Annotated in this window: 50 protein-coding genes (2 of these 50 only partly in view); 30 read left to right on the top strand and 20 right to left on the bottom strand. The window is 63.6% G+C overall.

Going from position 1 to position 56,222, the window contains the following annotated elements:
• From murD to lpxC, 9 genes are all read left to right on the top strand, one after another.
• Nucleotides 1-1,345, top strand: the 3' portion of a protein-coding gene (gene murD, locus ACZ9GA_RS23575; RefSeq protein ID WP_457360432.1) for a UDP-N-acetylmuramoyl-L-alanine--D-glutamate ligase. It extends 2 nt beyond the left edge of the window; 1,345 of the gene's 1,347 nt are visible here — the last part of the coding sequence; the start codon is cut by the window's left edge — 1 of its three bases falls inside, at nt 1; its stop codon occupies nt 1,343-1,345.
• Entirely contained in the window at nt 1,342-2,556 is a 1,215-nt protein-coding gene (gene ftsW, locus ACZ9GA_RS23570) for a putative lipid II flippase FtsW (protein WP_455923505.1), read from the top strand. Before murD ends, ftsW begins: the two co-directional genes overlap by 4 nt.
• The gene (murG, locus tag ACZ9GA_RS23565) at nt 2,546-3,616 is read left to right on the top strand and encodes an undecaprenyldiphospho-muramoylpentapeptide beta-N-acetylglucosaminyltransferase (RefSeq protein ID WP_457360434.1); all 1,071 of its coding nucleotides are present in this window, start codon (nt 2,546-2,548) and stop codon (nt 3,614-3,616) included. The genes ftsW and murG overlap by 11 nt, the downstream gene beginning before the upstream one ends.
• Nucleotides 3,609-5,063 carry a UDP-N-acetylmuramate--L-alanine ligase gene (gene murC, locus ACZ9GA_RS23560; protein WP_457360436.1) on the top strand — a complete coding sequence of 485 codons (1,455 nt, stop codon included), beginning with the start codon at nt 3,609-3,611 and terminating at the stop codon, nt 5,061-5,063. The genes murG and murC overlap by 8 nt, the downstream gene beginning before the upstream one ends.
• Complete coding sequence (locus tag ACZ9GA_RS23555; protein ID WP_457360437.1) at nt 5,060-6,019, top strand: D-alanine--D-alanine ligase; 960 nt, start codon at nt 5,060-5,062, stop codon at nt 6,017-6,019. Before murC ends, ACZ9GA_RS23555 begins: the two co-directional genes overlap by 4 nt.
• Before the next feature lie 4 nt (nt 6,020-6,023).
• Nucleotides 6,024-6,893 carry a cell division protein FtsQ/DivIB gene (locus tag ACZ9GA_RS23550; RefSeq protein WP_455923501.1) on the top strand — a complete coding sequence of 290 codons (870 nt, stop codon included), beginning with the start codon at nt 6,024-6,026 and terminating at the stop codon, nt 6,891-6,893.
• A gap of 14 nt (nt 6,894-6,907) precedes the next feature.
• Nucleotides 6,908-8,167, top strand: a complete 1,260-nt coding sequence (gene ftsA, locus ACZ9GA_RS23545) for a cell division protein FtsA (protein ID WP_027976872.1) — start codon at nt 6,908-6,910, stop codon at nt 8,165-8,167.
• Between the two features lie 54 nt (nt 8,168-8,221).
• Nucleotides 8,222-9,415, top strand: coding sequence for a cell division protein FtsZ (gene ftsZ, locus ACZ9GA_RS23540; RefSeq protein ID WP_027976873.1), 1,194 nt, complete (start codon nt 8,222-8,224; stop codon nt 9,413-9,415).
• Nucleotides 9,416-9,527: 112 nt separating this feature from the next.
• A complete protein-coding gene (lpxC, locus tag ACZ9GA_RS23535; protein WP_008365412.1) occupies nt 9,528-10,439 on the top strand; it encodes a UDP-3-O-acyl-N-acetylglucosamine deacetylase in 912 nt (303 codons plus the stop codon).
• Nucleotides 10,440-10,703: 264 nt separating this feature from the next.
• Here lpxC and ACZ9GA_RS23530 read toward each other — a convergent pair whose 3' ends face one another.
• The gene (locus ACZ9GA_RS23530) at nt 10,704-11,162 is read right to left on the bottom strand and encodes a DUF721 domain-containing protein (RefSeq protein WP_457360440.1); all 459 of its coding nucleotides are present in this window, start codon (nt 11,160-11,162) and stop codon (nt 10,704-10,706) included.
• A 286-nt stretch (nt 11,163-11,448) separates the two neighbouring features.
• On the opposite strand from ACZ9GA_RS23530, the gene secA reads away from it, so the two are divergent.
• The 3 genes from secA to ACZ9GA_RS23515 all read left to right on the top strand — a co-directional run bounded on the left by secA (nt 11,449) and on the right by ACZ9GA_RS23515 (nt 16,579).
• The gene (gene secA / locus ACZ9GA_RS23525) at nt 11,449-14,187 is read left to right on the top strand and encodes a preprotein translocase subunit SecA (protein ID WP_457360442.1); all 2,739 of its coding nucleotides are present in this window, start codon (nt 11,449-11,451) and stop codon (nt 14,185-14,187) included.
• 117 nt (nt 14,188-14,304) lie between these two features.
• Nucleotides 14,305-15,522, top strand: coding sequence for a bifunctional glutamate N-acetyltransferase/amino-acid acetyltransferase ArgJ (gene argJ, locus ACZ9GA_RS23520; protein WP_457360444.1), 1,218 nt, complete (start codon nt 14,305-14,307; stop codon nt 15,520-15,522).
• Between the two features lie 112 nt (nt 15,523-15,634).
• The gene (locus ACZ9GA_RS23515; RefSeq protein ID WP_457360445.1) at nt 15,635-16,579 is read left to right on the top strand and encodes a Nudix family hydrolase; all 945 of its coding nucleotides are present in this window, start codon (nt 15,635-15,637) and stop codon (nt 16,577-16,579) included.
• Between the two features lie 138 nt (nt 16,580-16,717).
• Here the strand turns inward: ACZ9GA_RS23515 and ACZ9GA_RS23510 are convergent, their stop codons facing one another.
• From ACZ9GA_RS23510 to ACZ9GA_RS23500, 3 genes are all read right to left on the bottom strand, one after another.
• The gene (locus ACZ9GA_RS23510; RefSeq protein ID WP_457360447.1) at nt 16,718-17,281 is read right to left on the bottom strand and encodes a cob(I)yrinic acid a,c-diamide adenosyltransferase; all 564 of its coding nucleotides are present in this window, start codon (nt 17,279-17,281) and stop codon (nt 16,718-16,720) included.
• 3 nt (nt 17,282-17,284) lie between these two features.
• Complete coding sequence (locus ACZ9GA_RS23505; RefSeq protein WP_457360449.1) at nt 17,285-19,318, bottom strand: sensor histidine kinase; 2,034 nt, start codon at nt 19,316-19,318, stop codon at nt 17,285-17,287.
• A 62-nt stretch (nt 19,319-19,380) separates the two neighbouring features.
• Nucleotides 19,381-20,301, bottom strand: coding sequence for a putative 2-dehydropantoate 2-reductase (locus ACZ9GA_RS23500; RefSeq protein WP_457360451.1), 921 nt, complete (start codon nt 20,299-20,301; stop codon nt 19,381-19,383).
• 198 nt (nt 20,302-20,499) lie between these two features.
• On the opposite strand from ACZ9GA_RS23500, the gene ACZ9GA_RS23495 reads away from it, so the two are divergent.
• Both ACZ9GA_RS23495 and ACZ9GA_RS23490 read left to right on the top strand, forming a co-directional pair.
• Nucleotides 20,500-20,979 (top strand): YajQ family cyclic di-GMP-binding protein, encoded by a 480-nt coding sequence (locus ACZ9GA_RS23495; RefSeq protein WP_027976882.1) that lies wholly within the window; start codon nt 20,500-20,502, stop codon nt 20,977-20,979.
• 101 nt (nt 20,980-21,080) lie between these two features.
• On the top strand, nt 21,081-21,920 hold the full coding sequence (locus ACZ9GA_RS23490; RefSeq protein WP_457360453.1) for a mechanosensitive ion channel family protein: 840 nt from the start codon (nt 21,081-21,083) through the stop codon (nt 21,918-21,920).
• Between the two features lie 128 nt (nt 21,921-22,048).
• On the opposite strand, the gene ACZ9GA_RS23485 is transcribed toward ACZ9GA_RS23490, so the two are convergent.
• Complete coding sequence (locus ACZ9GA_RS23485) at nt 22,049-23,599, bottom strand: AmpG family muropeptide MFS transporter (protein WP_457360455.1); 1,551 nt, start codon at nt 23,597-23,599, stop codon at nt 22,049-22,051.
• Between the two features lie 42 nt (nt 23,600-23,641).
• Nucleotides 23,642-23,998 (bottom strand): MGMT family protein, encoded by a 357-nt coding sequence (locus tag ACZ9GA_RS23480; RefSeq protein WP_457363664.1) that lies wholly within the window; start codon nt 23,996-23,998, stop codon nt 23,642-23,644.
• A gap of 105 nt (nt 23,999-24,103) precedes the next feature.
• On the opposite strand from ACZ9GA_RS23480, the gene ACZ9GA_RS23475 reads away from it, so the two are divergent.
• The 9 genes from ACZ9GA_RS23475 (at nt 24,104) to ACZ9GA_RS23435 (ending at nt 32,148) form a co-directional block, all read left to right on the top strand.
• Complete coding sequence (locus ACZ9GA_RS23475) at nt 24,104-25,111, top strand: DUF481 domain-containing protein (RefSeq protein WP_457360456.1); 1,008 nt, start codon at nt 24,104-24,106, stop codon at nt 25,109-25,111.
• Nucleotides 25,112-25,310: 199 nt separating this feature from the next.
• Nucleotides 25,311-26,042, top strand: coding sequence for a HugZ family pyridoxamine 5'-phosphate oxidase (locus ACZ9GA_RS23470; protein WP_457360458.1), 732 nt, complete (start codon nt 25,311-25,313; stop codon nt 26,040-26,042).
• Between the two features lie 64 nt (nt 26,043-26,106).
• Nucleotides 26,107-26,598: an FxsA family protein gene (locus tag ACZ9GA_RS23465; RefSeq protein ID WP_027976888.1), complete on the top strand. Its 492-nt coding sequence runs from the start codon at nt 26,107-26,109 to the stop codon at nt 26,596-26,598.
• 348 nt (nt 26,599-26,946) lie between these two features.
• Entirely contained in the window at nt 26,947-27,240 is a 294-nt protein-coding gene (locus tag ACZ9GA_RS23460; RefSeq protein ID WP_027976889.1) for a co-chaperone GroES, read from the top strand.
• A 47-nt stretch (nt 27,241-27,287) separates the two neighbouring features.
• Nucleotides 27,288-28,931, top strand: a complete 1,644-nt coding sequence (gene groL, locus ACZ9GA_RS23455) for a chaperonin GroEL (RefSeq protein WP_027976890.1) — start codon at nt 27,288-27,290, stop codon at nt 28,929-28,931.
• Nucleotides 28,932-29,127: 196 nt separating this feature from the next.
• Nucleotides 29,128-29,811, top strand: a complete 684-nt coding sequence (gene colR / locus ACZ9GA_RS23450; protein ID WP_008365436.1) for a two-component system response regulator ColR — start codon at nt 29,128-29,130, stop codon at nt 29,809-29,811.
• Complete coding sequence (locus tag ACZ9GA_RS23445; protein ID WP_457360461.1) at nt 29,801-31,078, top strand: sensor histidine kinase; 1,278 nt, start codon at nt 29,801-29,803, stop codon at nt 31,076-31,078. Before colR ends, ACZ9GA_RS23445 begins: the two co-directional genes overlap by 11 nt.
• Before the next feature lie 141 nt (nt 31,079-31,219).
• Nucleotides 31,220-31,930, top strand: a complete 711-nt coding sequence (locus ACZ9GA_RS23440) for a lipopolysaccharide kinase InaA family protein (RefSeq protein WP_457360463.1) — start codon at nt 31,220-31,222, stop codon at nt 31,928-31,930.
• Nucleotides 31,930-32,148: a hypothetical protein gene (locus tag ACZ9GA_RS23435; RefSeq protein WP_027976893.1), complete on the top strand. Its 219-nt coding sequence runs from the start codon at nt 31,930-31,932 to the stop codon at nt 32,146-32,148. Before ACZ9GA_RS23440 ends, ACZ9GA_RS23435 begins: the two co-directional genes overlap by 1 nt.
• A gap of 161 nt (nt 32,149-32,309) precedes the next feature.
• Here ACZ9GA_RS23435 and ACZ9GA_RS23430 read toward each other — a convergent pair whose 3' ends face one another.
• From ACZ9GA_RS23430 to ACZ9GA_RS23390, 9 genes are all read right to left on the bottom strand, one after another.
• Entirely contained in the window at nt 32,310-35,345 is a 3,036-nt protein-coding gene (locus tag ACZ9GA_RS23430) for a multidrug efflux RND transporter permease subunit (protein WP_457360465.1), read from the bottom strand.
• Between the two features lie 15 nt (nt 35,346-35,360).
• Complete coding sequence (locus tag ACZ9GA_RS23425) at nt 35,361-36,464, bottom strand: efflux RND transporter periplasmic adaptor subunit (protein ID WP_457360467.1); 1,104 nt, start codon at nt 36,462-36,464, stop codon at nt 35,361-35,363.
• A 224-nt stretch (nt 36,465-36,688) separates the two neighbouring features.
• The gene (locus ACZ9GA_RS23420; RefSeq protein ID WP_457360469.1) at nt 36,689-37,744 is read right to left on the bottom strand and encodes a DUF1513 domain-containing protein; all 1,056 of its coding nucleotides are present in this window, start codon (nt 37,742-37,744) and stop codon (nt 36,689-36,691) included.
• Between the two features lie 2 nt (nt 37,745-37,746).
• Nucleotides 37,747-38,811 carry an imelysin family protein gene (locus ACZ9GA_RS23415; protein ID WP_457360471.1) on the bottom strand — a complete coding sequence of 355 codons (1,065 nt, stop codon included), beginning with the start codon at nt 38,809-38,811 and terminating at the stop codon, nt 37,747-37,749.
• Between the two features lie 20 nt (nt 38,812-38,831).
• Nucleotides 38,832-40,247 (bottom strand): di-heme oxidoreductase family protein, encoded by a 1,416-nt coding sequence (locus ACZ9GA_RS23410; protein ID WP_457360473.1) that lies wholly within the window; start codon nt 40,245-40,247, stop codon nt 38,832-38,834.
• A 284-nt stretch (nt 40,248-40,531) separates the two neighbouring features.
• Complete coding sequence (locus ACZ9GA_RS23405) at nt 40,532-41,866, bottom strand: imelysin family protein (protein WP_457360475.1); 1,335 nt, start codon at nt 41,864-41,866, stop codon at nt 40,532-40,534.
• Between the two features lie 129 nt (nt 41,867-41,995).
• A complete protein-coding gene (locus tag ACZ9GA_RS23400) occupies nt 41,996-44,047 on the bottom strand; it encodes a putative bifunctional diguanylate cyclase/phosphodiesterase (protein ID WP_457360477.1) in 2,052 nt (683 codons plus the stop codon).
• A gap of 380 nt (nt 44,048-44,427) precedes the next feature.
• Nucleotides 44,428-45,024, bottom strand: a complete 597-nt coding sequence (locus ACZ9GA_RS23395; protein ID WP_457360479.1) for a superoxide dismutase — start codon at nt 45,022-45,024, stop codon at nt 44,428-44,430.
• 193 nt (nt 45,025-45,217) lie between these two features.
• The gene (locus tag ACZ9GA_RS23390; protein WP_457360481.1) at nt 45,218-45,817 is read right to left on the bottom strand and encodes a LysE/ArgO family amino acid transporter; all 600 of its coding nucleotides are present in this window, start codon (nt 45,815-45,817) and stop codon (nt 45,218-45,220) included.
• Between the two features lie 89 nt (nt 45,818-45,906).
• Here ACZ9GA_RS23390 and ACZ9GA_RS23385 point away from each other — a divergent pair, with 89 nt between their 5' ends.
• The 3 genes from ACZ9GA_RS23385 (at nt 45,907) to ACZ9GA_RS23375 (ending at nt 48,863) form a co-directional block, all read left to right on the top strand.
• Entirely contained in the window at nt 45,907-46,794 is an 888-nt protein-coding gene (locus ACZ9GA_RS23385) for a LysR family transcriptional regulator ArgP (protein WP_457360483.1), read from the top strand.
• Between the two features lie 128 nt (nt 46,795-46,922).
• Nucleotides 46,923-47,924 carry an NAD-dependent epimerase/dehydratase family protein gene (locus ACZ9GA_RS23380; protein ID WP_457360485.1) on the top strand — a complete coding sequence of 334 codons (1,002 nt, stop codon included), beginning with the start codon at nt 46,923-46,925 and terminating at the stop codon, nt 47,922-47,924.
• Nucleotides 47,925-48,020: 96 nt separating this feature from the next.
• The gene (locus ACZ9GA_RS23375) at nt 48,021-48,863 is read left to right on the top strand and encodes an ATPase (protein ID WP_457360487.1); all 843 of its coding nucleotides are present in this window, start codon (nt 48,021-48,023) and stop codon (nt 48,861-48,863) included.
• A 137-nt stretch (nt 48,864-49,000) separates the two neighbouring features.
• Here ACZ9GA_RS23375 and ACZ9GA_RS23370 read toward each other — a convergent pair whose 3' ends face one another.
• Both ACZ9GA_RS23370 and ACZ9GA_RS23365 read right to left on the bottom strand, forming a co-directional pair.
• Nucleotides 49,001-50,050: an alkene reductase gene (locus tag ACZ9GA_RS23370; RefSeq protein WP_457360488.1), complete on the bottom strand. Its 1,050-nt coding sequence runs from the start codon at nt 50,048-50,050 to the stop codon at nt 49,001-49,003.
• A gap of 48 nt (nt 50,051-50,098) precedes the next feature.
• A complete protein-coding gene (locus ACZ9GA_RS23365) occupies nt 50,099-50,404 on the bottom strand; it encodes an ArsR/SmtB family transcription factor (RefSeq protein ID WP_027976906.1) in 306 nt (101 codons plus the stop codon).
• 152 nt (nt 50,405-50,556) lie between these two features.
• Between ACZ9GA_RS23365 and ACZ9GA_RS23360 the strand changes: the two genes are divergently transcribed.
• A complete protein-coding gene (locus ACZ9GA_RS23360; RefSeq protein ID WP_476226915.1) occupies nt 50,557-51,123 on the top strand; it encodes an acyl carrier protein phosphodiesterase in 567 nt (188 codons plus the stop codon).
• A 79-nt stretch (nt 51,124-51,202) separates the two neighbouring features.
• Here ACZ9GA_RS23360 and ACZ9GA_RS23355 read toward each other — a convergent pair whose 3' ends face one another.
• Both ACZ9GA_RS23355 and olsB read right to left on the bottom strand, forming a co-directional pair.
• The gene (locus tag ACZ9GA_RS23355) at nt 51,203-51,979 is read right to left on the bottom strand and encodes a lysophospholipid acyltransferase family protein (protein WP_457360489.1); all 777 of its coding nucleotides are present in this window, start codon (nt 51,977-51,979) and stop codon (nt 51,203-51,205) included.
• Complete coding sequence (olsB, locus tag ACZ9GA_RS23350) at nt 51,979-52,734, bottom strand: L-ornithine N(alpha)-acyltransferase (protein WP_457360491.1); 756 nt, start codon at nt 52,732-52,734, stop codon at nt 51,979-51,981. Before olsB ends, ACZ9GA_RS23355 begins: the two co-directional genes overlap by 1 nt.
• Before the next feature lie 132 nt (nt 52,735-52,866).
• Here olsB and ACZ9GA_RS23345 point away from each other — a divergent pair, with 132 nt between their 5' ends.
• The 3 genes from ACZ9GA_RS23345 (at nt 52,867) to ACZ9GA_RS23335 (ending at nt 55,271) form a co-directional block, all read left to right on the top strand.
• The gene (locus tag ACZ9GA_RS23345; protein WP_457360493.1) at nt 52,867-53,751 is read left to right on the top strand and encodes an acyl-CoA dehydrogenase middle domain-containing protein; all 885 of its coding nucleotides are present in this window, start codon (nt 52,867-52,869) and stop codon (nt 53,749-53,751) included.
• Between the two features lie 132 nt (nt 53,752-53,883).
• Nucleotides 53,884-54,975: a serine hydrolase domain-containing protein gene (locus ACZ9GA_RS23340; RefSeq protein WP_457360495.1), complete on the top strand. Its 1,092-nt coding sequence runs from the start codon at nt 53,884-53,886 to the stop codon at nt 54,973-54,975.
• The gene (locus tag ACZ9GA_RS23335; RefSeq protein ID WP_457360497.1) at nt 54,972-55,271 is read left to right on the top strand and encodes an amidase; all 300 of its coding nucleotides are present in this window, start codon (nt 54,972-54,974) and stop codon (nt 55,269-55,271) included. Before ACZ9GA_RS23340 ends, ACZ9GA_RS23335 begins: the two co-directional genes overlap by 4 nt.
• 9 nt (nt 55,272-55,280) lie before the next feature.
• Here the strand turns inward: ACZ9GA_RS23335 and ACZ9GA_RS23330 are convergent, their stop codons facing one another.
• Nucleotides 55,281-56,222, bottom strand: the 3' portion of a protein-coding gene (locus ACZ9GA_RS23330; protein WP_457360499.1) for an AAA family ATPase. Its footprint extends 216 nt past the window's final position; only the last 942 of its 1,158 coding nucleotides appear in the window; the start codon falls outside the window, past its right edge; the stop codon is at nt 55,281-55,283.

Raw genomic sequence — 56,222 nt, 5'->3', positions numbered from 1 at the left:
GTCTCTGATCGCTTCTGACCAATTCCGTATCGTTGTCGGCCTCGGCAAGAGCGGCATGTCCCTGGTGCGCTTCCTGGCGCGCCGGGGCGTTGCCTTTGCCGTGGCCGACACGCGCGAGAATCCGCCGGAGCTGGCGACGCTGCGCCGTGACTACCCGCAGGTGGAAGTGCGTTGTGGCGAGCTGGACGTGGATTTCCTGTGCCGCGCCAACGAGCTGTACGTCAGCCCCGGCCTGGCCTTGGCCACGCCTGCCTTGCAGCAGGCCGCCGCCCGTGGCGTGAAACTGTCGGGTGACATCGAGCTGTTCGCGCGTAACGCGCAGGCGCCCATCGTGGCCATCAGCGGCTCCAACGCCAAGAGCACCGTCACCACCCTGGTGGGCGACATGGCCGCCGCGGCCGGCAAGCGCGTGGCCGTGGGCGGCAACCTGGGTACTCCGGCCCTGGACCTGCTGGCCGACGACGTCGAGCTGTACGTGATGGAGCTGTCCAGCTTCCAGCTGGAAACCACCGATCAGCTCAACGCCGAAGTGGCCACCGTGCTGAACATCAGCGAAGACCACATGGACCGCTACAGCGGCCTGCCGGCCTATCACCTGGCCAAGCACCGGATTTTCCGTGGCGCGCGCCAGGTGGTGTACAACCGCCAGGACGCCCTGACCCGTCCGCTGATGGGCGAGGGCCTGCCGTGCTGGACCTTCGGCCTCAACAAGCCGGATTTCAAGGCCTTTGGCCTGCGTGAAGAGAATGGCCAGAAATACCTGGCCTTCGAATTCCAGAACCTGATGCCGGTCAGCGAATTGAAGATTCGTGGCTCGCACAATCAGGCCAACGCCCTGGCTGCGCTGGCCCTGGGCCACGCCGTGGGCCTGCCGTTCGAGCCGATGCTGGCCACCCTGCGCACCTTCGCAGGCCTGGCCCATCGCTGCCAATGGCTGCGCGAGCGTAACGGCGTGAGCTACTACGACGACTCCAAGGCCACCAACGTCGGTGCTGCCCTGGCGGCCATCGAAGGGCTGGGTGCCGACATCGACGGCAAGCTGGTGCTGGTCGCTGGTGGCGATGGCAAGGGGGCCGATTTCTCCGGCCTGAAAGCGCCGGTGGCTGCCCATTGCCGCGCCGTGGTGTTGCTGGGTCGCGACGCTGAACTGATCGCCGATGTGCTGGGCGACGACGTGCCGCTGGTGCGGGTCAAGACCCTCGACGAAGCCGTCGCACAATGCGCCGCCCTGGCCCAGCCCGGTGACGCCGTGCTGCTGTCGCCGGCCTGCGCAAGCCTGGACATGTTCAAGAACTATGAAGAGCGTGGGCGCCTGTTCGCCCAGGCCGTGGAGGGCTTGTCATGATTTTTGGCGTGATCAAGCCATACCCGTCGCCGCTGATCACCGGTCGCGGCATTGACGTCGATTTCCCGATGCTGGCCGGCTGCCTGGCACTGCTGGGCCTGGGCCTGGTGATGATCACTTCGGCGTCGTCCGAAGTGGCCGCCGTGCAATCGGGCAACCCGCTGTACATGATGATCCGTCACCTGGTGTACCTGGTGCTGGGCCTGGGCGCCTGCGGCGTCACCATGATGGTGCCGATCGCCACCTGGCAGCGCCTGGGCTGGCTGATGCTGCTGGGCGCCTTTGGCTTGCTGGTGCTGGTGCTGGTGCCCGGCATCGGCCGCGAGGTGAACGGCTCGATGCGCTGGATCGGCTTCAGCGCGTTCAACGTGCAACCTTCGGAAATCGCCAAGGTGTTCGTGGTGATCTTCCTGGCCGGTTACCTGATCCGTCAGCAGAAGGAAGTGCGCGAAACCTGGATGGGCTTCTTCAAGCCGTTCATCGTGCTGCTGCCCATGGCCGTGCTGCTGCTGATGGAGCCTGACTTCGGTGCCACCGTGGTCATGATGGGCGCTGCGGCGGCCATGCTGTTCCTGGGTGGCGTGGGCCTGTTCCGCTTCGCCCTGATGGTGGTGCTGGCGGTGGCTGCGGTGTTCATCCTGGTGCAGGCGCAGCCCTACCGCATGGCGCGTCTGACGACCTTTACCGACCCGTGGGCCGACCAGTTCGGTTCCGGCTACCAGCTGACCCAGGCACTGATCGCCTTCGGTCGCGGTGGCTGGCTGGGCGCAGGCCTGGGCAACAGCGTGCAGAAGCAGTTCTACCTGCCTGAAGCGCACACCGACTTCGTGTTCTCGGTATTGGCCGAGGAGCTGGGCGTGGTCGGCTCGCTGTGCACCGTGGCGCTGTTCGTGTTCGTGTGTATTCGCGGCATGTACATCGGCGTATGGGCCGAGCGCAGCAAGCAATTTTTCGCCGCCTACATGGCCTACGGCCTGTCGTTCCTGTGGATCGGCCAGTTCCTGATCAACATCGGCGTGAACGTCGGCCTGTTGCCCACCAAGGGCCTGACCCTGCCGTTCCTCAGTTACGGGGGCAGCTCGCTGGTGATCTGTTGTGCCTGCCTGGGCTTGCTGCTGCGCATCGAATGGGAGAGTCGCACGCACCTGGGCAGTGAAGAAACCGAGTTCAACGAGAGCGACTTCGCCGAGGAGCCTGCCCGTGGCCGGTAACGTAGTGATCATGGCAGGCGGCACTGGCGGGCATGTGTTCCCGGCGCTGTCCTGCGCGCGCGAATTCCAGGCCCGTGGCTACACCGTGCACTGGCTGGGCACCCCGCGCGGCATCGAAAACGAATTGGTCCCGCAGGCCGGCCTGCCGCTGCACCTGATCAACGTCGCCGGCCTGCGCGGCAAGAGCAAGCTGTCGCTGCTCAAGGCCCCGTTCGTACTGGTACGCGCGTTGCTGCAGGCGCGCGCGATCATGCGCACGCTCAAGCCTGTGTGCGTGGTGGGCTTCGGTGGCTACGTCACCGGCCCCGGCGGCCTGGCCGCGCGCCTGTGCGGCGTGCCGGTGATCGTCCACGAGCAGAACGCCGTGGCCGGTACTGCCAACCGTTTGCTGGCGCCGCTGGCCGCACGCATCTGCGAGGCCTTTCCGAACACCTTCGGGGCATCGGCCAAGCGTCGCACCACCGGCAACCCGGTGCGCCCCGAGCTGTTCCTGGAAACCCCGCGCCAGGCCCTGGCCGGTCGCCGGCCGCGCCTGCTGATCACCGGTGGCAGCCTGGGCTCCGAGCCCCTGAACAAACTGATTCCTGCCGCACTGGCGCTGGTGCCCGAGGCCATTCGCCCCGAGGTGTTCCACCAGACCGGCAAGCAACACGATGAAATCACCGCCCAGCGTTATCGCGAGGCCGGGATCGAGGCGCAAGTGGCGCCGTTCATCAAGGACATGGCCCAAGCCTACGGCTGGGCCGACATGGTGGTGTGCCGTGCAGGCGCACTGACCGTCAGCGAGCTGGCCGCAGCGGGCCTGGCCTCGGTGCTGGTGCCCTTGCCCCATGCGATCGACGACCACCAGACGCGAAACGCCGAATATCTGGCCCGCGAAGGCGCTGCCTTCCTGATGCCACAAGCGACAACCGGCGCAGCCGAGCTGGCTGAACGCCTGAACGAGGTTTTGATGCAACCGGAAAAACTCAACACCATGGCGAGCACCGCACGCCGCCTGGCCAAGCCCGATGCAACCCGTACCGTTGTCGACGTCTGCCTGGAGGTGGCCCATGGTTGAGAATCAGAAAGCCATGCCACAACCGGAAATGCGCCGCATCCGTCGCATCCACTTCGTCGGCATCGGCGGCGTGGGCATGTGCGGCATCGCCGAAGTGCTGCTGAACCTGGGCTACCAGGTGTCGGGCTCCGACCTCAAGGCGTCGGCCGTCACCGAGCGCCTGCAGTCGTTCGGCGCGCAGATCTTCATCGGCCACCGCGCCGAGAACGCCGCCACCGCCGACGTGCTGGTGGTGTCCAGCGCCGTCAACACCTCCAACCCGGAAGTGGCCACGGCGCTTGAGCGTCGCATCCCCGTGGTGCCGCGCGCCGAGATGCTGGCCGAGCTGATGCGCTACCGTCACGGCATCGCCGTGGCCGGTACCCATGGCAAGACCACCACCACCAGCCTGATCGCCTCGGTGTTCGCCGCCGGTGGCCTGGACCCGACGTTCGTCATCGGTGGCCGCCTGAACGCCGCCGGCACCAACGCGCAGCTGGGCACCAGCCGCTACCTGATCGCCGAAGCCGATGAAAGCGACGCCAGCTTCCTGCACCTGCAGCCGCTGGTGGCCGTGGTCACCAACATCGACGCCGACCACATGGCGACCTACGGTGGCGACTTCAACAAGCTGAAGAAAACCTTCGTCGACTTCCTCCACAACCTGCCGTTCTACGGCCTGGCCGTGGTGTGCCTGGACGACCCGGTGGTGCGCGAGATTCTGCCGCAGATCGCCCGTCCGACCCTGACCTACGGTGTCAGCGAAGAAGCCGACGTGCGCGCCATCAACATCCGTCAGGAAGGCATGCTGACCTACTTCACCGTGCTGCGCCGCGACCGCGAGCCGTTGAACGTGTCGGTGAACATGCCCGGCAACCACAACGTGCTCAACGCCCTGGCCACCATCGCCATTGCCACGGATGAAGGCGTCACCGACGAGGCCATCGTGCAGGGCCTGTCGGGCTTCCAGGGCGTGGGCCGACGCTTCCAGGTGTACGGCGAACTGCCGGTGGAAGACGGCAGCGTGATGCTGGTCGACGACTACGGCCACCACCCCACCGAAGTGGCCGCCGTCATCCGCGCCGTGCGCGGTGGCTGGCCGGAGCGCCGCCTGGTGATGGTTTACCAGCCGCACCGCTACAGCCGTACCCGCGACCTGTACGACGATTTCGTCCAGGTGCTGGCCGACGCCAACGTGCTGCTGCTGATGGAGGTCTACCCCGCCGGCGAAGAGCCTATCCCGGGTGCCGACAGCCGCCAGCTGTGCCACAGCATCCGCCAGCGCGGCCAGTTGGACCCGATCTATATCGAGCGTGGCGTGGAACTGGCCCCTCTGGTCAAGCCACTGCTGCGTGCCGGCGACATCCTGCTGTGCCAGGGCGCCGGCGACATTGGCGGGCTCGCCCCGCAATTACTGAAAAGTCCGTTGTTCGCCGCTGAAAAGGCCGGCGAGGGGAAATTGAAATGACAGCCAGTACCTCATCCTCCCTGCTATCGACCATCGCCCCGAAAGACTTCGGGCGCGTGGCCGTGCTTTACGGCGGCAAGAGCGCCGAGCGGGAGGTTTCGCTGAAGTCCGGCGCTGCCGTGCTTGAAGCCCTGCAAAGCGCGGGCGTGGACGCTTTCGGCCTGGACGTGGGCGACGACCTGCTGGCGCGCCTGCAAAGCGAGAAGATCGACCGCGCCTTCGTCATCCTCCACGGCCGTGGCGGTGAAGACGGCAGCATGCAAGGCCTGCTGGAGTGCCTGAACATTCCGTACACCGGCAGCGGCATCCTGGCCTCGGCGCTGGCGATGGACAAATTGCGCACCAAGCAGGTGTGGCAAAGCCTGGGCCTGCCCACGCCGCATCACGCGGTATTGGCCAGCGAAGCCGACTGTATTTCCGCGGGCACGGAACTGGGCTTCCCTTTGATCGTCAAACCGGCCCATGAAGGTTCAAGTATCGGTATGGCCAAAGTGTCCAGCGTCGAAGAATTGATCGGCGCATGGAAAGCGGCCAGCACCTACGATTCGCAAGTCCTGGTGGAACAATGGATTCAAGGTCCGGAGTTCACCATCGCGACCCTGCGTGGCCAGGTCCTGCCGCCTATCGCCCTGGGCACCTCGCACTCGTTCTACGACTACGACGCCAAATACGTGGCCAACGATACCCAGTATCGAATCCCGTGCGGCCTCGACGCTACCCGCGAACAAGAGCTGATCGACCTCACGGCACGTGCCTGTGAAGCCATCGGCATTGCCGGCTGGGCACGCACCGACGTCATGCAGGACGAGCAGGGGCGTTTCTGGCTGCTTGAAGTCAACACGGCCCCAGGCATGACTGACCACAGCCTGGTCCCCATGGCAGCTCGCGCTGCCGGTCTGGATTTCCAGCAATTGGTGCTGGCGATCCTGGCCGACAGCGTAGAGGCGCGAGGGTAAACCCATGAACGGCGCGACGCTTCGTCATCAGCAACCCGCACCCGGCCGCAACAAGCCGGTGCCCCGTGGCGCCAGCCGTATGGTGGCGCAAGAGCCCATGGGCGCACGGGTACGCAAGGCCAATTTCAGCTTCCTGAAGAAGCTGTTCTGGCCGGTGTTGCTGGTGGTGCTGGGCGTCGGTACCTACGAGGGCGCCATTTACCTGATGCCCTACGCCGACCGGCCGATCACCAAGATCAACGTGCAGGGCGACCTGAGTTACATCAGCCAGCAGGCGGTGCAGCAGCGCATCGCCCCGTACGTGGCCTCGACTTTTTTCACCATCGACCTGACCAGCATGCGCACCGAGCTTGAACAGATGCCGTGGATCGCCCACGCCGAAGTTCGCCGCGTATGGCCTGACCAGGTGGTGATCCGTCTGGAAGAGCAATTGCCCGTGGCCCGTTGGGGGGACTCGGCATTGCTCAACAACCAGGGTGAGGCGTTCGCGCCACGCGAGCTGGCCAACTACGAGCACCTGCCGCAACTGGTGGGGCCGCAGCGTGCCCAGCAACAGGTGATGCAGCAGTATCAGGTGCTCAGCCAGATGCTGCGGCCGATGGGCTTTTCCATCGTGCGCCTGGAGTTGCGTGAGCGTGGCAGCTGGTTCCTCACCACCGGCGCAGGGAGCGCAGGTCCTGGCATCGAACTGTTGCTGGGGCGTGACCACCTCGTCGAGAAAATGCGCCGTTTCATTGCCATTTACGACAAGACACTGAAAGACCAGATCACGAATATCGCAAGCATCGACCTGCGCTACGCCAACGGCCTGGCCGTGGCCTGGCGTGATCCGAATGCGCAGCCGACGGCCCAAGCCGCCGTCGCGAAGAATTAAGAAGAGGCAGGACCATGGCAAACGTGCAAAGCGGGAAAATGATCGTCGGTCTGGACATCGGCACCTCCAAGGTGGTGGCGCTGGTGTGCGAAGTCGCGGATGACGGTTCGCTGGATATCGTCGGGATCGGTACCCACCCTTCGCGCGGCCTGAAGAAGGGCGTAGTGGTGAATATCGAGTCCACCGTGCAATCGATCCAGCGCGCGGTGGAAGAGGCCCAGCTGATGGCGGGCTGCCGTATCCACTCGGCGTTCGTTGGCATTGCCGGCAATCACATCCGCAGCCTCAACTCCCACGGCATCGTGGCGATCCGTGATCGCGAAGTCAGCAGCGCTGACCTTGAGCGCGTGCTCGACGCTGCCCAGGCCGTGGCCATCCCGGCTGACCAGAGGGTCTTGCACACCCTGCCGCAGGACTACTCCATCGACAACCAGGAAGGCGTGCGCGAGCCGCTGGGCATGTCCGGCGTGCGTCTGGAAGCCAAGGTCCACGTGGTGACCTGCGCCGTCAACGCTGCGCAGAACATTGAAAAGTGCGTGCGCCGCTGCGGCCTGGAGATCGACGACATCATCCTCGAGCAACTGGCCTCGGCCTACTCGGTGCTGACTGACGACGAGAAAGAGCTGGGCGTGTGCCTGGTGGACATCGGTGGCGGTACCACCGACATCGCCATCTTCACCGAAGGCGCCATCCGCCACACCGCGGTGATCCCGATCGCGGGCGACCAGGTTACCAACGACATCGCCATGGCGCTGCGTACCCCGACCCAGTACGCCGAAGAGATCAAGATCCGCTACGCCTGCGCCCTGGCCAAGCTGGCCGGTGCCGGCGAAACCATCAAAGTGCCAAGCGTGGGCGACCGTCCGCCGCGCGAGCTGTCGCGCCAGGCCCTGGCCGAAGTGGTCGAGCCGCGCTACGACGAGCTGTTCACCCTGATCCAGGCCGAACTGCGTCGCAGCGGCTACGAAGACCTGATCCCCGGCGGCATCGTGCTGACTGGCGGTACGTCGAAGATGGAAGGCGCAGTTGAACTGGCCGAAGAAATTTTCCACATGCCGGTACGCCTGGGCGTGCCGCATTCGGTGCGCGGCCTGGCCGACGTAGTGCGCAACCCGATTTACTCCACCGGCGTGGGCTTGCTGATGTACGGGCTGCAGAAGCAGAACGATGGCACCACCCTGACCGGTCTGGGTAACAGCAACAACAGTTATGGCGAAGAACCCAAGGCACCCGTGCTGGAAAGATTGAAACGTTGGGTTCAAGGCAATTTCTGAGTTTCAGATTCATTGGCTGTAGTAGGCGCTAAAACTAGAGAAAGGAGAGGGAACATGTTCGAACTTGTAGACAACATCCCGCAAAGCCCGGTAATCAAAGTTATCGGTGTGGGTGGTGGCGGCGGCAACGCGGTCAACCACATGGTCAAGAGCAACATCGAAGGCGTCGAATTCATCTGCGCCAACACTGATGCTCAAGCCCTGAAAAACATTGGCGCGCGTACCATCCTGCAACTGGGCACCGGCGTGACCAAGGGCCTGGGCGCTGGCGCCAACCCTGAGGTCGGCCGTCAGGCGGCCCTGGAAGACCGCGAGCGTATCGCCGAAGTACTGGTCGGTACCAACATGGTCTTCATCACCACCGGCATGGGTGGCGGTACCGGTACCGGTGCTGCGCCGATCATTGCCGAAGTGGCGAAGGAAATGGGCATCCTGACCGTTGCGGTCGTGACCCGTCCGTTCCCGTTCGAAGGCCGCAAGCGCATGCAGATCGCCGATGAAGGCATCCGCGCGCTGTCCGAAAGCGTCGACTCGTTGATCACCATCCCCAACGAGAAGCTGCTGACCATCCTGGGCAAGGATGCAAGCCTGCTGTCGGCCTTCGCCAAGGCTGACGATGTACTGGCCGGTGCCGTTCGCGGTATCTCCGACATCATCAAGCGTCCAGGCATGATCAACGTCGACTTCGCCGACGTCCGTACCGTGATGAGCGAGATGGGCATGGCGATGATGGGCACCGGCTGCGCCAGCGGTCCGAACCGTGCGCGTGAAGCGACCGAGGCGGCCATCCGCAACCCGCTGCTCGAAGACGTCAACCTGCAGGGCGCCCGCGGCATCCTGGTGAACATCACCGCAGGTCCAGACCTGTCGCTGGGTGAGTATTCCGACGTGGGTAGCATCATCGAAGCGTTCGCCTCCGACCACGCGATGGTCAAGGTGGGTACCGTTATCGACCCGGATATGCGCGACGAGCTGCACGTGACCGTGGTTGCCACCGGCCTGGGTGCCAAGATCGAGAAACCTGTGAAGGTCATCGACAACACCCTGCAAGCCGCTTCCCAGCAAGCAGTCGCCCAACAGGCGCCCGCTCGTCAGGAACAGCCGTCGGTGAACTACCGCGACCTGGACCGTCCTACCGTGATGCGCAATCAGGCACACGCAGGCGCGGCACAGGCTGCCAAGCTCAACCCGCAAGACGATCTGGACTACCTGGACATCCCGGCATTCCTGCGTCGTCAGGCTGATTGATGGAATTTATCAGGGCTATGAAGGTGATTGGTGTTCAGCAAAGGCCGGGTCTGCTATTATCGCCAGCCTTTGTTGATACCAGTTCGCAATTTGCGCTGAAGCGGCCAATGCCATGATTAAACAACGCACCCTGAAGAATATTATCCGTGCCACCGGTGTAGGCCTGCACTCTGGGGAGAAGGTATACCTGACCCTCAAGCCGGCACCCGTGGATACTGGCATCGTTTTCTGTCGTGCCGACCTGGATCCAATGGTGCAGATTCCTGCGCGAGCGGAAAATGTCGGCGAGACCACGATGTCGACCACTCTGGTCAACGGCGATACCAAGGTAGACACGGTTGAGCACTTGCTCTCGGCCATGGCTGGCCTGGGCATCGATAACGCCTACGTCGAGCTCTCCGCGTCCGAAGTCCCGATCATGGATGGTAGTGCAGGACCCTTCGTATTCCTGATTCAATCTGCCGGCCTGGAAGAACAGGACGCAGCCAAGAAGTTCATCCGCATCCTGCGCGAAGTGACCGTGGAAGATGGCGACAAGCGCGCCACTTTCGTGCCCTTCGACGGGTTCAAGGTGAGTTTCGAGATCGATTTCGACCACCCGGTGTTCCGCAACCGCACCCAAAGTGCAAGCGTCGACTTTTCCAGCACGTCCTTCGTGAAGGAAGTCAGCCGCGCCCGTACCTTTGGTTTCATGAGTGACATCGAGTACCTGCGCAAGCACAACCTCGCACTCGGCGGCAGCGTTGAAAACGCAATCGTCGTGGACAAGGACGGCGTGCTGAACGAAGACGGTCTTCGATACGAAGACGAATTCGTCAAGCACAAGATCCTCGACGCCATCGGTGACCTCTACCTGCTGGGCAATAGCCTGATTGGTGAGTTCCGTGGCTTCAAGTCCGGCCATGCGCTGAACAACCAGCTCCTGCGCAAGCTCATCGAGCAGAAGGATGCCTGGGAAGTGGTGACTTTCGAAGATGCCAGTACGGCACCGATCTCTTACATGCGTCCCGTGGCGGCAGTGTAAGTCGAACACTCTCTTCTCTAGATGTTCTTGAGGCCACCTTCGGGTGGCCTTTTTTATGCTTGGGATTTGTGGTGCCTGCTTCCCGGGCAGAGCCCGGTCCTACACCGGTCGGGCCATGGGTGTCAGATAGGCAAAGCGTACAGCTTTTGGCGGCACCGCAGGATTATCCTTGAGCCTCCAAAGGCGGACCGCTTTGCTTAACTGACACCACTGCCGCGACCGGTGTAGGACCGGGCTCTGCCCGGGAAAAGGCCACCACCCACCTCACCCCTTTGGCTTGCCCGCATGCGCCGCCAGCCGCTCCAGCGCCGCGCGCAAGCCAGGATCAGTAATGCCTTCAGCCGTGGACTGGATATTCTCCGCCGACTGCGCCGACAGATCGATGCTGCGGCTGCCCGTGCTGCGCTGCACCGTGGGCGGCTGTACCTTGAACAGGATGCGCGTCAGGTTGATGAACTCTGGCAAGGCCTGCAGATCACGCAGCAGGCGCTTCTGCTGATAACGCAGGCGTGTAGCCCAATGGCCATCAGTGACAATTAGCAGCAGGCAGCCTTCACGCCACGAAGCCACATAGCAGTGTTCGCGTGCGGCCGGCTGCAGTTGGCTTTCAAACAGTCGCTGCAGGTGCGACAGGCGTTGTGCCTGGCTGAACAGGGCCTTGAGAGGCTTGGCTTCGCGCAGCAAAACGCCGGGCGCCCGGGCGGGGAGGGGGCGGAAGGCCATAGGGGAAACCTGAAGTTACAGAGCCGCCATGGTAGCAGAAACCGCCTGTTTCGAGCCGCAATCACCCGTTCGGTTACATAACTTCTTCACCGGATGGGTTGAAGTTGGGAAAAAAGCCCTTATTGTAAAAAAGCCCCGTCAAAGCGCTGTGCCAGCATCGTGGAAATAACGCCACTTTCCTCCTCGCCGTTTCCGGGTAGAATGCTCGTTCGCATGCGGCCATGAGGGCTGCACGGGCGACTCACGGGGCCGCCCTCCATCCCTACGTGTGGAAGATCCTGCCGATATGTTTGCGCCTTTGTTAAAAAAACTTTTTGGAAGCAAGAACGAGCGTGAAGTCAAACGCATGCTCAAGACGGTACAGATCGTCAATGCCTTCGAAGAGCAGATGGTGGCCCTCTCGGACGAGCAGCTGCGCGCCAAGACCGCAGAGTTCAAGGCCCGCCTGGCAAAAGGCGAGACCCTCGACAAGCTTCTGCCAGAAGCCTTCGCGGTCTGCCGTGAAGCCGGCAAGCGTGTCATGGGAATGCGCCACTTCGACGTCCAGCTCATTGGTGGCATGACGCTGCATGAAGGCATGATCGCCGAAATGCGCACCGGTGAAGGCAAGACCCTGGTCGCAACCCTGGCCGTGTACCTCAACGCACTGTCCGGCAAGGGCGTGCACGTGGTCACCGTCAACGACTACCTGGCCCGTCGAGACGCCAACTGGATGCGTCCGCTGTACGAATTCCTCGGTCTGACCGTGGGCGTCGTCACGCCTTTCGCGCCGCCTGAAGAAAAGCGCGCTGCCTACGCCGCCGACATCACCTACGGGACCAACAACGAGTTCGGTTTCGACTACCTGCGCGACAACATGGCGTTCAGCCTGGAAGAGAAATTCCAGCGCGAGCTGAATTTTGCCGTGATCGACGAAGTCGACTCCATCCTCATCGACGAAGCCCGTACCCCGTTGATCATCTCCGGCCAGGCCGAGGACAGCTCCAAGCTGTACACCGAGATCAACCGCCTGATCCCAAGCCTTGAGCAGCACATCGAGGAAGTGGAAGGCCAGGTGACCAAGGCCGGTCATTACACCGTGGACGAGAAAACTCGCCAGGTGGAAATGAACGAAGCCGGTCATCAGTTCGTGGAAGAGATGCTCACCCGCGTCGGCCTGCTGGCCGAGGGTGAAAGCCTGTATTCGGCGCACAACCTGGGCCTGCTGACCCACGTCTACGCCGGCCTGCGCGCCCACAAGCTGTTCAACCGCAACGTCGAATACATCGTCCAGGACGGGCAGATCCTGCTGGTCGACGAGCACACCGGCCGCACCATGCCGGGCCGTCGCCTGTCCGAAGGCCTGCACCAGGCCATCGAGGCCAAGGAAAACCTGAACATCCAGGCCGAGAGCCAGACCCTGGCCTCGACCACGTTCCAGAACTACTTCCGCCTGTACAACAAGCTGTCCGGCATGACCGGTACCGCTGACACCGAGGCGTTCGAGTTCCATCAGATCTACACCCTGTCGGTCATGGTGATCCCACCCAACAAGCCGCTGGCGCGCAAGGACTTCAACGACCTGGTCTACCTGACCGCGGACGAGAAGTACGCTGCCATCGTCACCGACATCAAGGAAAGCATGGCCCAGGGCCGCCCTGTGCTGGTGGGTACTGCCACCATCGAAACTTCCGAGCACATGTCCAACCTGCTCAACAAGGAAGGCATCGAGCACAAGGTGCTGAACGCCAAGTTTCACGAGAAGGAAGCCGAGATCATCGCCCAGGCCGGTCGCCCGGGTGCACTGACCATCGCCACCAACATGGCCGGTCGTGGTACCGACATCCTGCTGGGCGGCAACTGGGAAGTGGAAGTGGCGTCCCTGGAAAACCCTACCCCCGAGCAGATCGCCCAGATCAAGGCCGACTGGCAGAAACGCCACCAGCAAGTGCTGGAATCGGGCGGCCTGCACGTGATCGCTTCCGAGCGTCATGAATCGCGCCGTATCGACAACCAGCTGCGTGGCCGTGCCGGCCGCCAGGGTGATACCGGTTCGAGCCGTTTCTACCTGTCGCTGGAAGACAGCCTGATGCGCATCTTCGCCTCTGACCGGGTGAAGAACTTCATGAAGGCCCTGGGCATGCAGTCCGGCGAGGCCATCGAGCATCGCATGGTGACCAACGCCATCGAAAAGGCGCAGCGCAAGGTTGAAGGCCGTAACTTCGATATCCGCAAGCAATTGCTGGAGTTCGACGACGTTGCCAACGAACAGCGTAAAGTGATCTACCACATGCGCAACAGCCTGCTGGCTGCGCAGAACATCGGCGACACCATTGCCGAGTTCCGTCAGGAAGTGCTGGACAGCACCGTCAGCGCCCACATCCCGCCACAGTCGCTGCCTGAGCAGTGGGACGTGGCCGGCCTGGAAGCGGCCCTGCTGAGCGACTTCGGCGTGAAGCTGCCAATCCAGCAGTGGCTGGACGAAGACGATCACCTGTACGAGGAAACCCTGCGCGAGAAGCTGCTCACCGAGCTGCTGGCGGCCTACAACGAGAAGGAAGAGCAGGCCAGCGCCGATGCCCTGCGCACCTTCGAGAAGCAGATCCTGCTGCGCGTGCTGGACGACCTGTGGAAAGATCACCTGCAGACCATGGACCACCTGCGTCACGGTATCCACCTGCGTGGCTACGCCCAGAAGAACCCAAAACAGGAATACAAGCGCGAGTCGTTTACCCTGTTCCAGGAACTGCTGGAGTCGATCAAGCGCGACACCATCCGCGTGCTGTCGCACGTGCAGGTTCGCCGCGAAGATCCGGTCGAGGAAGAAGCACGCCTGCGCCGCGAAGCCGAGGAACTGGCTGCGCGCATGCAGTTCGAACACGCCGAGGCACCTGGCCTTGAAGCCCCTGAGCTGGTAGCCGAGGAAGGCGAAGACGTCGCCCTGGCCGCAGCCCCCGTGCGCAACGACCAGAAGCTGGGCCGCAACGAGCTGTGCTGGTGTGGTTCGGGCAAGAAGTTCAAGCACTGTCACGGCCAGATCAACTGACGATCCGGCTCTGACCTGAAACATCCGCGCCGCGACCGGCTTCCAGCCGTCGCGGCGTTTTTCCATCGTTAGCGCCGTGTGCTGGAACACGGCGTCCGTCTTAGCAGGAGTGTTCACATGGCTGTTGGTCTGGGTCCTTTGCCAACGTTGCACCCGGTGGCTGGTTTCGAGCTTGGTATCGCTTCGGCGGGCATCAAGCGCCCTGGGCGCAAGGATGTGGTCGTGATGCGCTGCGCTGAAGGTTCGAGCGTGGCCGGTGTCTTCACCTTGAATGCGTTCTGCGCCGCGCCGGTGATCATCGCCAAGCAGCGCGTGCAGGGCACTGTGCGTTACCTGCTGACCAACACCGGCAACGCCAACGCCGGTACCGGCGAGCCTGGCCTGGTTGCGGCCGAGCGCACCTGCGCCAGCCTGGCCAAGCTGGCGGGCGTTGACGCCAGCGCGGTACTGCCGTTCTCCACCGGCGTGATCGGTGAGCCACTGCCGGTCGAGAAGATCGAAGGCGCCCTGCAGGCGGCCCTGGACGATCTGTCGGTGGACAACTGGGCGGCTGCCGCCACCGGCATCATGACCACCGACACCCTGCCCAAGGGTGCAAGTCGTCAGTTCGTGATCGATGGCGTGACCGTCACCGTCACCGGCATTTCCAAGGGCGCGGGCATGATCCGCCCGAACATGGCCACCATGCTCGGCTACATCGCCACCGACGCCAAGGTCGCCCCGGCGGTGCTCAAGGACCTGATCCTGGACGGTGCCAACAAGTCGTTCAACCGCATCACCATCGACGGTGACACCTCCACCAACGACTGCTGCATGCTGATCGCTACCGGCCAGGCCAACCTGCCGGAAGTCACCGAAGCCCGTGGCGAGCTGTTCGACGCGCTGAAAAAAGCCGTGTTCGAAGTGTGCATGGAAGTGGCCCAGGCCATCGTCCGTGACGGCGAAGGCGCTACCAAGTTCGTCACCGTGCAGGTGAACGGCGGCGGCAACCACCAGGAGTGCCTGGACGTCGGTTACGCCGTGGCCCACTCGCCGCTGATCAAGACCGCACTGTTCGCCTCCGACCCCAACTGGGGCCGCATCCTGGCCGCCGTCGGCCGTGCCGGCGTGCCGGAGCTGGACGTCAGCAAGATCGACGTGTACCTGGGTGAAGTGTGCATCGCCAGCCGTGGCGGCCGTTCGGCCACCTACACCGAAGAGCAGGGCTCTGCGGTGATGGCGCGCGAAGAAATCACCATTCGTATCGAGCTGGGCCGTGGTGACTGCAGCGAAACCATCTGGACCACCGACCTGTCCCACGAATACGTGAAAATCAACGCCGAATACCGTACGTAACCCCGTAGCCGCTGCCGAAGGCTGCGCTGGGCCTGCCTTTCACTGGAGATCTCCAGCGTACGCGGGGGCCAGCGCAGCCTGGCGGCAGCGGCTACAGGATACTGGAGTACCCATGAAACGCATTCATGTAGCCGCCGCCGTCATCCGCGGCGCAGACAACCGTATCCTCATCGCCCGGCGTGCCGACACTCAGCACCAGGGCGGCCTGTGGGAGTTCCCTGGTGGCAAGGTGGAGGAGGGCGAAAGCGTGCGTGTGGCGCTGGCCCGTGAACTGGCTGAAGAACTGGCCATCACCGTCACCGCAGCGCGCCCGCTGATCAAGGTGCAACACGACTACCCCGACAAGCAGGTATTGCTGGACGTCTGGGAAGTCTCGGCCTTCACCGGCGAGCCCCACGGTGCCGAGGGCCAGCCGCTGGCGTGGGTCACCGCTCGTGAGTTGCCCAATTACGAATTCCCCGAAGCCAACCGCCCGATCGTCAAGGCGGCCGGCCTGGCCAGCGAATACCTGATTACCCCCGATGGCCTGGAAACCCCAGAGCTGCTGCGCGGCATTCAAAAAGCCATCGCCAACGGCACGCGCCTGGTACAACTGCGCGCGCCCAACGGCTACGACCCGAAATACCGTGACCTGGCGGTGGATGCAGTGGGTTTGTGCGCCGGCAAGGCGCAGCTGATGCTCAAGGGGCCGTTGGAGTGGCTGGGGGACTTCCCTTCGGCGGGTTGGCACCTGACCGCCGAGCAACTGCGCAAGTACGCCAGCAAGGGCCGTCCGTTCCCGCGTGAGCGGTTGTTGGCGGCGTCGTGCCACAACGCGGAAGAGCTGGCGCTGGCGCAGCAGATGGGTGCTGACTTCGTCACCCTGTCGCCGGTGCAGCCGACTCAGACGCATCCTGATGCCCAGCCATTGGGTTGGGAAACGGCTGCCGAGTTGATCGCAGGCTTCAACTACCCGGTGTTTCTGCTCGGTGGCGTGGGGCCGGCGGACAAGCAGCGTGCGTGGGACCTTGGTGCGCAGGGCGTGGCGGGCATCCGCGCGTTCTGGCCGCAACCCTGATCCCGCACGCCACCATCGCGCACCCCGCTATCACGTAGCCGCTGCCGCCAGGCTGCGCTGGCCCTCATGCCCCCTGGAGATCTTCAGTGAGGCATGGGGCCAGCGCAGCCTGGCGGCAGCGGCTACGCGTCGGCGGTGTCAGGGCTTTGCCGCAGGCTGCCAGAGAATCTCCGCCACCCCCTGACGCCGCGCAATAATCCGCGCCGCCACAAACAACAGGTCCGACAGCCGGTTGATGTAGGCCAGCCCCACACCCCCCAAAGGCTCCACCGCATTCAAATGCTGACAGCGCCGCTCGGCACCACGCGCCAGGCTGCGGCACACGTGGGCCTGGGCAATCAGCGCAGAACCGCCCGGCAGGATGAAATTCTCCAGCGGCCCCAGTTCCTCGTTCCACAGGTCGATCACCTGCTCCAGCCGCTCCACCTCCGCCGCATTCAACGCCTGATAGGCCGGCATCGCCAGCTCACCCCCCAGGTCGAACAAGCGGTGCTGGCACGGCGCCAAGGCCTCAACCACCTCGTCCAGGCGTGCATCCTCGGCACAGCCGGCCAGCAGCAGCCCCAGCTGGCTGTTAAGCGTGTCGACCTCGCCAATGGCTTCCACGCGCGGGTGGTCCTTGCCCACGCGGCGGCCGTCGCCCAGCCCCGTCTCGCCTTTGTCGCCAGTACGGGTGTAGATCTTTGACAGGCGAAAGCCCATGTCTTATGTCTCCGAGGTCAAGAGGGTGGCCGGCACGGTGCTGGCGATCAGGGGCAGGCGCAAGGTGAAGCAGGTGCCCAGGCCCGGGGTGGACTGCACCTCCATCTGCCCCTTGTGGTTGTTGGTGATGATGAAATAGGAAACCGATAGCCCAAGCCCGGTGCCCTGGCCGATTTCCTTGGTGGTGAAGAACGGCTCGAAGGTACGTTTGCGCACTTGCTCGGGCATGCCCACGCCGTTGTCCTCCACCTGGATTTCCGCCCACGGCGGGTTCAGCCGGGTGCGCAGGGTGATGCGCCCGGGCTCTGCACCTTCGGGGCGCTGGTGGATGGCCTGGGCGGCGTTCTTCAGCAGGTTGAGCAGCACCTGCTCAAGCTCGTTCGCCGTGCCGGGCACCGGGCCCAGGTTGGGGTCGAACTGGCGGATGATGTTCTGGCCCTTGAAGTCGAAGCCGATGGCCAGGTCGAAGTCATTGCCGGCGATTTCCACGGCCTGGTCGATCAGCGCGGGCAGGTCGCACGGCGCCAGTTGGCGGTTGCTGCGGCGGCTGAAACTGAGCATGTGGGTGACGATCTTCGCCGCGCGAGCGCCGGCTTGCTGGATGCCGTCCAACAGTTGCGGGATCTCGCGGTTGTGCAGGTACAGGTTGACCGTGGCCAGGTCGACGCCGGCCTCGGCGGCGGCTTCGACATTGCGAGGCAGGTCGGCGGACAGGCGGCGGCGCACGTTCTGCACGTTGTGCAGGATCGCCCCCAAGGGGTTGTTGATCTCGTGGGCCATGCCGGCGGCCAGCCCACCCACCGACAGCATTTTTTCCGACTGCACCATCATTTCTTCCAGCGACAGGCGCTGGCTGATGTCGTCGATACGGATCACCACACCGCGCCCGGCACCGCCCATCAGCGGGTAGAAGGTCAGGGCGTAATGGTGGGCAACGTCGTCCTTGACCCAGGTCACGCGTTCGATCTTGGCCACGGTGTGGCGCTCCACGGTGGTCTTGAGCTGCGGCAGGAAGGGCTTGAGCGGCTCGAAGGCGAGGAAGATCGGCTGGTTCAGGGCTTCGTCCAGCGGCGTGCCGGAGAGCGCGCTGGCCTCCTGGTTCCACTGAGTCACGTAGAGCTGCTCGTCCAGCGCGATCAGCGCCGAGGGCATGGAGTCGATGATGCTGTTGAGGTAGTTCTGGAAACCGGTGAGCTTCTTCTCGATCTTGCTGCGCACCTGCACTTCCAGCTCGAGTTTGCGGTTGGTGTGGCGGGTTTCCTCGGCCAGGCCCTGGGCCTGGTCATAGGCGGCCTGGGAGTCGTCCCTGGCGCGCTTGAGCTGTTGCTCGCGGGCTTCGATGCGCGACAGCATGGTGTTGAACGCCTCGGCCAGGCTGCCGATCTCGTCATGGTTGCCGGGGGCGGCGCGCAGGGCGTAGTTCTCTTCGCGGGTGACCTGGCGCGACAGCTCTTCAAGCTGGTAGATGGGCTGGGTGATCAGGCGCTTGATCTGCCGGGCGATGATCAGCCACAGCAGCACGCTGAACACCAGGATGCCGAGGCTTGCGGTGAGCGTGCCAGTGTAGAAGGCCATGGGCAGCTCGCTGCTGGCCACCAGCAGCAGGTGCCCCGACGGTTTGCCGCTGCGCGGCAGGTTGACCAGTTGGGTGCTGCGAAATTCGGTCTGGCGCCACTTTTCCATGGCGCGGTAATGCTCGGGTACCTTCAGTGACTGGCCATGCTGCAACTGTGCCAGCAGCTTGCCGTCGCTGTCATACACCGCCGCGGCGCGCAGGGGCGAGTAACTGTTGAGCTCTTCCAGCAACGCCTGGGCGCTTTGCGGCGAGTCCAGCGCCTCGATGGCCAGGGCCGGGTTGGTGACCAGCTTGCCGATGGTCTGCAGGGCCTGGGGCGCCATGCTTTCCTGGGAGATCCAGTAGGCGGCACTGATGAAGGTAAGGTTGGCGACCAGCAGCACGGTGGTCAGCAACACCAGCAGGGCGGCGAGCAGTTTTTGCCCCACCGGCAGGTTTTCTAGGCGCTGGCGCAATGGCATCGGCAGGTCCGTCTCTGTGGAAAAGGCTTTCAACCTTGAGTGTATCAAAGCGCGACAGGGCTTCAGGTGCTGGGCAGGCCCAGGGCCTGCAGGTGTTGGACCAGTTGTGCGTGCAGTTGTTGCAGGTGCGGCAGGCTGCGACGGTGGCGCTCGGCGGCGGCGCAGGCGTACCCCAACAGGTAGCTGATTTCGGTGCGCTGGCCGCGGGCGACGTCCTGGTGCATGGACGAGAAGTTGGCTGCCGTGGCCTGGATTACCCGCTGCACTTCCTCCAGCAGATTGACCGCCGCCTCGGGCTGCCCGCAGTGCTCGAGCAATTCCGCCAGCTCTGCGCACAGGGTCGCGACCTGGGCCGGGTGCTGTTGCAGCTCACCGTTGCGACAGTCGTGCAGCACGGTCAGCGGGTTGATGGCGCAGTTGAGTGCCAGCTTGCGCCACAGGCGGGTGAGGATGTCGGCGGTCCACTGATGGGGGATGCCGCTGTCGCTCAGCTCATTGAGCCAGTAAGGCGACTGGGGATTGGCCGGGTCACCCAGCCAGGTGAAACCATGGCCGGCAAAGGTTACCTGCCAGTCGCCGCTGCGGAACGCGCCCTCGGTGCTGGAGGCGAAGATGCAGCGGGCGTGGGGCACGGCGGCGGCCACCGCGTCCTGGCTGCCCAGGCCGTTCTGCAGCAGGATCACTTCAGCGCCTTCGGCCAGGCGCGGGGCCAGGCGCGCCGCCACCTGTTCGGCATCGTAGGCCTTGCAGGCCAGCAGCAGTCGCTTGATCGGTGCCTGGCTGTCGAAGGTTTCGGCAGGCATGGGGTAGCGGTGGGCGACGTCCTGCTCGATCAGCGTCAGGCCGCCTGCGGCCGCATAACTGGCCAGGCGCGCCGCATCACGCAACATCAGGGTCACGGGCAGGCCCTGGCGCGCCAGGCGGCACGCCCACAGGGTGCCCAGGCTGCCGGCGCCCAGAATGTGCCAAGGCGTACGTTGCATCAGTTGCGTACCGGATCGGGGTTCGACATAGGTGTCTCGTGTCGTGGGAAGGCAATCTGCCGCCGCATGGGACCAACTTCGCGCATGAAGGGGCGTTGTGCAGTGCTGGCAACCGTTATAATGACCCGGCATTTTAACCGTCAAGCCAGGCGTGCTCCATCTGTACCGAGCTGCGCCGTTTTTTTTGGAGAATTTTACATGCCCTCGTTCGACGTAGTGTCCGAGCTGGACAAGCACGAAGTCACCAACGCGGTGGAAAACGCCGTCAAGGAACTGGACCGCCGCTACGACCTGAAAGGCAAAGGCACCATCGAGTTCAAGGAACTGACCGTCACCCTGACCGCCGAGGCTGAATTCCAGCTGGAAGCCATGATCGAGATCCTCAAGCTGGCGCTGGTCAAGCGCAAGCTCGACGTGAAGTGCCTGGAAGTCAAAGACGCCTATGCCTCGGGCAAGGTAATGAAGCAGGAAGCCACCCTGCGCGAAGGTATCGACAAGGAGCTGGCGAAGAAGATCGTCGCGCACATCAAGGACGCCAAGCTCAAGGTGCAGGCCGCCATCCAGGGCGAGCAAGTGCGCGTCACCGGCAAGAAGCGCGACGACCTGCAGGAAGCCATCGCTGCCCTGCGCGCCAAGGAATTCGACATGCCGCTGCAGTTCAACAACTTCCGCGACTGAGTGCCCGGGGAACGTCGCAGGGAACCTGACGGGGGCTTGCGGCGTCCCACCCCCGTGGCGCGGGTGAATCGATTGCGCCAATCGGCATTAGGAGAGCCCTTATGGATGTAAACGCAGAAGTGGACCAACTCGTCCAGAAGTCCCAAACCTGGATCCCGATGATCATGCAGTACAGCAGCCGCGTGCTGCTGGCCGTGGTGACCCTGGCCATTGGCTGGTGGCTGATCAACCAGCTGACCCTGCGGGTGGGCAAGTTGCTGGCCCTGCGCAACGCCGACCTGGCGCTGCAAGGCTTCATCAGCAGCCTGGCCAACATCGCGCTGAAGATCATGCTGATCGTCAGCGTGGCGTCGATGATCGGCATCGAGACCACGTCTTTCGTCGCCGCCATCGGTGCCGCCGGCCTGGCCGTGGGCCTGGCGTTGCAGGGCAGCCTGGCGAACTTCGCGGGTGGGGTGCTGATTCTGCTGTTCCGTCCGTTCCGCATTGGCGACTGGATCGAAGCCCAGGGCGTGCAGGGTACCGTGGACAACATCATGATCTTCCACACCGTGCTGCGCACCGGTGACAACAAGACCGTGATCCTGCCCAACGGCCCGCTGTCCAACGGCATCATCACCAACACCAACCGCCAGCCGACCCGCAAGATCACCTACGACATCGGCGTGGACTACGATGCCGACCTGCAGAAGGCCCGCGAAATCCTGCTGGACCTGGCCAAGGATCCGCGCGTGCTGGAGAGCCCGGCGCCCGAGGCCGTGGTGTCGACCCTGGGCGACAGCTCGATCACCGTGTCGCTGCGTTGCTGGGTCAACACCTCCGACATGGGTGGCGTGACCAACATGATCAACGCCGAGATTCGCGACCGGCTGCGTGCGGCGAACATCGACATACCGTTCCCGCAGCGTGTGGTGCGGGTGGTGTCCGAAGCCGCCCAGTAACAAAAAAAGCCCCTGTTGAAGGGGCTTTTTCTTGGCAGGGATCTGTGTTGCCCGCTTCCCGAGCTTCGCCCGGTCCCACAGGGTTCGATGTGGGACCGGGCGAAGCTCGGGAAGCGGGCAACACGGTATCAAGGCTTCTCCGCTGCCACCTCTTCTTCCACCGCTTCCATCCGGTTGCCACGACTCTCCTGATGCCAATGCAAGGCAATCAGGAACAGCGTCGGCACACCCAGCACAGCCGTGATCAGGAAGAAATTGTGATACCCGAATTTCTCCACCATCACCCCCGAATACCCGCCAATCAGGCGCGGCAACAGCAGCATGATCGAGCTCAGCAGCGCGTATTGCGTCGCCGAGAACTTCAGGTTGGTCAGGCTCGACAGGTAGGCGACAAACGCCGAGGTGGCCATGCCTGAACTGAAGTTGTCCAGGGAAATGGTCACGATCAGCATCTTCAGGTTCGGGCCCATGTCCGCCAGCATCAGGAACAGCAGGTTGGTGCCCGCCGAGGCCACGCCGCCGATGAACAGGATGGGCAGAATGCCGAACCGCACAATCAGCAGGCCGCCGAAGCCGGCGCCCAGCAGGGTCATGATCAGGCCGAAGATCTTGCTGACGCTGGCGATCTGGTCTTTGGTGAAGCCCTGGTCGATGTAGAACACGTTGGCCATCACGCCCATCACCGTGTCCGACATGCGGTAGGTGGCGATCAGCCCCAACAGCAGCAGTGCCTGCCAGCGGTAGCGCAGCACGAAGTCGCTGACCGGGGTCAGCACCGGCGCCAGGCCGCGGCGGCCCATGGACGACAGGCACAGGGCGGTGAGGATGATGTAGAGGATGGCGCGCAGGAAGGCGCGGTCGGTCAGCAGCAGGTCCAGCACGCTTTCGCCGTGGAAGATCACGCTGGCGAAGTCGGTGTTGTACAGCTGGGTGAACATGGCCGGCACGGAGATCAGCAGGATGATCAGCACGAACACCGACACCAGCTGGTGGCCGAACTTGTAGCGCCCGGCGGACAGTTGCGTGCGCAGTGGCACCGACGGCTCGCGCATCACCAGGGTGGTGATCAGTGCCGGCACCATCAGCACGCCGAACAGCATGTAGGTGCCGGCCCAGGCCTTGTGCATGTAGGCATAGCCGGTGGAGCCAAAGGCCTCGGCGAAGAACAGCGCGCCGGCCGTGGCCAGCAGCGCGGCGATGCGGTAACCGGCCATGTAGCTGGCGGCCAGCGCGGCCTGGGTGTTGTCCTCGGCGATTTCCAGGCGGTAGGCATCCACCGCAATGTCCTGGGTGGCGGAGGCGAACGCCACCATCACCGCAATTGCGATCAGCCAGGACAGGTGTTTTTGCGGGTCGCAGAAGCTCATGCCGATCAGGCCGATGATCACCAGCGATTGCGCCAGCACCAGCCAGGATCGGCGACGGCCCATCCGGGCCAGGAATGGCAGGCGCCATTGGTCCAGCAGCGGGGACCACACCCACTTGAAGGCATACGCCAGGCCGATCAGGCTGGCATAACCGATGGTCTCACGGGCCACGCCCGCTTCACGAAGCCAGACGGAGAGGGTGGAGAACACCAGCATGTACGGCAGGCCGGCGGCGAAACCGAGCAGCAACAGGACAAGCGTCGAAGGGCTGGCATATGCGGCGAGCGCGGCGCGCCAGGTTTTACGGGGCATGGGCTGGAATCTGCCTCAGTTTACGAAAACAAAGCGCGCACTCTAACCGTTAGGGTCCATGGGGCGCCAGCCATGGCGACGTATATCCACGCGATTATTCATGAAATATACACCCTCGGCACGCAGCCGGGCCCGCTGCTCCTCACCCCCGACGGTGCCCGCCGCCAGACTTATCCGACCACCGGCACCTATCACCCGGTGCCATGGCAACTGGCTGCCTTCAGGTAGCTGGCCGAGGGTGCGCCCCACCCATCGTGCTGCACGGCCCAAGCCCGCCATTTCCGCGAGTTGGCCGTAAGTTACCACCTTGCCTTCGGGCACTTGCGACAGTACGACGTACAGCGCCGTGCGCCGCTCGGCAGCCGCATCCACGGGCCCAATGTCACCAAACGGTTGCATTTGCTTACTGAACTCATCTGTCATCTGTCGGTCTGTCCTTGCGCGAGGGCTTCTCATCCGGATGATTGCCCGCCTTCTTTCAAAATGCCGAGCCCGAATCCGCTTATGTTGTCCAGAACTCTACTGTGCCTTGCCATTGCCAGCGCCTCAACCACCGCCCTCGCCGACACCGTCTGGATGAAGAACGGCGACCGCCTGACCGGCAAGATCACGGTGTTCGACGGCGGCAAACTGATGTTGGATACCCCCTATGGTGGCTCCGTCGCCCTGGATTGGAAACAGGTCAAGACCCTGGAGAGCGACCAGGAACTGCTGGTGAAGCAGGATGCGTACAACGGCGAGAAGGCCAAGTCGCTCAAGCCTTCGGATGATGGCAAGGTCACCCTGCAGAACGGCGAAGCGCCCAAGACCGTCGAGCTGGCCAGTATCCAGCAGATCATCAAGCCCAAGCCTGTGGTCGAGGACCTGGTGTGGAAGGGCAACGTCGATGCCGCGCTGGACTTCAAGCGCGCCGACACCAACACCGACGACTACAACCTGGCCTTCAAGACCAGCGCGCGCAGCGGCCGCTGGCGCCACACGGCCGATGCCGAGTACAACCGCGAAGCCACCGACGGCGTGATCGGCACCAACAACTGGAACGCCGAATACGCACTGGACCGCTTCATCACCGACAAGTGGTACTGGCAGGGCCGCGTGAACGTCAAGCGCGACTTCGTCGAAGACCTGTCCAAGCAACGCACCGTCGGTACCGGTCCGGGCTACCAGTTCTGGGATGACGAACTGGGCGCGTTCTCGCTGGGTTCGCTGCTCAACCACAGCACCTATGAATATTCCGACGGCGCCAAGTCGGACTTCTATTCGGTGGGTGTGAAGTGGGCCTACAACCGTTTCCTGATCGGCAAGACCGTGGAGTTCTTCACCAACGGCGAAGTGGGCAAGCCGCTGAGCGGCGTGGCCGACTACAGCCTGGATTCGGAAGTGGGGCTGCGCTACAAGGTCACCCAGTGGGCCTCGCTGAACCTCAAGTACGAGAAGGACATGGTGACCGGCTCCAGCAATGCTGACCTTAATACCAGCCGCTATACCGCAGGCTTCGGCGTGGCCTGGTAACGTCGCGCCACACGCTGAACCTGAAGCCGCTGCCACAGGCTGCGCTGGCCCTATGTAACCTGAAGATTTTCAGTGTACTCCAGGGCCAGCGCAGCCTGCGGCAGCGGCTACAGTGCGTGGCTAGCCGACGCCAGGTGACAACCCCCTCGCCAATGTTTACCTTTGAGCCTTCCTTATATATCGATCAAAGGTGCTCAAGGTGACTGCCAAAGCCCAGCGTCAGGCCCGCGAACTGCTGCTCAAGGAGTACCGCGGCGTACTGTCCACCCACTCCAAGTCCATGCCGGGCTTTCCCTTCGGGTCGGTGGTGCCTTACTGCCTGGACGCCAACGGCCAGCCGCTGATCCTCATCAGCCGCATCGCCCAGCACACCCACAACCTGCTCAAGGACCCCAAGTGCTCGCTGCTGGTAGGCGAGCGCGGTGCCGAGGACGTGCAGGCGGTCGGCCGTCTGACCGTGTTGGCCGAAGCGCGCAAGCTGGTGGACGAGTCGGCCATCGAGGCCGCCGCCCAGCGCTATTACCGCTATTTCCCCGATTCAGCCAACTACCACAGCGCCCATGACTTCGACTTCTGGGTGCTGGAGCCGGTGCGCCACCGCTACATCGGCGGGTTCGGCGCCATTCACTGGCTGGACCAGCTCACCCTGGCCAACCCCTTCGTGGGCCAGGCCGAAACCGGCATGGTCGAGCACATGAACGCCGACCACGCCAAAGCCATTGCCCACTACGTGGAACTGGCGGGGCTGCCGGCGGACGTGCCGGCGCAACTGGCCGGCGTGGACAGCGAAGGCATGCACCTGCGCATCGGCCAGGCCCTGTATTGGCTGGCCTTTGAAAAGCCTTGTAACACTCCTTTGGAGGTGCGCCATGCCTTGGTTTCCCTGGCCCATGCCCAGGTCTGGCCGACGATTGGACAGGTCGAGGCTTGAATTCACGAAACATCGACGTCATCTAAGGTTTACTGGAAGTCGTTCTTCCGCAGAGGAAACCTTGATGCGTGTCTTTTTACTGTTGTTCCTGCTCTTCCCGGTGCTGGAGCTCTTCGTCTTCTTCAAGGTCAGCGTGGCGATCGGGTTCTTCCCGGCGCTGGCGCTGATCATTGCCGGCTCCGCCATTGGCGTGCTGGTGGTGCGCGTGGCCGGGTTGGCCACCGCCCTCAATGCCCGTCAAAGCCTGCAACGCGGCGAACTGCCGGCCGAGCAGGTGTTCCAGGGCCTGATGATGGCCATCGGCGGCGGCCTGCTGCTGTTGCCCGGTTTCATCAGCGACGTGCTGGGCCTGCTGTGCCTGCTGCCGTTCACCCGCAAGCTGATCGCCGGCAAGCTGCAAGCCAAGGCCCGCGAGCAGGCGTCGCGCCAGCGCTCGTTTGCCGAGGACCTGCAAGGTGGAGGGCGTACCTATGAAGGCCACGCGCGCCCGGCGGCCAACCATGCGGTAGGGCGTGAGCCCAATGTGATCGAAGGCGAGTTCGAAAAGCGCGACTGATCGACCTGCTTTCCAACAAACGGCCCCCAGGGGCCGTTTTTTATTGGCGCAAACCTGTAGCCGCTGCCGCAGGCTGCGCTGGCCTGCTTGAACCCTGAATATCTCCAGTGTGGCAGAGGGCCAGCGCAGCCTGGCGGCAGCAGCTACGGTCGTGCAATTTGCAAATTTTTTTTGGGCCGCCCTTGTAATCGTCACCGGCGACCTCATGTATGGGTCACCGCAAGGTTTCTGGCATTGCCAGACAATATTCCGCGTCTCGCACAGCGAGCCGCGACCGGCCCCGCCGGATGAACCACAACGCCGGTACAGACACCGGCCGCTGAAAACCATAATTAGGAGAGATCGACAATGAAGCTTCGTCCTCTGCATGACCGCGTCGTTATCCGTCGCAGCGAAGAAGAAAAGAAAACCGCTGGCGGTATCGTTCTGCCAGGTTCGGCTGCCGAGAAAGCCAACAATGGTGAAGTCATCGCGGTCGGTACCGGCCGAGTGCTGGACAACGGTGAAGTACGTGCTCTGTCCGTGAAAGTGGGCGACAAGGTCGTGTTCGGTCCTTACTCCGGCAGCAACACTGTGAAAGTAGACGGCGAAGACCTGCTGGTGATGAGCGAGAACGAAATCCTCGCCGTCATCGAAGGCTGATAAGTCGCTGTTCACCCTTTACTACCCAGTATTCAAGGAAATCGATCATGGCTGCTAAAGAAGTTAAATTCGGCGACTCCGCCCGCAAGAAAATGCTGACTGGCGTTAACGTCCTGGCTGACGCTGTAAAAGCGACCCTGGGCCCGAAAGGCCGTAACGTGATCATCGAGAAGAGCTTCGGCGCTCCGACCATCACCAAGGACGGCGTTTCCGTCGCCAAAGAAATCGAGCTGAAAGATCGCTTCGAAAACATGGGCGCGCAGCTGGTCAAAGACGTTGCCTCCCGTGCCAACGATGACGCTGGTGACGGTACTACCACCGCTACCGTTCTGGCTCAGTCGATCGTCAACGAAGGCCTGAAAGCCGTCGCTGCCGGCATGAACCCGATGGACCTCAAGCGCGGTATCGACAAGGCGACCATCGCCATCGTCAAAGAGCTGAAGGGCCTGGCCAAGCCATGCGCTGATTCGAAAGCCATCGCCCAGGTCGGCACCATCTCGGCCAACTCCGACTCCTCGATCGGCGACATCATTGCCGAAGCCATGGAAAAAGTCGGTAAAGAAGGCGTGATCACCGTTGAAGAAGGCTCGGGCCTGGAAAACGAACTGTCGGTTGTTGAAGGCATGCAGTTCGACCGTGGCTACCTGTCCCCTTACTTCGTCAACAAGCCAGACACCATGGTCGCCGAGCTCGACGGCCCGCTGATCCTGCTGGTTGACAAGAAGATCTCCAACATCCGCGAAATGCTGCCAGTGCTGGAAGCCGTTGCCAAAGCCGGCCGCCCACTGCTGATCGTGGCTGAAGACGTTGAAGGCGAAGCCCTGGCGACTCTGGTTGTGAACAACATGCGTGGCATCGTCAAGGTTGCAGCCGTCAAGGCTCCAGGCTTCGGCGACCGTCGCAAGGCCATGCTGCAGGACATCGCCGTACTGACCGGCGGTACCGTTATCTCCGAAGAGATCGGCCTGAGCCTGGAAAGCACTACCCTGGAGCACCTGGGTAACGCCAAGCGCGTCGTGTTGTCGAAAGAAAACACCACCATCATCGACGGTGCTGGCGTCGAGGCTGACATCCAGGCTCGCGTTACCCAGATCCGTCAGCAAGTGGCCGACACTTCGTCCGACTACGACCGTGAAAAACTGCAAGAGCGCCTGGCCAAGCTGTCCGGCGGCGTTGCAGTGATCAAGGTTGGCGCTGGCTCCGAAGTTGAAATGAAAGAGAAGAAAGCCCGCGTTGAAGACGCCCTGCACGCTACCCGTGCAGCCGTTGAAGAAGGCGTGGTACCTGGCGGTGGCGTGGCTCTGGTCCGCTCCCTGCAAGCCATCGCTGGCCTGAAAGGCGACAACGCCGATCAGGACGTCGGTATCGCTCTGCTGCGTCGTGCTGTTGAAGCACCTCTGCGCCAGATCGTTGCCAACTCCGGTGACGAGCCAAGCGTGGTTGTCGACAAGGTCAAGCAAGGCGAAGGTAACTTCGGTTACAACGCTGCCACTGGCGAATACGGCGACATGATCGAAATGGGTATCCTGGACCCAGCCAAAGTGACCCGTTCGGCACTGCAGGCTGCTTCCTCGATCGCCAGCCTGATGATCACCACCGAAGCCATGATCGCCGAGATCAAGGAAGACGCTCCAGCAGGCGGCGGCATGCCTGACATGGGCGGCATGGGTGGCATGGGCGGCATGATGTAAGCCAGCCTTACCCCGCTTCAAAAAGAACCCCGCCCTGTGCGGGGTTTTTTTATGGCTTTCCCTGTGGGACCGGGCGAAGCTCGGGAAAAGGGCGACACGATTCCAAGTCAGGCACTAGCCATCACTGGCCCTCGCTGCCCGAACGCCGTAAGCTGCCTGCGCCCACGGGCGAACACACTGGATGGAGAACCTGCCCATGCGAATTCTATTGGTTGAAGACAACCGCGACATCCTGGCCAACCTCGCCGATTACCTGGGCCTGAAGGGCTACACCGTCGACTGCGCCCAGGATGGCCTGTCGGGTTTGCACCTGGCGGCCACCGAGCACTATGACCTGATCGTGCTGGACATTATGTTGCCCGGCATCGATGGCTATACCTTGTGCAAGCGCCTGCGCGAAGACGCTCGTCGGGAAACCCCGGTGATCATGCTCACCGCCCGGGACCAACTGGATGACCGTCTGCAGGGGTTCCGTTCAGGCGCCGACGATTACCTGGTCAAGCCCTTCGCCCTGTCGGAACTGGCCGCGCGTATCGAGGCGGTGCTGCGCCGTGCCCAGGGTGGCGGCCGTCGCAGCCTGCAGGTCGGCGACCTCAGCTATGACCTGGACACGCTGGAAGTCACGCGCCAGGGCCGCGCGCTCAAACTCAACCCGGTGGGCCTCAAGCTGCTGGCCGTGTTGATGCAGAAAAGCCCGCACGTGCTGCGCCGCGAAGTGCTGGAAGAAGCGCTGTGGGGCGACGATTGCCCGGACAGCGACAGCCTGCGCAGCCACGTCCATCAACTGCGCCAAGTGATCGACAAACCGTTCGACAAACCGCTGCTGCAAACGGTGCATGGCGTGGGTTACCGCCTGGCCGAGGGCAAAGATGGAGTTTAAGCAAAGCCTGGCGCAACGCATCATCATTGCGTTTGCGCTGATGAGTGCACTGGTCGCCGGCGCCTTTGCCGTCGGCATTGTGGCAACCGTGCACCTTGTGGAAGAAAAACTGATTTCCGCTGGGCTGGGCGGCGACTTGCAGCGCTTGCTGCTGATGGACAACGTCAGTGACTGGAATCATCGCCCCGAGCCTGATCAGCTGTTTTATTACAGTGGCGGCCGCGGCGACTATGCGCTGCCCAAGGATCTGCACCACCTCAGCCCCGGGTTCCACGAAGTGTTCCGTGGCGACCTGTCATACCATGCCATGGTCGAGATCGTCGACGGCCGTCGCTACGTACTGTTGCAAGACCAGAGTGATTTCGAGGAGCGCGAGCGCGTGCTGTTCGCCGTGGTGCTGGTGGGCTTCGTGCTCAGCCTGGCGCTGGCGGTGTTCCTGGGTTGGGTGCTGGCGCGCCGAGTGATGGCCCCTGTGGTACGCCTGGCCCGCCAGGTTCGCCATCGCGATCAGTTGCTGGGCCTGGCGCCGCCGCTGGCGCCTGATTATGCCGCCGATGAAGTGGGCGAGTTGGCAGTGGCCTTCGATGCCACCCTGGGGCGCCTGCGCGATGCGTTGAACCGCGAACGGCTGTTCACCAGCGACGTCAGTCACGAATTGCGTACGCCGTTGATGGTGCTGGCCACCTCGTGCGAGCTGCTGCTGGAGAACCCGGCCCTCGACACCCGCGCCCGTGCCCAGGTGGAGCGCATCGCCCGCGCGTGCGAGGAAATGCGCGAGCTGGTGCAGACCTTCCTGATGCTGGCCCGCGCCCAGCGCAACGACGCCGACATGAGTGCGCAACTGACGCTGGGGCAGGTCGCCGACAACCTGCTGGGCCTATGGCGCGGCCCGATCGAAAAGAAAGGCCTGACCCTGACGGTGGTGCGTGGCGAGCTGCCTGATACGCGCTACAACGCCACCTTCCTGTTGGCGGTAATGGGCAACCTGCTGCGCAATGCGTTGCACTACACCGACGCCGGCTTTATTTGCCTGACCCTTGAGCCTCACGGCTTCAAGGTCGAGGACAGCGGCATCGGCATCCCCGAAGAAAAGCGCCTGGCGGTGTTCCAGCCTTTCGTGCGGGCTACCGAGAAGCGCGGCGAAGGCCTGGGCCTGGGCTTGTCACTGGTGCAGCGTATCTGTGATGACCAGGGTTGGCAGGTCGACCTTACTCCTCGCGAGCCCAATGGTTGCTGCTTCCAGGTAACACTGGCGACTGGCGCTTGAGGTGATGGCCCTTTGATATCGCCATTGCGCTGTAAAACTCATCGCTGAGGTTTCCTACACAATTTTCACATACCCCTTACTAAGGTGAGCGCCAATTCGTACGCGGTATGGCTTGTTCAGACGTTAGGCAAGGAGTAATGGATGGCAGTCGACTACACGACTGAGGCAGCGCCCGAGACGCGCTTCGACTATTTCTGGAATCAACAGGGCGAGTGGGTGGAAGAACCCAACGTCCGCCGGGGTGGCGAGAGTGGCGTGCAGCGACTGCATGCGGCAAATGGCCAGCTGCTGTACGTCAAACGGCAGACCGGCCACACCTATCGAAGCCTGATGCATCCTTTTGGCCGTCCCACCGTGCTGCGTGAACGCGACGCGCTGGCGGGCCTGAGTGCGCTGAACGTTGGGGTGCCAAAGATGGTGTTCTGCGGTGCCCAGCGCGATGCTGTGCATCAATGGCGGGCCCTTTTGGTCACCGAAGCCCTGGACGGGTTCCAGGAAATCGACCAATGGTATGCCCAAGGTGGCCCCCAACAGTGGGGGAATTCGGTGCATGAAGCCATACTCAAAGAGTTGGGCCAGACTTTGGCGCGCATGCACCGCGGTCGTTGGCAGCACAGCTGCCTGTACCCCAAGCATATTTTCGTGCGTGTGATGGGCGAGGGCGATAGTGCTCGCCCCGAAGTGGCTTTGCTGGACCTGGAAAAATGTCGTCAGCGCTTCAGCGCTCGCAGCGCAGCCCTGCACGACATGAAGCAACTGCGTCGCCACTCGTCGTTCGGCGAAGCTAACTGGAACAAACTGCTCTATTTTTACAAGACGGCGTTTGGCAGCCCGCTCAAAGGTTTAGAGTGATGAAACTAGAAATAGCTAGAGGTTTGTTTTTGCTTGCCGCCCTGGGTGTAACCACCGCCGCCATGGCCGCGTGGGACCAGCCTCGTCCTGGGGTGCTTAGCTCTCAGGCCGCATGCCCCATGCCACGCGCGCCCAAGCCGCACACGGCGGCCAAGCCGGATCACGATCTGTTGCTATTTCTGTTTGGCATGACTCAAGGCGTCCGCGCCAACGGTTGAATGTGCGTTGTCCCCAAAGGCCCCGTCACTCACGGGGCCTTTTGCTGTCTGCTTGTTCATCGGCGGTGTTCGTATCGCGACCAAGGTCGGCTCCTACGCTGTCCGTCGTAGGAGCCGACCTTGGTCGCGATGCAGGCACCGCGGTCTAAAGACAGCTGCGGCTACGCAGCAGCGGGTTTGCGATCCGGGGAAATCAGGGTGTACACGCACGGCAGCACGAACAGCGTGAACAATGTCCCCACCGACATCCCCGTAGCAATCACCGTACCGATGTCAAAGCGGCTTACCGCACCAGCGCCTGTGGCCAGGATCAGCGGCACCATGCCGAACACCATGGCTGCCGTGGTCATCAAGACCGGTCGCAAGCGGATCGCCGCCGCCTCTTCCACCGCTTCGCGCGCACTCAGCCCCTTGTCACGTCGCAACTGGTTGGCGAACTCGACGATCAGGATGCCATGCTTGCTGATCAGCCCGATCAGCGTCACCAGCCCCACCTGCGTGTAGATGTTCAGGCTCGACAGGCCCAGGAACAGCGGTATCAGCGCCCCGCAGATCGACAACGGCACCGTCACCAGAATCACCAGCGGGTCGCGGAAACTTTCGAACTGCGCTGCCAGCACCAGGAAGATGATCGCCAGCGCCAGGCCGAAGGTCACCCACAACGCACTGCCTTCCTGCACGTACTGACGGGCGCTGCTGCCATAGTCGAAGGCAAAGCCGGCAGGCGCTTCTTCCTGGGCGATCTGGCGTACTATCTGCACCGCCTCGCCCATGCTGACAATGGGGAAGCCCTGGATGATCGCCGAGTTCAGCTGCTGGAACTGATTGAGCTGGCGCGGGCGGGCGCGTTCGCTGACGGTGATCAGGGTCGACAGCGGCAACAGCTCGTTCTGGCTGTTGCGCACGTAATACTGGCTCAGCCACTCGGGGTTGTCGCGGTAGGCGCGTTCCACCTGGGCGATGACCTTGTAGCTGCGCCCATCGAGGGTGAAACGGTTGATCTCCGATTCGCCCAGCAGCGTGGCCAGCGTACCGCCCAGCTCTTGCATCGATACGCCCATCTGCGCGGCCTTGGCGCGGTCGATGTCGACCACCACCTCGGGTTTGTCGAACGCCAGGTCGATGTCGAGGAAGGCGAATTTGCCACTGGCCTCGGCCCGCTCCTTCACCCGTTGCGCCACTTCCAGCAGCGACTCGTAGTCATTGGCCGTGTTGATCACGAACGCGAATGGCAGGCCTTCGCCGGTGCCGGGCAGCGCCGGCAGGTTAAAGCCAAATATCTGCAGGCCGGGGATCTGCGCCAGGCGCGCCTGCACCTCGGGCAGCAGTTGCATCTGCGTGCGGCTGCGTTCATTCCAGGGCTTGAGCAGGAAGCCGCCGATGCCCGATTGCACCCCATTGAACCCGTTGATCTGGAACGAGGAGTAGTACTCGGGGAAGTCTTTGAAGATGGGCAGGAACTGGTCGGTGTAGGTGTTCAGGTAATCCAGGTTGGTGGGCTGCGGCGCGGTGGCCATCATGAAGATGATGCCCTGGTCCTCGGCAGGCGCCAGCTCTGACTGGCTGAACTTGAGAAACACCGGAATCAGGCACAGCACGATGATCGCAAATACCACCACCACCGGACGGGTGTTCAGGGTGCCGTGCAGCATGCGCTGGTAGCGCTGCTTGAGCCGGTCGAACAGCCGGTCCAGGCGGTGGGCCAGGCCTTTGGGGTTGGCGTCGGCGCGCAGCAGCAGGGCGCACATCATCGGCGACAGGGTGAGGGCGACGATGCCGGAAATCACCACGGCGCCGGCCAGCGTCAGAGCGAATTCCTTGAACAGCGCCCCCGTCAGGCCCTCCAGGAAGCCAATGGGGGCGTAGACGGCCGCCAGGGTGATGGTCATCGAGACCACCGGCATGGCAATCTCCCGTGCGCCTTCCAGGGCGGCGTCGAAGGGGGTGCGGCCCTCTTCTATGTGCCGGTGTATGTTCTCGACCACCACGATGGCGTCGTCCACCACCAGGCCGATGGCCAGCACCATGGCCAGCAGCGTCAGCAGGTTGATGGAATAGCCCATCAGTTGCATGAAGAACAGCACGCCGATCATCGAGAGCGGGATGGTTACCACCGGGATGATCACCGAGCGCAGGGCACCCAGGAACAGGAACACCACGACGATGACGATCAGTACCGCTTCGATCAGGGTCTTGACCACTTCGTCGATGGACGCCTGGATGAACAGCGTGGCGTCGTAGGCGATGGACGCCTTGAGGTTGGGCGGCAGCTGGGATTCCAGCTCGGGCATGATCTTGCGCACTTCGCGAATCACGTCCAGCGGGTTGGCGCCGGGCGTGCCCTTGATGCCGATGTACACCGACGGCGTGCCGTTGAAGGAACTAACCGTGTCGTAGTTTTCCGCGCCCATCTGCACCCGCGCCACATCGCCCAGCAGCACGCGGCTGTTGCCGTCGGTTTTAAGCGGTATGGCGGCGAAGCCTTCGGTGGACTTGAGGTCGGTGGTGGCGTTGACGCTGGTGACGATGTATTCGCCCTTGACCTCGCCCGCCGCCGACAGGAAGTTGTAGCGGCGCACCGCGTCGGTCACGTCGTTGGCGCTCAGGCCATAGCCGGCCAGTTTTACCGGGTCGATCCACAGGCGCATGGCGAACACCTGGTTGCCCAGGATTTCTGCTTCGGCCATGCCCGGCAACGTCGCCAGCTTGGGCTGGATGACCCGCGACAGGTAATCGGTGATCTGCGGGTTGTTGAGCTGATCACTGAAAAAGCTGATGTACATCAGCGCCGAGGCATCGGCGGCCTCCTTGCTCAGCACCGGGTCTTCGGCGTCCTGGGGCAGCTTGTTCTTGACCTCGTTGGCCTTGGCCAGCAGTTCGGTGAACAGGCGGTCGCTGTCCGAGCCGATGCGTGCGTAGATGGAAATCACCGAGAAGTTCTGCCGGCTGACCGAGGTCATGTAGTCGATGCCTTCGGCGCTGGCCAGGCTCTGTTGCAGGGGCTGGGTGATGTAGCCCTGGATGGTCTCGGCATTGGCGCCGGGGTAGGCAGTGGTCACGGTGATCAGCGCGTTTTCCATCTGCGGGTACTGGCGGATGCTCAGCTTGCTCCACGCCTGAAAGCCCAGCAGCACGATCAGCAGGCTGATCACGCTGGCCAGCACGGGGCGGCGGATGAACGGGTCGGTAAAGGCCATGGCCGTTCTCCTGGGTCAGCGGGTTTTGACAGTGGTGTCGGGGCTGACGCTGACAGTGGCACCGTTGGTGAGCTTCAGTTGCCCACCGGTGACCACCTGCTCGCCGGCCTTGAGGCCCTTGCTGACAATGACCACGCCATCGCGGCGCTCGCCGGTGTCGACGAAACGTCGTTCGGCGGTGAGCGCGGTTTTGCCGTCGGCGTCCTTCTTTTCCTCGACCACGTACACCGAGTTGCCGTACAGCGTGTAGGCCACCGCGCTTTCCGGCACCACCACTTCGTTCTTCGGTTGTGGCAATACCACCTGCAGGTTGGCGAACATGCCCGGCAGCAGGCGCCCCTGGGGGTTGGCCAGCGTGCCGCGTACCAGGATATTGCGGGTGGTGTCCTCCACCTTGGGGTTGAGCGCACTGACCACGCCCTGGAAGGTTTCGCCGGGGTAGGCGGCCACCGAGACCAGCAGCGGCTGGCCGAGATGAAGCTGGGGGATGGCCTGCTCGGCCACGGAAAAGTCCACGTACAGGCTGCTGAGGTCTTGCAGGGTGGCGATCACGGTGCCGCTGGCCAGGTAGTCGCCGACGTCCACCTGGCGGATGCCGATGGTGCCGTTGAAGGGGGCAATGATGTTTTTCTTCGCCAGGCTCGCCTTGAGCTGGGCCACGGTGGCCTTGTTCTTGAGCAGCACGGCGTTGAGGCGGTCGAATTCGCCCTTGGAGATGGCGCGGCTGTCCACCAGTTGCGCGCCGCGGCCGTAGTCGACCTGGGCAAGCCCCAGGTCAGCCTGGGCGGTGCCGAGCAGGGCGGTTTCGACATCGCTGTCCAGTTGCAGCAGGGGTTGGCCGGCCTTGACCTTCTGACCTGACTCGAACTGGATGCCGCGCACGGTGCCGGCCACTTCCAGGCTGAGGTTGACGCCCTGCAGGGCCTTGAGGCTGCCCACCGCCGGCAGCCGCGATTGCCAGGCGCGCTCGCTGGCGGTGGCCACGGCCACTGCGACGGGCGGCTTGGGAGCCGAGAACATCTGAACCTGCTGGTAGATCGACCATGCCTTGTAACCACCCAGCAGCAGGACGACGACCAGCACGATTCCCAACATGATCAGCATGCGGCGGCGCAGCATATTCCGTTTCCCTGGAAAGCAAAGCTAAGAGTCGGAGCACAGTATGCTTGTCGGGCCCGGCACGCTACTGCGCTTTATTGCTGGATATTACGCCTATCCCCATCACCACTGTAGCCGCTGCCGAAGGCTGCGCTGGCCCTGTGTCTGGCTGGAGATATTCAGGGTTCGCACTGGCCAGCGCAGCCTGGCGGCAGCGGTTACGGAAAACGCGGCGGCGAGCTTAATCAAACCCTGTGCACATGGTTATCCCAGAACCCCGCCGGCAAGGCCAGCGGCGTGCCCACCGGCGTTGCCGGGCGGCAGTCGAACAGGCGGCAACGGCCCTGGCCCGAGGTCACCACGAAGCCCTGAGGCACCGCCGCCACGCCTGCGCAGTCAGGCATGCTCACCTCCAGGCGTTCGGCCCCGGTGTCCAGGTCCCAGACGAAGAAGCGGTTGGCCCGCGGCGCGGTCAGCGCCACCAGGCGCAGATCATCATGCACGGCGACGCTGGCGCTGTAGTGCGCCATGGCCTGCAACTGCCGGTGCGCCACGGCGAATGGCTGAAATGCCTGCCCGGGTCGCTTGATCGCCAGCAACGGCGCCAGTTCGTCGGCGGGCCCCATGAACTGCTGGCAGGTCAATACCGTGCCGTCGGCGGCGATGGCCAGATGGCGGATGCTGTTCATCGGCTGCTCAAGCGTCTCCTTGCTCAGTAATCCGCCGTCGCGGTCCATCAGCACAAGGCTCGGCTCCATGGCGTGCAGGTTCATCTCCACGCGGCTCTCGGCCTCGGTGCGAATGCCGCCGTTGGCCACCACCAGGGTTTCGCCGTCGGGCAGCCAGGCCAGTTCGTGGGGGCCGATGCCGTGGCTGGGCAGCTCGCCGGCAGGCACCCACTGCGCGCCGTCAAAACGGTAGACGCCGATCACGCCACGCCCCGGGTCGCCGGTGTCGTTCTCAGTGGTGTACAACCATTCGCCGCTGGCGTGGATCACGGCATGGCCGTAGAAGTGTCGACCCGGGCGGGCCGTCAGTGTCTGCAACAGCCTGCCGTCGCGAAGGTCCAGCAGGTAGCACTCGGTGCCTGGCCTGCGGGCCACGAACACTGCCAGGCGGCGATCCGGGTGCTCGACCACGGCGTGGCAGCGCTGGCTGACGGGCGTTGCGAATACTGGTGTGCCGTCGAGCCGATGCCCCGTGGCGTAGTGCCGCCCGTCGGCATCGTCGCGGGCCGACAGCAGCAAGCTGTTGCCCGACCCCGGCCGCAGCAGGGAAGTGAACCACTGTGCCAGGCTCATGCTCAGTCACCGTCGTTGGCGTTGAAGCCCAGGGGGATGCCCAGGGCCTTGGCCAACTCGCCTTCGTGCAGGCGATGCACGGTATTGAGTTGGTCATAAAGGGTTTCCAGGTGTTGGCGACCTTCGGCACTGGCCAGCAGGTCGGGCAACGGGCGCTGGTTGTCGCCCAGGGTTGTTCGCGCGGCGGCGTAGGCGCCATCGATGCGTTCGGCCAAGGCCTTGTGCTCGCTGCCCAGCAGGCCGCGCAGGCCCTTGTCATCGACACCGGCCCACACGGTCTGGGCGGCGGCAAGGCTGGCCTGCAGGCTCTGCAGTGAGTCCTGGCTGCGCCAGGCCTGCGCCTGGAAGGGTTGCACCACGCCCTTGTTCTGCCGGCCCATGGGTGTGCCCAGCTGTTTCTTGAGCGTGTCCAGGGCGGTGACCTGGGCGCGCAGCAGGTCGGCGATGGCCTCGTTGGCGTCGGCGTAGCGCGGGTTGGGGAAATGGCTCATTTGCCAGAGCATGCCTTCGTTGCTGTTCCACTGGCCGAGGATGTTCTCGGCCAGGGTTTTCTGGTGCTCGCCGATGGCCACCAGCAGCGGGCAGTAACGGGCTTTCTGTGCGGCGTCCGCCAGGTCCAGGCGGGCATCGAAGAGGATGTATTCGTAGGCGGACAGCCCTTGCACCACCACGCTGGCCTTGGCCAGGCTGGCAGCATCCACCGGCGTCGCGGCGGCCACCAGTTGCTCTACCTGGCGGCCCACCAGGTTTTTCTTGTCGGGCCAGAACTGCACCTGCCAGGTGCGGTTGCCTTCGGCCAGCGGGCCGATCAGCAGGGGTTGCAGCTGCGCCCAGGCGCGCTGGGCATGCAGGAAGTCGGCGCGGGCCGTGGCCAGGCTTTCACTGCCTTGGCAGAACGCCTGGGCGCTGATCGCCAGTTGCCGATCGGCTTCCACCCAGCGGCTGTAGGTGGGCAGGATCACCTGATTGGCGATGGCGGCGCTGGTGACCGCCTGCCGGTCCTGGGGCGCGCAGGCCCCCAGGAACAGGGCGGCGAGGCTGGAAAACAGCAGCGTGGGACGAAACATGCGGGGCTCCCGGGGGAATTTCATAGTGAATTCAGAAAGGCCAGCAGCGCCGCGCGCTGCCCGGCGTTGAACGACAGCACATGACGCTGTGAGGCGGCCGCTTCGCCGCCGTGCCATAGCACGGCCTCCATGGCATTGCGGGCACGGCCATCGTGCAGGTACTGGGTGTGACCGCTGACGGTTTCGCTCAGGCCCATGCCCCACAGCGGCGGCGTGCGCCAGTCCTGGGGCCCGGCGGCGAACTCGCTGCGGCCGTCGGCCAGGCCGGGGCCCATGTCGTGCAGCAGCAGGTCGGTGTAGGGGCGGATGCGCTGGTTGGCCTGTTCCGGCTCGGCGGTGTGGGCGGCGGTGGTGTATTGCGGGACATGGCAGGTCTGGCAGCCGGCCTGGTGAAACAGTCGCTTGCCGGCCAGCACCTGCGGCGTGCTGACGTCCCGGCGCGCCGGCACCGCCAGGTTGCGGGTGTAGAACAGCACGGTGCGCAGGATATTGTCGCTGACTTCCGGCAGCCCGCCTTGCGCGGCCGCCAGGCAATCGGCCTGGGCCGCGGTGCAATCGTCACGCGCTTGCAGGTGGGTGGTCAGGCCCATGTCATTGGCAAAGGCGTGGGTGTTCTGCTGCTCCAGGGTGGGTTGCCCGGCTTTCCAGCCGAAACGGCCAATCACCTCCTTGCTCAGGGTGTCGTCCCACACCTGGTTGGGCCGGCCCCGTACACCGTCGTTGGCCGCTGCCTGGGCCTGGGCATTGGCCAGGATCGCCTGTTCAGGGATGGCCTCCAACAGGCCAAGGCCGATCATGGGCGGTGCTACCCGCGCCGAAAGCATGGCGTGGGGGTGGAGCGGGCCGTAGCCCAACTGGGTGATGACCAGCCGCGGCTTGCGCAGCTGCACCGGGGTGCCGTCGTCGAACGTGACGGTCAGCCTGTCGTATTCCACGCGCACTTTGGCTTCCGGGCGCACGCCGGGCACCGCCATGTCCTGTAACTGGGTGCCGTACACCGGCTCCGGGTTGACCCCGATGCGCTCGATGATGGCTGCCTGTTGCGCCGTATCGGGTATCGACACCCGCACCAGCATCGACACGGCATTGGCGGCGTCGGGTTCGGGCGGATGGCCGCGGCCGTCCTTGATGTGGCAGTTCTGGCAGGCGCTGGCGTTGAACAGCGGGCCCAGGCCGTCCCGCGCCGTGGTGGTGGCAGGGGCGATGACCCAGGGGCTGCGAAAGAAACTGTTGCCGACGCTGAAGTCGACCTTGCGCTCGTTGGACAGGTTGGCTGATGGCTGGGCGAAGGCATTCACGTCATCGCGCCATACCGTGCTGGTGCCACCCGCCAGCGCTTCATCGGGCTCCGTCTCCCCCAGACGTACGCCGTCGTCGCAGCCACCCAGGCAGAGGGCAAGCAGCGTGGCGCCGAGGCGGGAGGGGGTGGCTGACATCAATGGTCCGGGGCAGTGGGTGCTGGGCGGGCAAGCTTAGCAGGGGCCCCCTGCGCAAATGCCCGGGGTCAATGTTTGATACAAAAAATGCCTGGAGCACTCGGCTGGATGCGCGTGACTGTGTAGCAGCGGCCGCCAGGCCGCGTCACATACGCCGCGCAGCATCAGGTACACCTGTGGGAGCGGGTTCTACCCGCGAAAAGAGCACCGCGTAATACCTGGCGCCACGTGGTGACCTCTTCGCGGGTAGAACCCGCTCCCACAAAGACAGTTGCTGCTACGGGTCAGAACGTATGGTCCGCAGTTTCCGGGTTCAGGTCGGTGATGCCCAGCTTGCCTGCGGCCTGCTCGATGCTGCCGGTCTGCTTGACCAGGGCGGCGATAGCATCGCGCACCACTTGCTGGCCGGCGTCGTTACCCACGGCGATCAGCTGATCGTAATGTTCACCCTGGCTGGCGCGGTCGACGATGGCCTGCATCCTGCCCTCGGTGGCGGCCAGGTCGGCACGCAGGGTGGCATCGGCCGCCGGGTCGGCCTTGGCCACCAGCGATGACAGGCTTGGGCCCGTCAGGCGGCTGCCGTCCAGGCGGGTGTATTCGCCCAGGTAGACATTGCGCACGCCCTTGGCGTCATAGAAGTGCGAGAAATGGGTGTTGTCGCTGAAGCAGTCGTGCTCGTCTTCAGGCGAGTTGGCTTCCAGCGACACCTTCATGCGCTCGCCCGCCAGTTCACCCAAGGACAGGCTGCCCATGCCGAACAGCATCTTGCGCAGGCCATTGTTGCCAGGCTCGGCTTCCAGGGTGGCGCGGTAGTTGTCGGCCACGCCCGGTTGCCACTGGGCGACCATGGACTCCAGGTCGCTGACCAGCAACTGGGTCACGGCGCCCAGGTAGGCGCGGCGGCGATCATTGTGGCCACCGGTGGCGCCAGGGCCCTGCAGGTAGTCGGAGGCGGGACGGTTGCCGGCGCCGGGCCCGGTGCCGTTGAGGTCCTGGCCCCACAGCAGGAATTCGATAGCGTGGTAGCCGGTGGCGACGTTGGCTTCCGAACCGCCCAGTTCGTTGAGGCTGGCCAGGGCTTCAGGGGTGATCTCGGTGATGCTGACCTTGTCCTCGCCAATGCGAATTTGCGGGTTGGCGATGATATTGGCCGTGGCCGCCGGGTTGCCCAGCGCTGGCTCGTAATTGGCGTCGACGTAGTCGATCAGGCCTTCGTCCAGCGGCCAGGCATTCACCTGGCCTTCCCATTCGTCGATGATCGGGTTGCCGAAGCGGAACACTTCGCTTTGCAGGTAGGGCACGCGGGCCGCGATCCAGGCGTCGCGGGCGGCCTTGAGCGTGGTGTCGTCCGGCTTGGCCAGGAACGCTTCGACGGCTTTGTGCAGGGCCAGGGCGCTGGTGTGCGAGTCGCTGTAGACCGCCAGCACCAGGTCGGCGTAATGCCCGACCACGGCCTTGGCTGCCGCTTCGTCGACACCACTGCTGACTGGGGCTGGCGCGCTGCTGGCGGCCGTGCTGGCCGGGGGCGCGGCGGCCTTGTCATCCTTGCCGTCGCCGCAACCGGCGAGCGAAACGGCAAGGGCCAGCAGACTGGCGGTGGCCAGGGGCATGTGAGTCATGGCGGTATCCTGCGTCGGGAGAGGGGCGCGGCGATGGCCACGCGCAACCGGCGCAATGATGCGAAGCAGAAGCATTTCCTGTAAACAATGAAGATGTAAGCAAATTCGACAGGCCGCCGCGGCGGCCGATCAGAGGCTCACGGCCTGGCTGCGCTGGGCCTGCTTGAGGAACGCGGTCAGCTCCCGGGCTGGCAGCGGCTTGCTGTACAGGTACCCCTGGCCTTCGTGGCACCCTTCGGAAATGATGTAGCTTTCCTGCTCCAGGGTTTCCACGCCTTCGGCGATCACCTGCATGCCCAGGCTCTTGCCCAGCTGGATGATGGCCCGCACGATGGTGGCATCGTCGTCGTCTTCCAGCAGGTCCTGGACGAAGCTCTTGTCGATCTTGATCTTGTCCAGCGGCAGCGACTTCAGGTAGCTGAGCGACGAGTAGCCGGTGCCGAAGTCATCAATGGCGATCAGCGCGCCGGAGCGGCGCAGGCTCAGCAGGTGCTGGGCGGCAGTGCTGATGTCTTCCATCAGGCCGGTCTCGGTCACTTCCAGTTCCAGGCAGCGCGGCGGCAGCCGGTAGATCTGCAGGAAGTTGCTGACCACCCTTGGCAATTCGGCATGGTGCAGTTGCACAGTGGACAAATTGACCGCCATGCGCAGCTCGCTGAAGCCCTGGTCCAGCCATTCGCGCAGTTGCCGGCAGGCCTGATCCATTACCCATTCGCCGATGGCGATGATGCTGCCGTTCTGCTCGGCCAAGGGGATGAATTGGTCCGGCGGTACCAGACCGTACTCGGGGTGCTGCCAGCGCAGCAGCGCTTCGACGCCCACCACCCGATGGTCGCGGTAACTGACCTGCGGCTGGTACACCAGGTACAGTTGCCCGCGGGCGATGGCTTCGCGCAGGTCCTTTTCCAGCTCGCGGCGCCGCCGCATTTCGCTGTCCACGCTGGCGATGTAGAACTGGTAGCGGTTGCGCGAGCGCAGCTTGGCCAGGGTCATGGTCTGCTCGGCTTTCTGCAGCAGCTTTTCGGTGCTGTCGCCGTCTTCGGGGAACAGGGTGATGCCGATGGTGGCGCGCAGGCGGATCTCCTGCAGGTCCGGGCCGAACGGTGCCTCCAGGTCATCGAGGATGCTCTGGGCCAGCTCGGCGGCCTGGTAGGGTTGATCGATGTCGGCCTGCACCAGCGCGAACTGGTCGCCGCCCAGCCGCGCCAGGGCGCCCAGGCGGCCGCTGTGGGCGCGCAGGCGGTCGGCCAGGGCCAGCAGCAACTGGTCGCCGGTCTGGTAGGTGAACTGCTCGTTGATGCCCTTGAAGTCGTCCAGGCCCACGCACAGCACGGCCACCCGGCGTTGCAGGCGCCCGGCGTCGACCAGGATCTTGTCCAGCTGTGACTGCAATTGCTGGCGATTGGGCAACCCGGTGAGGAAGTCATACTGGGCCATGCGCCGCAGGCTGTTCTCGGCTTCGTGGCGCAGGTGGGTGTTGCGTTCGATGGACTCCAGCAACTGGTTGGCGGTGTTGATCCACAGCCCCAGTTCGTTGCGCTCGTGACCCTTGAGCAACGGCAATTTGTGCTGGCTGGGGCGATCGGGGTTGATGTGGGTCAGGTGCTCGATGATCTGCTTGAGCGGCTTGGTCAGCAGCCAGTGATAGACCAGGTACAAGGCCAGGCCCATGGCCAGCGCGCGCAGCACGCCGGAAATGAAGATGATCACCGAATTGATGATGAAGCCCTGGCCGTAAGGGGCGGTATCCAGGGTGATGCTCAGGTCGCCGTAATATTCACTGTACGGGCCACGGCCCACCAGTTGGGTGGTGAAGGTCTTTTCTTCGCCCAGGATGGGGTCGGTCAGCCAGCGCGTGGCGGTCTGCAGCGGCGGGCGCGACTTGTCGGCCAGCGTCGGTTCGTTGGGATGGCCGATGGAGGCGATGCGCACGGCATTGTCCTGGAACAGGCCTTCGATCACTTGCATGCCCATTTCCCGGTCCAGGCTGTAGACGGCCTGGGTGGAGGGGTCGCGGAACATGTCGAGAATGCGCGCGGCGTCGTTGGCCACGGCCTGACGGGTCTTGTAGGCATCGAAGACAATCTGGGCGCAACTGAGCACCACGCCTACGATCAACGCAGACAGCAGCACCACGCGTAGCAACTTCACCGACAAGCTGTTCTTGAGTTCCAGCTTCAAAGGGCCATTCCTTGTTGCGTGCAAGTGGCATCATTATGCCATTATGGTTGGCAATCCCGGTGGGCAGTCAAGGGGCAGTATGCGGAAGGTGGAGTACCTGGGGCGAGTCCCTTCTTCCTATGTCGGTTGGAACCGGCTTGCACTTGAATGCTGCCCGGCATTTTTCCCTTTTGTAGATCTTAGCTGTATCGCGGATCCAGGCAAGCCCCCACCCCATCTGTAGCCGCTGCCGCCAGGCTGCGCTCGCCGCGATGAGCCCTGAGAGTCTTCAGCCAGGCCCAGGGCCAGCGCAGCCTGGCGGCAGCGGCTACGGGTCGGGAAATTGCGCGAACGCACAAAAAAACCCGGCGCAAGCCGGGTTTTTTCTTCAAGCGCGAAGCTTAGGCAGTGAAGGTCTTGCCTTCGAACTGCTCGGCCACGAACTTCCAGTTGACCAGGCTCCAGAACGCCTCGACGTACTTCGGACGCAGGTTGCGGTAGTCGATGTAGTAGGCGTGTTCCCAGACGTCGCAGGTCAGCAGCGGGGTGTCGCCGCTGGTCAGCGGGTTGCCGGCGCCGATGGTGCTGGCCAGGGCCAGGGAGCCGTCAGCCTTTTTCACCAGCCAGCCCCAGCCGGAGCCGAAGGTGCCGATGGAAGTCTTGCTGAACTCTTCCTTGAACTTGTCGAACGAACCGAACGCGGCGTTGATGGCTTCAGCCAGGGCACCGGTAGGTTGGCCGCCGGCGTTTGGCGCCAGGCAGTTCCAGTAGAAAGTGTGGTTCCAGACCTGAGCGGCGTTATTGAAGATGCCGCCCGAGGAAGTCTTGACGATTTCTTCCAGGGTCTTGCCTTCGAACTCGGTGCCTGGCACCAGGTTGTTCAGGTTCACGACGTAGGTGTTGTGGTGCTTGTCGTGGTGGTATTCCAGCGTCTCTTTGGAGATGTGCGGCTGCAGCGCATCGTGAGCGTAGGGCAGCGGCGGCAATTCGAAAGCCATGGTGATTCTCCTAATCAGGTCTGTTGCGGTGAGCGCAAGGCCGATCACGGGCGGCCAGAGATACGCCGGCGAGTTTTTACTCTTTGCGGCGCAGGGTTTGGATCATAGCACCGGGGCCCAGGCATAACCACGCAACAACTGTGTGGGATAGAGGTTCCAGAGCGCTTGGGCACTTTCTGATGCCGCGCGTCGTTTACGTGAAAATCAACTGCGCCGCCACGGCGAACATCATCACCGCCACCATCAAGTCCAGCAGCCGCCACGTCGCCGGGCGTGCCAGCCACGGGGCCAGCCAGGCGGCCCCCAGCGCCAGGGTGAAAAACCACAGCAGCGAAGCGCTGGCGGCACCGGCCACGTAGGCGCTGGGCATGGTCTGCTGGGCGCCCAGCGAGCCGATCAGCAACACCGTGTCCAGGTACACGTGAGGGTTGAGCAGGGTGACGGCCAGGGCGCTGAGCAGCACCGCCCGGCGCGAGCGCTGGCCGTCGCCGTCACCCTGTTGCAGGCTCTGCCGCGAGCAGGCACGGCGCAGGGCCTTGGCGCCATACCACAGCAGAAACACCGCGCCGCCCCAGCGCGCCACGCCCAGCAGCAGCGGGCTGTGCGCCAGCACATTGGCCAGGCCGAACACGCCCAGCATCACCAGCAGCGCGTCGCACAGCACGCACAAGGCGGCGACGGGCAAGTGGTGTTCGCGACGCAGGCTCTGAGCCAGCACGAAGGCGTTCTGGGTGCCGATGGCCATGATCAATCCCGCTGCCACCAGCAGGCCGTTCAGATAACTGTTCCACATGATTTCAAACTCCAGGTCATGCGTTGGAGTGTGTCGCCCTTTGCTGTATAAGAAAAACCAATAATGCTGATCGCTCATTAGGAAAAATGATGTTCGATTACAAATTGCTTTCTGCCTTGGCGGCGGTCACCGAGCAGGGTGGCTTCGAGCGCGCCGCCCAGGTGCTGGGCCTGTCGCAGTCGGCTATTTCCCAGCGCATCAAGTTGCTGGAAGCGCGCGTCGGCCAACCGGTGCTGGTGCGCGCTACGCCACCCACGCCCACCGAGGTGGGGCGGCGCCTGCTCAACCACGTGCAGCAGGTGCGGTTGCTGGAGCGCGACCTGCAGGGCCAGGTGCCAGCGCTGGACGAAGAGGGCCTTCCGGAGCGCCTGCGCATTGCCTTGAACGCCGACAGCCTGGCCACCTGGTGGGCGCTTGCCGTGGGCGAGTTTTGTGCTGAGCGCGGTTTGCTGCTGGATCTGGTGGTGGAGGACCAGGAGGTGGGCCTCAAGCGCATGCGAGCCGGTGAAGTGGCGGCGTGCCTGTGTGCCAGCGAGCGGCCGGTGGCGGGGGCGCGCAGCGTGCTGCTGGGGGCCATGCGCTATCGCGCGCTGGCCAGCCCCGGGTTTGTTGCCAGGCATTTCCCTGACGGCTTCGATGCGGGACAATTGGCCCGCGCGCCCGCCCTGGTGTTTGGCCCGGACGATTTGCTGCAACACCGTTATATGGCAGGCCTGGGTATTGAAGGTGGATTTACCCATCACCTGTGCCCCTCTTCCGAAGGCTTCATGCGCATGGCCGAGGCCGGGCTTGGCTGGGGGCTGATGCCCGAGTTGCAGGTGCAGCCACAACTGGCCGCCGGCACCCTGCTGGAATTGACGCCGCAACGCTGGGTGGATGTGCCGCTGTACTGGCACCACTGGCGCCACGGCGGGCAACTGCTCACAGACCTGACCAGCCACCTGGCCCGCCAGGCCGGTACCTGGCTGGTTACGTAGCCGCTGCCGCCAGGCTGCGCTGGCGCTGGCGTTCGCTGGAGATCTGCAGTGAGGCATAGGGCCAGCGCAGCCGGGCGGCAGCGGCTACAACGTTTTTTTTATCTGATGGCAACGATGCGGAGCGCTTCATGAAAATTCTGGTAACCGGCGCAAGCGGATTCATCGGCGGGCGTTTCGCCCGCCATGCGCTGGAACAGGGCCTGGAAGTACGGGTCAGCGGCCGCAGGGCGGAAGGCGTCGAGCACCTGGTGCGTCGGGGCGCGCAATTCGTCCAGGGTGACCTGACCGACCCGGACCTGGTGCGCCGCCTGTGCATCGGCGTCGAGGCCGTGGTGCATTGCGCCGGTGCGGTGGGCAACTGGGGGCGCTATCAGGATTTCCATCGCGGCAACGTCGAGGTCACCGAAAATGTGGTGGAGTCGTGCCTGAAGGAGCAGGTGCGACGCCTGGTGCATCTGTCGTCGCCGTCCATTTATTTCGATGGCCATTCACGCCTCAACCTGCGTGAAGAACAGGTGCCACGGCGGTTCCACGATCATTACGCCAAGACCAAATTCCTCGCCGAACAGAAGGTGTTCGGCGCCGCCGAGTTCGGTATGGAGGTGCTGGCCCTGCGCCCGCGCTTCGTCACTGGCGCGGGCGATGTCAGCATCTTCCCGCGCCTGCTGCAGATGCAAAAGAAGAACCGCCTGAAAATCATCGGCAATGGCCTGAACAAGGTCGACTTCACCAGCGTGCAAAACCTCAACGTGGCGCTGATGAGCGCCCTGATGGCCGACGAGTCGGCGCTGGGCAAGGCCTACAACATCAGCAACGGCACGCCGGTGCCGATCTGGGACGTGGTCAACTATGTGATGCGCCAGATGAACCTGCCCCAGGCCACGAACTACCGCTCTTATGGGTTGGCCTACAGCGCTGCCGCGCTCAACGAAGGCGCTTGCCTGCTGTGGCCCGGGCGGCCGCAGCCGACCTTGTCGCGCCTGGGCATGCAAATCATGAACAAGGATTTCACCCTCGACATCAGCCGGGCAAGGCATTATCTGAACTATGAGCCCACGGTCAGCCTGTGGGCGGCGCTGGACGAGTTCTGTGGCTGGTGGAAAGCCCAGGACCGCACCGGTAGCCGTTGAACCGGCCGGCACTGTTGCGGTCGATCACAGCGGCGAATGGGCGGGTATACTCGCACCCCTATTTAGCCATAACTGTGCTTCATAAAAGGTTTCCCGATGCGTAACGATGCCCGTGACGACGATTTCGACAATGTGCCGCGCCTGAGTGCCAAGGACGTCGATGACGACGACTTCGCCCCGGCGACGGCCGCCGAGCGCGACCGCACCACGGTGTACTCGCGCACCACCCCCGTGATCAAGGTCAAGGGCCCCAGCACTGGTGCGCTGTGGGCGCTGAGCGGTGCCCTGGCCATTGCCCTGGTGGGCCTGGGCTGGTGGAGCTTCCAGCAGATTTCGCTGATGGAGCAGCAGTTGGTGGCCACCCAGGAAAGCTTCGCGCGCATCAGCGAGGAAGCGGCAGGGCGCCTGCAGGACATCAGCGGCAAGGTGGTTGCCACCGAGTCCAACGCCAACAGCGGCAGCGAGGCGCTGAAGTTGCAGATCAAGCAGTTACAGGGTCAGTTGCAGGACCAGGGCCGCCAGCAACAGGGCGTGGCCGGTCAGCAGGGTGATCTGGGCAAGCGGCTGGATCAGGCGTTGGCCCAGGCGGCTGCGCAGCAGGCGGCGAATGAGCAGGTGCAGGCGCAGCTCAAGACGTTGAGCGGCGATTTGGCTCAGCTCAAGGCCAGCCAGGTGGATGAAGGCAAGCTGGATGCGCAGATCAAGGCGGTGGCGGCTGATATTGCCACGCTGAAGAAGCAGGGTAACGTCACGGGCCGACTGGACGGCCTGGAGCAGGACTTGGTGGTGCTCAAGAGCGAGGTCGAGAACCGCCCGACGCCGGCTGCGGGGGCCAACACCGCCGAGTTCGACTCGTTCCGCGGGCAGACCACGCGCAACATCAGCACGCTGCAAAGCCAGATTCAGAACCTGCAGCAGCAGATCAATACCCGGCAATAAACCGCTACCGCTGCCGCACCGTAGCCGCTGCCGCCAGGCTGCGCTGGCCCTATGCCCCACGGAACATCTCCAGCGAGGTAAGGGCCAGCGCAGCCTAGCGGCAGCGGCTACGGTGGTGGTTTACGGTGGTGGTTTATTTACAACGTCGGGTAGTCCAGGTACCCCTCGGCACCCTTGCCGTAGAAGGTCTGCGGATTAGGCTCGTTCAACGCCGCATCCGCCGCCAGGCGGGCCACCAGGTCCGGGTTGGCAATGAACGGAATACCAAACGCTACAGCATCCGCCGTGCCCGCTGCCAGGGCTGCGTTGGCAGTCGCCTTGGTGAAGCGCTCGTTGGCGATGTAAGGGCCACCGAACGCTTCCTTCAGTGCTGCGCCGATGCTGTCGTCCGTTTCCTTCTCACGGGCGCAGATGAACGCCACGCCACGCTTGCCCAGTTCACGGGCCACGTAGCTGAAGGTTTCCAGGCGGTTGGCGTCGCCCATGTCATGGGAGTCGGCACGCGGTGCCAGGTGCACGCCCACGCGGCCGGCGCCCCACACGTCGATGCAGGCATCGGTCACTTCCAGCAGCAGACGGGCACGGTTTTCCAGCGAGCCACCGTATTGGTCGGTGCGCTGGTTGGTGCTGCTCTGCAGAAACTGGTCCAGCAGGTAACCGTTGGCGCCGTGCACTTCCACGCCGTCGAAACCGGCGGCCTTGGCGTTTTCCGCACCCTGGCGGTAGGCGTCGACGATGTCGGCGATTTCAGCGGTTTCCAGTGCGCGCGGGGTAGGGAACTCGGCAATCGGGCGCACCAGGCTGACGTGGCCGGCCGGCTTGATGGCGCTAGGCGCTACCGGGGTTTCGCCGTTCAGGTAGCTTTCGTGGGAAATACGGCCCACGTGCCACAGTTGCAGGAAGATCCGCCCGCCGGCACCGTGGATGGCCTTGGTCACGTTGGTCCAGCCGCGTACCTGGTCGTTGGACCAGATGCCGGGGGTGTCCGGGTAGCCCACGCCCATCGGCGTTACCGAAGTGGCTTCGCTGAGGATCAGCCCGGCGCTGGCACGTTGCACGTAATACTCGGCCATCATCGCATTGGGCACGCGGCCTTCGTCGGCGCGGCAGCGGGTCAGCGGGGCCATGATGATGCGGTTGGGCAGTTCGAGGTCGCCGAGTTTGATCGGGTCGAAAATCGTGGTCATGGGTCTAGCCTCACAAGGATTGAGTTGGCAAACGGGATCGGGGGACGCTCAGAGCTCTTGGCTCATCTGCTTGAGGAACGCCTGGATGGTGTCCTCGTTGCGCTGGAAAAAGTGCCACTGGCCCACCTTGCGGCTGCTGATCAGCCCGGCGCGCTGCAGCGTCGCCAGGTGTGCCGAGACCGTGGACTGCGACAGGCCGCAGCGCTGGTCGATCTGGCCGGCGCACACACCGATGTCGGTGCTGTGGTGCTGCTGGTCAGGGAATTCGGCTTCAGGGTTTTTCAGCCAGTTGAGGATTTCTCGCCGTACTGGGTGGGCCAGGGCTTTTATTATTTCGTCGAGATCGAGTGGCATGGCGGCAGGCTCGGTTGCTGTAGCGTTATATCGCGATGAGACGAAATATATATCTGTATTTCGCGATATACAAATATGATCGAGTGCTATGCACAGGCTAAATCGCTATATCGGGTTATAACGATATGGCCCACAGGTGATACGCTGAACCCATGAACTACCTTGCGCATTTGCACCTGGGCGGCCAGGAACCGGAGCAACTGTTGGGCAGCCTGTACGGCGATTTCGTCAAGGGCCGCCTGGAGGGGCGCTATTCGCCGAAACTGCTGGACGCCATTCAGCTTCATCGACAGATTGATGCGTTTACCGACAGCCACCCCGTGGTGCTGCGGGCGCTGGCGCGGTTCCCGGCGCAGCGGCGGCGCTACGCCGGGATCATTGTCGACGTGTTTTTCGATCATTGCCTGGCGCGGCATTGGGCGGATTATTCGGACATTGCGTTGCGGCAGTACACCGCCGGAGTCTACCGCGTACTAGCGGCCGAACCTGAGTTGCCGGGCCGGTTGGCGCGCATGGCGCCGTACATGATTGCCGATGACTGGCTGGGGTCGTATCGCGAGTTCGACGTGCTGGAGCAGGTATTCAACGGGATCTCGCGACGCTTGTCCAAGCCTGAGGGGATGCTGGGGGCGATGGGCGAGGTGCGCGCGTTATACGAGCCGTTGACCGAGGATTTTCGTGAGTTCTACCCCATCCTCCAGGCCTTCGCACGGCCTTGAACCTGCGTCGCCTGCATCGCGACCAAGGTCGGCTCCTACGCGGTCGGCGTAGGAGCCGACCTTGGTCGCGATGGGGTTTTCAAGCCGCTCGAGCTTGCCCGGCAGGAACGCTATCGCCAAACAACGCCACCCGCACCGCTTCCTGCGCCTGATACGCCAACGCCGCGCGCTCCATGCCGGCACTGGCAATCGGCGCCAGCAGGTGAATCTCCACGTCGCCCACGTCATTGCTGAACAGCCGCATCAGGTGCGACAGCAAATCATCATCACCAATGAACGGCGCCAGCGAATCAATCGCCCCGTCACGCAGGTAACGGATGGCCACTGGCTGCAACGGCACTTCGGCCTCGATGGCGCTGGCCAGCAGGCGACCGTGGAAGGTGCGCAAGCTTTGACCGTCAGTGGTGGTACCCTCGGGGAAAATCATCAGCGAGCACTGGCCACCCAGGTGTTGGGTCATTTGCCGGCGAATCAGCTGGCTGTCACCCGAGCCACGGCGGATGAACAGGGTCCCGGCCTTCAGCGCCAGCCAGCCGGCGATGGGCCAGGTACGCACTTCGGCCTTGGACAGAAACGACAGCGGCGCCAGTTGCCCCAGCAGCGCGATGTCGGTCCAGGACACGTGGTTGCACACCCACAGCGTGGGCTGTTGCGGCAACTGGCCGTGGACGGTGACACGGAAGGGCAGGGCGTTGGTCAGCCGGCCCATGAAAAATCGGGACCAGCGCTGACGGCGGGTCATGGAGTTGCGAATGCGCAGGCGCTCGTAGAGGGTGAAGATGGCGGCCATGCCCAGCCCCAGCGCCACTACCACCAGTACCCGGGCGATGCGCGCGTATACGCGCAGGCGTGCCATCAGACCGCTGCCTTGAAGTGACGGGCATAACGTGGGCAGAGGTTCTCGCGCTTGAGCAGGATGAACACGTCGGCCACCTGGAATTCCTCGTCCCAGCACGGCTCGCCGCACACCTTGGCGCCCAGGCGCATGTAGGCCTTGAGCAGCGGTGGCATTTCGGCGATGACGTTGTTCGGCACCTCAAGGTCTGGCAACGGCTTCTTCGGTTCGGCGCGCAGGTGCTCGGTGCACAGGTAGCGTTCGCGCAGGCGCTGCATGATCGCCCGGGCCTGTACGCCGCCGTCCTGCATGGGGATGCTGGCGCAGCCCATCAGGTAGCTGTAGCCACCTTCGTTTAGCACTTCGGCCAGCTCGCCCCACAGCACGGCGATGGTGCCGCCGTTGCGGTAGTCGGCGGCCACGCAGGTGCGGCCGATCTCCAGGATCGGGCCTTGTAGCCCACCCAAGCCGTGCAGGCTGAATTCTTCTTCGCTGTAGAACCGGCCCAGGCTGTGGGCGGCGGTGTGGTCCAGCAGGCGGGTGGTGGCCACCAGCTCGCCGGTGCTCAGGTCGCGTACGCCAATGTGGCGGCAGTGCGCGTCGTAGTCATCCATGTCCAGGCCCAGCTCGGCGCCCTTGAGCTTGGCGTCGAACTCGCCGCTGAACACATTGAAGCGCAGGCTCTGGGCTTCGCGAAGGGCTTTTGGGCCAGTCAGGCGTTCGGCTTGCAGGCGACGTTCGGTGCGTGTCACGCCAGATAGAGCGATCTGAGTCATTGCGAGTCTCCAAAAGCCAGCCCTGGGGTTGCGGCCGGTCGACTTTATTGGGCAATCTCAGCCTAGGTAGGACCGGTGTCATCACCGTTAAGCTTTGGTGATGCTTGTATGACAGCCCCCAAGGAGTGCCCCATGTCCTGGCTCAAGTTGCTTAACGTGCATGAACGGCTGCCGTCGGCGGCCACCCTGACTGACACCTATGCGGCCTTGCTCGAACGCCTGGGGGCGGTGTCGCCCTTCGAATTGGCGGTGCTGGGCGGGCAGGCGGTGCACAGTCCCGGCCTGGCTTTCCTGGTCGGCTACCAGGCGGCGTTGCGGGTGCTGTGGCCCAGCGCGCCACCCAGCCTGGGCGCGATCTGCGCCACCGAACGGCACAGCCTGCGCCCGGCCGACCTGCAGACCCGGCTGAGCGACCTGCGGGTCAATGGCCGCAAGGATTTCGTCACCGCGGGCGATGCGGCCGACTGGTTGCTGGTGGCGGCGCGCAGCGAGGCGTCCGGGCAGGCACCGCGTTTGAACCTGGTGGTGGTTTACCCGGGTGAGCCGGGTGTGCGGCTGGAGGCTTTACCGCCGATCGCGTTGATGCCCGAGATCAGTCACAGCCGTCTGCATCTGGATGACGCCCTGTGCGAGCGGCTGGCGGGGGATGGCTGGGATGCTTACGTGAAGCCGTTCCGCAGCCTGGAAGACCTGTATGTATTGAGTGCGATGATTGCCTGGCTGTATGCCCGGGGGCAGGACAACGGCTGGCCGCAGACACTGCAGTTACGGCTGGTGGGGTTGCTGGGCAGCTGCGCCGAGGCCACGCGCCAAAGCCCGGACGCGGCCACCAGCCACGTGTTGCTGGCGGGGATCTTCGAGCAATTCGCTGCGCTGTCGGCAGACTTGGAATCAGCGTTCGCGAAGGGGCCGGAAGACTTGCTCACCACGTGGCAGCGCGACCGCGGCCTGCTGACCCTGGCCGGTGGCGCCCGCCAGAAGCGCCTGGAAAAAGCCCTGCAAACACTAACCTTGTAGCCGCTGCCGCCAGGCTGCGCTGGCCCTTGTGTACGCTGGGGATCTGCAGTGAACTGCACGGCCAGCGCAGCCTGGCGGCAGCGGCTACGGGTTGCTATCAGCCTGTCACATTGGCTGTCTACACTGCGCCGCATGCTCAAACCCTGGCTACTTCTACTTGCAGTGCTTGCCCTGCCAGCCTTCGCCGAAGACTGGCCCGGCGAGCAGTGGACGCAAGATCTGCAAGCCCCAAGTCCTGCCTTGCAGGCCTTTACCGACTATGCATTCCCTACGCGTAATGACGACACCCGCGCCGGCATCCGCACCGATGCCCTGGTGGTCATCCGCGACGGCAAACTGGTCTACGAGCGCTACGCCCCTCCGTTCACCGCCGACTCCCTGCACAGCACCTGGTCGATCAGCAAAAGCCTGATGGCCTGCGTGCTGGGCGTGGCCTTCGGCCAGGGACGTTTTCATCTCGACGACCCGGTGGCCGAGCATTACCCCGCCATGGCCCGCCACCCGGACATTCGCCTGGTCGACCTTCTGCACTGGGCATCGGGCCTGGACTGGCAGGAAGACTACGAATACGCCCCGCTTTACTCCTCGGTAGTGGCGATGCTTTACACCCGTGGGCGCGGCGACATGGCGGCCTTCACCGCGGGGCTGGACACCTTCGTCGCGCCCGGCCTGGTGTTCCGTTATTCCAGTGGTGACAGCAACCTGCTGTCCGCTGCGCTGGAACACATGGTCGGCGCCCACGACTATCCCGACTACCCCTGGCAAGCCCTGTTCCAGCCGTTGGGTATCAGCCAGGGCGTCTGGGAGACCGACACCCGTGGCACCTTCGTCGCCTCTTCCTACGCCTACCTGCGTGCCCGCGACCTGGCGCGCGTGGGTTTGCTGATGCTGCGTGACGGGCGTTGGCAGGATCAGCAACTGCTGCCCAGGGAATGGATCGCCTTCAACCGCCGCCCCTTCGAACACGCCGTCGCCGAACCCGGCGAAGCCACAGGTGGAGGTCAGTGGTGGCTCAACCAGCCCGTCGGCAATGCGCCTCGGCCCTGGCCCGACGCCCCGGCACAGACCTTCGCCGCGCTCGGCCACTGGGGCCAGGCGCTGTACGTGCTGCCCGAACAGAAACTGGTCATCGTGCGCTACGGCGATGACCGCGACGGCAGCTATCAGCACAACGAATTGCTCAAGCGCGCCCTCGCCGCGTTCGCCCCGGCGGTGCAGCCATGAAGCGCGGCGTGGCCACCATCATCGTACTGGCCGTGGCGCTGTCGGTCTGGCATGAGCGTGTGGCGTTGTCCTCCTTCCCCGGCATCCTCAGTGCCTACAGCGCCAAGGAGTACTGCTCGTGTCGGTATGTGATGGGGCAGTCGGAGGGTTATTGCCGTGGTTACGTCAAGCAGTGGCTGCCCTTGAGTAGCCTTGAGGATGACGCGACGCATGCCAGGGTAGCGGCGCGTGGCCTGGGGCAAAGCGCGACGGCCGTATGGGTAGGGCCGCGGCAGGGGTGTCGGTTGCTGCCGTGATGCGGCGCTTCATACGAAATCCAGCAGACCGGCATCACGAAGAGTTTCTGCGATGGTTACCTCTTCCAGGTAGTAGGTGCCGCGAGCCGCCTTCCAGACCAGTTTTTTTTCCTGAAGAGCTGACAGCGCCGATTGACATGACTGGGTTGAAAGCTCCCTTTGCTCCAATTCAGCGTCAGCACTCGACAAAGCCTTGCGGTATAACTCGATGGTGGCCGATTCGAACGGGGCATACTGGTCCAGCGTCAACGCCATCACCTTCAATACGGCGAGTTGCAGGGGGGTCAAATTGTGGATCGTACGCAGAAGCTCATTTGTGGCCTCCGCTGCTTTCGCCCGCGCGGCTTCCTTGAACTGCAGCAGCCCTTCTTCATCACTCAAGCAGTCAAATGTCAGCACAAAACTGCCAGCGGCGGACAGCAAAATTTCAGGCCGGTAGCCATAGCGCTCAAATAACGGCATGACATCTTCCGGATGCAATGTGAACGGAAGCTCTATTGTTTCGCAAAACCACCTGATGAAGTTTGCGTCCAACATCTGGAATTGTGCTGTCTGTGCTCCAAAAAACGGTTGGTCTTTGCTGGATGTCATCAGGGATAGCTTGGCCCTGTTCGAGCCGGTACAGATGACTCTCAGCCCGTGGTGTCTGGAGCTGTTGAGCTCATCTCGAGCAGCCTTGAGCGCAAACATTGCACTTTCCCCTTCTCGGGACGTCTGGGTCTGCTGTGCTTCGTCGATGATCAGCACGATCACTTTTCCAGTTGCCTGCGATAGAGCCTCCAGCGCGTCCTTGAGCGAGAGTTGTGAGTCGCCGCCAAGCCCAATCTTGTTCAGGTCAAATTGGACACTGGCTACCTTGACGTTTGTGACACCCATCCTCTGAGCCAGCGATTGGATCACGCCTTTGTGACTACCAAGCTCCTGGCGGATTTTTTTGACGATTTCCTGGCC

It is taken from the genome of Pseudomonas sp. TE3644, from assembly GCF_056278815.1.
Note: the sequence above shows the minus strand (reverse complement) of the source record. Positions and strands in the feature narration are given on the sequence as shown.

Coding starts and splice junctions, on each gene's coding strand:
- ftsZ (WP_027976873.1), top strand. CDS start 8,222: ATGTTCGAACTTGTAGACAACATCCCGCAAAGCCCGGTAATCAAAGTT.
- ACZ9GA_RS23505 (WP_457360449.1), bottom strand. CDS start 19,318: ATGCCATTGCGCCAGCGCCTAGAAAACCTGCCGGTGGGGCAAAAACTG.
- groL (WP_027976890.1), top strand. CDS start 27,288: ATGGCTGCTAAAGAAGTTAAATTCGGCGACTCCGCCCGCAAGAAAATG.
- ACZ9GA_RS23485 (WP_457360455.1), bottom strand. CDS start 23,599: ATGCCCCGTAAAACCTGGCGCGCCGCGCTCGCCGCATATGCCAGCCCT.
- colR (WP_008365436.1), top strand. CDS start 29,128: ATGCGAATTCTATTGGTTGAAGACAACCGCGACATCCTGGCCAACCTC.
- ACZ9GA_RS23390 (WP_457360481.1), bottom strand. CDS start 45,817: ATGTGGAACAGTTATCTGAACGGCCTGCTGGTGGCAGCGGGATTGATC.
- ACZ9GA_RS23425 (WP_457360467.1), bottom strand. CDS start 36,464: ATGCTGCGCCGCCGCATGCTGATCATGTTGGGAATCGTGCTGGTCGTC.
- ACZ9GA_RS23380 (WP_457360485.1), top strand. CDS start 46,923: ATGAAAATTCTGGTAACCGGCGCAAGCGGATTCATCGGCGGGCGTTTC.
- ACZ9GA_RS23490 (WP_457360453.1), top strand. CDS start 21,081: ATGGATGTAAACGCAGAAGTGGACCAACTCGTCCAGAAGTCCCAAACC.
- ACZ9GA_RS23375 (WP_457360487.1), top strand. CDS start 48,021: ATGCGTAACGATGCCCGTGACGACGATTTCGACAATGTGCCGCGCCTG.
- ACZ9GA_RS23460 (WP_027976889.1), top strand. CDS start 26,947: ATGAAGCTTCGTCCTCTGCATGACCGCGTCGTTATCCGTCGCAGCGAA.
- ACZ9GA_RS23345 (WP_457360493.1), top strand. CDS start 52,867: ATGTCCTGGCTCAAGTTGCTTAACGTGCATGAACGGCTGCCGTCGGCG.
- ACZ9GA_RS23555 (WP_457360437.1), top strand. CDS start 5,060: ATGACAGCCAGTACCTCATCCTCCCTGCTATCGACCATCGCCCCGAAA.
- ACZ9GA_RS23435 (WP_027976893.1), top strand. CDS start 31,930: ATGAAACTAGAAATAGCTAGAGGTTTGTTTTTGCTTGCCGCCCTGGGT.
- ACZ9GA_RS23395 (WP_457360479.1), bottom strand. CDS start 45,024: ATGGCTTTCGAATTGCCGCCGCTGCCCTACGCTCACGATGCGCTGCAG.
- secA (WP_457360442.1), top strand. CDS start 11,449: ATGTTTGCGCCTTTGTTAAAAAAACTTTTTGGAAGCAAGAACGAGCGT.
- ACZ9GA_RS23430 (WP_457360465.1), bottom strand. CDS start 35,345: ATGGCCTTTACCGACCCGTTCATCCGCCGCCCCGTGCTGGCCAGCGTG.
- ACZ9GA_RS23465 (WP_027976888.1), top strand. CDS start 26,107: ATGCGTGTCTTTTTACTGTTGTTCCTGCTCTTCCCGGTGCTGGAGCTC.
- ACZ9GA_RS23335 (WP_457360497.1), top strand. CDS start 54,972: ATGAAGCGCGGCGTGGCCACCATCATCGTACTGGCCGTGGCGCTGTCG.
- ftsA (WP_027976872.1), top strand. CDS start 6,908: ATGGCAAACGTGCAAAGCGGGAAAATGATCGTCGGTCTGGACATCGGC.
- ACZ9GA_RS23420 (WP_457360469.1), bottom strand. CDS start 37,744: ATGAGCCTGGCACAGTGGTTCACTTCCCTGCTGCGGCCGGGGTCGGGC.
- ACZ9GA_RS23515 (WP_457360445.1), top strand. CDS start 15,635: ATGAAACGCATTCATGTAGCCGCCGCCGTCATCCGCGGCGCAGACAAC.
- ftsW (WP_455923505.1), top strand. CDS start 1,342: ATGATTTTTGGCGTGATCAAGCCATACCCGTCGCCGCTGATCACCGGT.
- ACZ9GA_RS23495 (WP_027976882.1), top strand. CDS start 20,500: ATGCCCTCGTTCGACGTAGTGTCCGAGCTGGACAAGCACGAAGTCACC.
- ACZ9GA_RS23445 (WP_457360461.1), top strand. CDS start 29,801: ATGGAGTTTAAGCAAAGCCTGGCGCAACGCATCATCATTGCGTTTGCG.
- ACZ9GA_RS23440 (WP_457360463.1), top strand. CDS start 31,220: ATGGCAGTCGACTACACGACTGAGGCAGCGCCCGAGACGCGCTTCGAC.
- ACZ9GA_RS23475 (WP_457360456.1), top strand. CDS start 24,104: ATGTTGTCCAGAACTCTACTGTGCCTTGCCATTGCCAGCGCCTCAACC.
- ACZ9GA_RS23550 (WP_455923501.1), top strand. CDS start 6,024: ATGAACGGCGCGACGCTTCGTCATCAGCAACCCGCACCCGGCCGCAAC.
- ACZ9GA_RS23500 (WP_457360451.1), bottom strand. CDS start 20,301: ATGCAACGTACGCCTTGGCACATTCTGGGCGCCGGCAGCCTGGGCACC.
- ACZ9GA_RS23370 (WP_457360488.1), bottom strand. CDS start 50,050: ATGACCACGATTTTCGACCCGATCAAACTCGGCGACCTCGAACTGCCC.
- ACZ9GA_RS23405 (WP_457360475.1), bottom strand. CDS start 41,866: ATGACTCACATGCCCCTGGCCACCGCCAGTCTGCTGGCCCTTGCCGTT.
- ACZ9GA_RS23340 (WP_457360495.1), top strand. CDS start 53,884: ATGCTCAAACCCTGGCTACTTCTACTTGCAGTGCTTGCCCTGCCAGCC.
- ACZ9GA_RS23410 (WP_457360473.1), bottom strand. CDS start 40,247: ATGTCAGCCACCCCCTCCCGCCTCGGCGCCACGCTGCTTGCCCTCTGC.
- ACZ9GA_RS23480 (WP_457363664.1), bottom strand. CDS start 23,998: ATGCAACCGTTTGGTGACATTGGGCCCGTGGATGCGGCTGCCGAGCGG.
- ACZ9GA_RS23355 (WP_457360489.1), bottom strand. CDS start 51,979: ATGGCACGCCTGCGCGTATACGCGCGCATCGCCCGGGTACTGGTGGTA.
- ACZ9GA_RS23510 (WP_457360447.1), bottom strand. CDS start 17,281: ATGGGCTTTCGCCTGTCAAAGATCTACACCCGTACTGGCGACAAAGGC.
- argJ (WP_457360444.1), top strand. CDS start 14,305: ATGGCTGTTGGTCTGGGTCCTTTGCCAACGTTGCACCCGGTGGCTGGT.
- ACZ9GA_RS23360 (WP_476226915.1), top strand. CDS start 50,557: ATGAACTACCTTGCGCATTTGCACCTGGGCGGCCAGGAACCGGAGCAA.
- ACZ9GA_RS23415 (WP_457360471.1), bottom strand. CDS start 38,811: ATGTTTCGTCCCACGCTGCTGTTTTCCAGCCTCGCCGCCCTGTTCCTG.
- lpxC (WP_008365412.1), top strand. CDS start 9,528: ATGATTAAACAACGCACCCTGAAGAATATTATCCGTGCCACCGGTGTA.
- ACZ9GA_RS23530 (WP_457360440.1), bottom strand. CDS start 11,162: ATGGCCTTCCGCCCCCTCCCCGCCCGGGCGCCCGGCGTTTTGCTGCGC.
- murC (WP_457360436.1), top strand. CDS start 3,609: ATGGTTGAGAATCAGAAAGCCATGCCACAACCGGAAATGCGCCGCATC.
- olsB (WP_457360491.1), bottom strand. CDS start 52,734: ATGACTCAGATCGCTCTATCTGGCGTGACACGCACCGAACGTCGCCTG.
- ACZ9GA_RS23385 (WP_457360483.1), top strand. CDS start 45,907: ATGTTCGATTACAAATTGCTTTCTGCCTTGGCGGCGGTCACCGAGCAG.
- ACZ9GA_RS23365 (WP_027976906.1), bottom strand. CDS start 50,404: ATGCCACTCGATCTCGACGAAATAATAAAAGCCCTGGCCCACCCAGTA.